This window comes from Dyella terrae, from assembly GCF_004322705.1.
Taxonomy (GTDB): Bacteria; Pseudomonadota; Gammaproteobacteria; order Xanthomonadales; family Rhodanobacteraceae; genus Dyella_D; species Dyella_D terrae.
In genome coordinates this window covers 745,436-801,991 of record NZ_SIZZ01000002.1, presented here as the reverse complement: position 1 = coordinate 801,991, position 56,556 = coordinate 745,436, and the positions used below count along the sequence as shown (strand labels likewise).

General features: G+C 64.6%; 55 protein-coding genes, 1 tRNA gene and 1 riboswitch (2 of these 57 only partly in view). Of the genes, 16 read left to right on the top strand and 40 right to left on the bottom strand.

Going from position 1 to position 56,556, the window contains the following annotated elements:
• On the top strand, positions 1–246 hold the end of the coding sequence (oxyR, locus tag EYV96_RS14425) for a DNA-binding transcriptional regulator OxyR (protein WP_131152227.1). It extends 669 nt beyond the left edge of the window; the window shows 246 of its 915 coding nt (coding positions 670–915); its start codon lies beyond the left edge, outside the window; it ends in the stop codon at positions 244–246.
• 86 nt (positions 247–332) lie between these two features.
• Here the strand turns inward: oxyR and msrA are convergent, their stop codons facing one another.
• The 3 genes from msrA to EYV96_RS14410 all read right to left on the bottom strand — a co-directional run bounded on the left by msrA (position 333) and on the right by EYV96_RS14410 (position 1,914).
• Positions 333–986: a peptide-methionine (S)-S-oxide reductase MsrA gene (gene msrA, locus EYV96_RS14420; RefSeq protein ID WP_205746171.1), complete on the bottom strand. Its 654-nt coding sequence runs from the start codon at positions 984–986 to the stop codon at positions 333–335.
• 74 nt (positions 987–1,060) lie between these two features.
• Positions 1,061–1,579, bottom strand: a complete 519-nt coding sequence (locus EYV96_RS14415; RefSeq protein WP_131152225.1) for an adenine phosphoribosyltransferase — start codon at positions 1,577–1,579, stop codon at positions 1,061–1,063.
• A 59-nt stretch (positions 1,580–1,638) separates the two neighbouring features.
• Positions 1,639–1,914: a putative signal transducing protein gene (locus EYV96_RS14410; protein WP_131152224.1), complete on the bottom strand. Its 276-nt coding sequence runs from the start codon at positions 1,912–1,914 to the stop codon at positions 1,639–1,641.
• A 151-nt stretch (positions 1,915–2,065) separates the two neighbouring features.
• Here EYV96_RS14410 and EYV96_RS14405 point away from each other — a divergent pair, with 151 nt between their 5' ends.
• The 8 genes from EYV96_RS14405 to EYV96_RS14370 all read left to right on the top strand — a co-directional run bounded on the left by EYV96_RS14405 (position 2,066) and on the right by EYV96_RS14370 (position 11,592).
• Positions 2,066–3,148, top strand: coding sequence for a diguanylate cyclase (locus EYV96_RS14405; protein WP_165488689.1), 1,083 nt, complete (start codon positions 2,066–2,068; stop codon positions 3,146–3,148).
• Between the two features lie 137 nt (positions 3,149–3,285).
• Positions 3,286–5,049, top strand: a complete 1,764-nt coding sequence (locus EYV96_RS14400; protein WP_131152222.1) for a glutamine--tRNA ligase/YqeY domain fusion protein — start codon at positions 3,286–3,288, stop codon at positions 5,047–5,049.
• A 2-nt stretch (positions 5,050–5,051) separates the two neighbouring features.
• Positions 5,052–5,612, top strand: coding sequence for a deaminase (locus tag EYV96_RS14395; protein WP_131152221.1), 561 nt, complete (start codon positions 5,052–5,054; stop codon positions 5,610–5,612).
• Positions 5,609–6,313 (top strand): TVP38/TMEM64 family protein, encoded by a 705-nt coding sequence (locus EYV96_RS14390; RefSeq protein ID WP_131152220.1) that lies wholly within the window; start codon positions 5,609–5,611, stop codon positions 6,311–6,313. Before EYV96_RS14395 ends, EYV96_RS14390 begins: the two co-directional genes overlap by 4 nt.
• 93 nt (positions 6,314–6,406) lie before the next feature.
• Entirely contained in the window at positions 6,407–8,308 is a 1,902-nt protein-coding gene (locus EYV96_RS14385) for an ATP-binding response regulator (protein ID WP_240732571.1), read from the top strand.
• Positions 8,309–8,394: 86 nt separating this feature from the next.
• Complete coding sequence (locus EYV96_RS14380) at positions 8,395–9,105, top strand: LuxR C-terminal-related transcriptional regulator (protein WP_240732569.1); 711 nt, start codon at positions 8,395–8,397, stop codon at positions 9,103–9,105.
• A 103-nt stretch (positions 9,106–9,208) separates the two neighbouring features.
• Positions 9,209–10,300 (top strand): phosphate/phosphite/phosphonate ABC transporter substrate-binding protein, encoded by a 1,092-nt coding sequence (gene phnD, locus EYV96_RS14375; RefSeq protein ID WP_131152218.1) that lies wholly within the window; start codon positions 9,209–9,211, stop codon positions 10,298–10,300.
• Between the two features lie 236 nt (positions 10,301–10,536).
• Positions 10,537–11,592, top strand: a complete 1,056-nt coding sequence (locus EYV96_RS14370; protein WP_131152217.1) for a class I SAM-dependent methyltransferase — start codon at positions 10,537–10,539, stop codon at positions 11,590–11,592.
• 58 nt (positions 11,593–11,650) lie between these two features.
• Here EYV96_RS14370 and EYV96_RS14365 read toward each other — a convergent pair whose 3' ends face one another.
• Positions 11,651–12,172 carry a DUF3617 domain-containing protein gene (locus EYV96_RS14365; RefSeq protein WP_165488688.1) on the bottom strand — a complete coding sequence of 174 codons (522 nt, stop codon included), beginning with the start codon at positions 12,170–12,172 and terminating at the stop codon, positions 11,651–11,653.
• Between the two features lie 337 nt (positions 12,173–12,509).
• Here EYV96_RS14365 and EYV96_RS14360 point away from each other — a divergent pair, with 337 nt between their 5' ends.
• Both EYV96_RS14360 and EYV96_RS14355 read left to right on the top strand, forming a co-directional pair.
• Complete coding sequence (locus tag EYV96_RS14360; protein ID WP_165488687.1) at positions 12,510–13,940, top strand: sensor histidine kinase; 1,431 nt, start codon at positions 12,510–12,512, stop codon at positions 13,938–13,940.
• Between the two features lie 167 nt (positions 13,941–14,107).
• On the top strand, positions 14,108–14,533 hold the full coding sequence (locus EYV96_RS14355; RefSeq protein WP_131152214.1) for a GFA family protein: 426 nt from the start codon (positions 14,108–14,110) through the stop codon (positions 14,531–14,533).
• On the opposite strand, the gene EYV96_RS14350 is transcribed toward EYV96_RS14355, so the two are convergent.
• The 20 genes from EYV96_RS14350 to EYV96_RS14255 all read right to left on the bottom strand — a co-directional run bounded on the left by EYV96_RS14350 (position 14,534) and on the right by EYV96_RS14255 (position 31,076).
• A complete protein-coding gene (locus tag EYV96_RS14350; protein WP_131152213.1) occupies positions 14,534–14,755 on the bottom strand; it encodes a hypothetical protein in 222 nt (73 codons plus the stop codon).
• Positions 14,756–14,864: 109 nt separating this feature from the next.
• Positions 14,865–14,940, bottom strand: a tRNA-Lys gene (locus EYV96_RS14345).
• A 68-nt stretch (positions 14,941–15,008) separates the two neighbouring features.
• Entirely contained in the window at positions 15,009–15,695 is a 687-nt protein-coding gene (gene queC / locus EYV96_RS14340; RefSeq protein WP_131152212.1) for a 7-cyano-7-deazaguanine synthase QueC, read from the bottom strand.
• Positions 15,696–15,837: 142 nt separating this feature from the next.
• Complete coding sequence (gene queE, locus EYV96_RS14335) at positions 15,838–16,530, bottom strand: 7-carboxy-7-deazaguanine synthase QueE (protein ID WP_240732567.1); 693 nt, start codon at positions 16,528–16,530, stop codon at positions 15,838–15,840.
• Between the two features lie 10 nt (positions 16,531–16,540).
• Complete coding sequence (gene ybgF / locus EYV96_RS14330) at positions 16,541–17,455, bottom strand: tol-pal system protein YbgF (RefSeq protein ID WP_205746170.1); 915 nt, start codon at positions 17,453–17,455, stop codon at positions 16,541–16,543.
• Positions 17,456–17,457: 2 nt separating this feature from the next.
• Entirely contained in the window at positions 17,458–17,964 is a 507-nt protein-coding gene (gene pal, locus EYV96_RS14325; RefSeq protein WP_131152210.1) for a peptidoglycan-associated lipoprotein Pal, read from the bottom strand.
• Positions 17,965–18,208: 244 nt separating this feature from the next.
• Complete coding sequence (gene tolB, locus EYV96_RS14320) at positions 18,209–19,525, bottom strand: Tol-Pal system beta propeller repeat protein TolB (protein WP_131152209.1); 1,317 nt, start codon at positions 19,523–19,525, stop codon at positions 18,209–18,211.
• A gap of 10 nt (positions 19,526–19,535) precedes the next feature.
• Positions 19,536–20,471, bottom strand: a complete 936-nt coding sequence (gene tolA, locus EYV96_RS14315) for a cell envelope integrity protein TolA (protein ID WP_131152208.1) — start codon at positions 20,469–20,471, stop codon at positions 19,536–19,538.
• On the bottom strand, positions 20,458–20,904 hold the full coding sequence (gene tolR, locus EYV96_RS14310) for a protein TolR (RefSeq protein WP_131152207.1): 447 nt from the start codon (positions 20,902–20,904) through the stop codon (positions 20,458–20,460). The genes tolA and tolR overlap by 14 nt, the downstream gene beginning before the upstream one ends.
• Positions 20,905–20,922: 18 nt before the next feature.
• On the bottom strand, positions 20,923–21,609 hold the full coding sequence (gene tolQ, locus EYV96_RS14305) for a protein TolQ (RefSeq protein ID WP_131152206.1): 687 nt from the start codon (positions 21,607–21,609) through the stop codon (positions 20,923–20,925).
• A gap of 24 nt (positions 21,610–21,633) precedes the next feature.
• On the bottom strand, positions 21,634–22,053 hold the full coding sequence (gene ybgC / locus EYV96_RS14300) for a tol-pal system-associated acyl-CoA thioesterase (protein ID WP_131152205.1): 420 nt from the start codon (positions 22,051–22,053) through the stop codon (positions 21,634–21,636).
• A gap of 245 nt (positions 22,054–22,298) precedes the next feature.
• Complete coding sequence (gene ruvB, locus EYV96_RS14295; protein WP_131152204.1) at positions 22,299–23,342, bottom strand: Holliday junction branch migration DNA helicase RuvB; 1,044 nt, start codon at positions 23,340–23,342, stop codon at positions 22,299–22,301.
• Positions 23,343–23,410: 68 nt separating this feature from the next.
• The gene (locus EYV96_RS14290) at positions 23,411–25,303 is read right to left on the bottom strand and encodes a potassium transporter Kup (RefSeq protein ID WP_131152478.1); all 1,893 of its coding nucleotides are present in this window, start codon (positions 25,301–25,303) and stop codon (positions 23,411–23,413) included.
• 18 nt (positions 25,304–25,321) lie between these two features.
• Positions 25,322–25,918 (bottom strand): Holliday junction branch migration protein RuvA, encoded by a 597-nt coding sequence (ruvA, locus tag EYV96_RS14285; RefSeq protein WP_131152203.1) that lies wholly within the window; start codon positions 25,916–25,918, stop codon positions 25,322–25,324.
• Positions 25,915–26,433 (bottom strand): crossover junction endodeoxyribonuclease RuvC, encoded by a 519-nt coding sequence (gene ruvC, locus EYV96_RS14280; protein ID WP_131152202.1) that lies wholly within the window; start codon positions 26,431–26,433, stop codon positions 25,915–25,917. The genes ruvA and ruvC overlap by 4 nt, the downstream gene beginning before the upstream one ends.
• A gap of 38 nt (positions 26,434–26,471) precedes the next feature.
• Positions 26,472–27,200 (bottom strand): YebC/PmpR family DNA-binding transcriptional regulator, encoded by a 729-nt coding sequence (locus tag EYV96_RS14275; RefSeq protein WP_131152201.1) that lies wholly within the window; start codon positions 27,198–27,200, stop codon positions 26,472–26,474.
• Between the two features lie 111 nt (positions 27,201–27,311).
• Positions 27,312–27,968, bottom strand: coding sequence for an alpha/beta fold hydrolase (locus EYV96_RS14270; protein ID WP_131152200.1), 657 nt, complete (start codon positions 27,966–27,968; stop codon positions 27,312–27,314).
• A 213-nt stretch (positions 27,969–28,181) separates the two neighbouring features.
• A complete protein-coding gene (gene aspS, locus EYV96_RS14265) occupies positions 28,182–29,939 on the bottom strand; it encodes an aspartate--tRNA ligase (RefSeq protein ID WP_131152199.1) in 1,758 nt (585 codons plus the stop codon).
• A 164-nt stretch (positions 29,940–30,103) separates the two neighbouring features.
• Positions 30,104–30,658 carry a DUF3011 domain-containing protein gene (locus EYV96_RS14260; protein WP_131152198.1) on the bottom strand — a complete coding sequence of 185 codons (555 nt, stop codon included), beginning with the start codon at positions 30,656–30,658 and terminating at the stop codon, positions 30,104–30,106.
• Between the two features lie 136 nt (positions 30,659–30,794).
• Positions 30,795–31,076: an FmdB family zinc ribbon protein gene (locus EYV96_RS14255; RefSeq protein WP_131152197.1), complete on the bottom strand. Its 282-nt coding sequence runs from the start codon at positions 31,074–31,076 to the stop codon at positions 30,795–30,797.
• Positions 31,077–31,321: 245 nt separating this feature from the next.
• On the opposite strand from EYV96_RS14255, the gene EYV96_RS14250 reads away from it, so the two are divergent.
• Positions 31,322–33,757, top strand: coding sequence for a TonB-dependent receptor plug domain-containing protein (locus EYV96_RS14250; protein ID WP_131152196.1), 2,436 nt, complete (start codon positions 31,322–31,324; stop codon positions 33,755–33,757).
• A 38-nt stretch (positions 33,758–33,795) separates the two neighbouring features.
• Here the strand turns inward: EYV96_RS14250 and EYV96_RS14245 are convergent, their stop codons facing one another.
• The 13 genes from EYV96_RS14245 to clpB form a co-directional block, all read right to left on the bottom strand.
• The gene (locus EYV96_RS14245; protein ID WP_131152477.1) at positions 33,796–34,521 is read right to left on the bottom strand and encodes an adenosylcobinamide-GDP ribazoletransferase; all 726 of its coding nucleotides are present in this window, start codon (positions 34,519–34,521) and stop codon (positions 33,796–33,798) included.
• Positions 34,518–35,057 carry a histidine phosphatase family protein gene (locus EYV96_RS14240; protein ID WP_131152195.1) on the bottom strand — a complete coding sequence of 180 codons (540 nt, stop codon included), beginning with the start codon at positions 35,055–35,057 and terminating at the stop codon, positions 34,518–34,520. The genes EYV96_RS14245 and EYV96_RS14240 overlap by 4 nt, the downstream gene beginning before the upstream one ends.
• Complete coding sequence (gene cobT, locus EYV96_RS14235) at positions 35,054–36,106, bottom strand: nicotinate-nucleotide--dimethylbenzimidazole phosphoribosyltransferase (RefSeq protein ID WP_131152194.1); 1,053 nt, start codon at positions 36,104–36,106, stop codon at positions 35,054–35,056. Before cobT ends, EYV96_RS14240 begins: the two co-directional genes overlap by 4 nt.
• Positions 36,106–36,624 (bottom strand): bifunctional adenosylcobinamide kinase/adenosylcobinamide-phosphate guanylyltransferase, encoded by a 519-nt coding sequence (gene cobU, locus EYV96_RS14230; RefSeq protein WP_131152193.1) that lies wholly within the window; start codon positions 36,622–36,624, stop codon positions 36,106–36,108. Before cobU ends, cobT begins: the two co-directional genes overlap by 1 nt.
• The gene (locus EYV96_RS14225; protein WP_131152192.1) at positions 36,621–38,084 is read right to left on the bottom strand and encodes a cobyric acid synthase; all 1,464 of its coding nucleotides are present in this window, start codon (positions 38,082–38,084) and stop codon (positions 36,621–36,623) included. Before EYV96_RS14225 ends, cobU begins: the two co-directional genes overlap by 4 nt.
• On the bottom strand, positions 38,081–39,091 hold the full coding sequence (cobD, locus tag EYV96_RS14220) for a threonine-phosphate decarboxylase CobD (RefSeq protein WP_131152191.1): 1,011 nt from the start codon (positions 39,089–39,091) through the stop codon (positions 38,081–38,083). Before cobD ends, EYV96_RS14225 begins: the two co-directional genes overlap by 4 nt.
• The gene (gene cbiB / locus EYV96_RS14215; protein WP_240732611.1) at positions 39,084–39,983 is read right to left on the bottom strand and encodes an adenosylcobinamide-phosphate synthase CbiB; all 900 of its coding nucleotides are present in this window, start codon (positions 39,981–39,983) and stop codon (positions 39,084–39,086) included. The genes cobD and cbiB overlap by 8 nt, the downstream gene beginning before the upstream one ends.
• 14 nt (positions 39,984–39,997) lie before the next feature.
• Entirely contained in the window at positions 39,998–41,284 is a 1,287-nt protein-coding gene (locus EYV96_RS14210; RefSeq protein ID WP_131152189.1) for a cobyrinic acid a,c-diamide synthase CobB, read from the bottom strand.
• A gap of 5 nt (positions 41,285–41,289) precedes the next feature.
• Positions 41,290–41,889, bottom strand: coding sequence for a cob(I)yrinic acid a,c-diamide adenosyltransferase (cobO, locus tag EYV96_RS14205; RefSeq protein ID WP_131152476.1), 600 nt, complete (start codon positions 41,887–41,889; stop codon positions 41,290–41,292).
• Between the two features lie 26 nt (positions 41,890–41,915).
• Positions 41,916–42,524, bottom strand: a complete 609-nt coding sequence (locus EYV96_RS14200) for a hypothetical protein (protein ID WP_240732565.1) — start codon at positions 42,522–42,524, stop codon at positions 41,916–41,918.
• A complete protein-coding gene (locus tag EYV96_RS14195) occupies positions 42,521–43,099 on the bottom strand; it encodes a hypothetical protein (protein ID WP_131152188.1) in 579 nt (192 codons plus the stop codon). Before EYV96_RS14195 ends, EYV96_RS14200 begins: the two co-directional genes overlap by 4 nt.
• 26 nt (positions 43,100–43,125) lie before the next feature.
• Positions 43,126–44,985, bottom strand: coding sequence for a TonB-dependent vitamin B12 receptor (gene btuB / locus EYV96_RS14190; protein ID WP_131152187.1), 1,860 nt, complete (start codon positions 44,983–44,985; stop codon positions 43,126–43,128).
• A 118-nt stretch (positions 44,986–45,103) separates the two neighbouring features.
• A riboswitch (cobalamin riboswitch) is annotated at positions 45,104–45,313 on the bottom strand.
• Between the two features lie 108 nt (positions 45,314–45,421).
• Entirely contained in the window at positions 45,422–48,004 is a 2,583-nt protein-coding gene (gene clpB / locus EYV96_RS14185; protein ID WP_205746169.1) for an ATP-dependent chaperone ClpB, read from the bottom strand.
• 189 nt (positions 48,005–48,193) lie between these two features.
• Here clpB and otsB point away from each other — a divergent pair, with 189 nt between their 5' ends.
• From otsB to otsA, 3 genes are read left to right on the top strand one after another with little or no spacing between them, the layout of a single operon-like run.
• On the top strand, positions 48,194–49,024 hold the full coding sequence (gene otsB / locus EYV96_RS14180) for a trehalose-phosphatase (RefSeq protein ID WP_165488686.1): 831 nt from the start codon (positions 48,194–48,196) through the stop codon (positions 49,022–49,024).
• A complete protein-coding gene (locus tag EYV96_RS14175) occupies positions 48,996–50,807 on the top strand; it encodes a glycoside hydrolase family 15 protein (protein WP_131152184.1) in 1,812 nt (603 codons plus the stop codon). Before otsB ends, EYV96_RS14175 begins: the two co-directional genes overlap by 29 nt.
• Positions 50,808–50,812: 5 nt before the next feature.
• Positions 50,813–52,192 carry an alpha,alpha-trehalose-phosphate synthase (UDP-forming) gene (otsA, locus tag EYV96_RS14170; protein ID WP_131152474.1) on the top strand — a complete coding sequence of 460 codons (1,380 nt, stop codon included), beginning with the start codon at positions 50,813–50,815 and terminating at the stop codon, positions 52,190–52,192.
• Between the two features lie 36 nt (positions 52,193–52,228).
• Here the strand turns inward: otsA and pgeF are convergent, their stop codons facing one another.
• On the bottom strand, positions 52,229–52,921 hold the full coding sequence (pgeF, locus tag EYV96_RS14165; protein ID WP_240732563.1) for a peptidoglycan editing factor PgeF: 693 nt from the start codon (positions 52,919–52,921) through the stop codon (positions 52,229–52,231).
• Positions 52,922–52,986: 65 nt separating this feature from the next.
• Complete coding sequence (gene rluD, locus EYV96_RS14160; RefSeq protein WP_131152182.1) at positions 52,987–53,964, bottom strand: 23S rRNA pseudouridine(1911/1915/1917) synthase RluD; 978 nt, start codon at positions 53,962–53,964, stop codon at positions 52,987–52,989.
• A gap of 70 nt (positions 53,965–54,034) precedes the next feature.
• On the opposite strand from rluD, the gene EYV96_RS14155 reads away from it, so the two are divergent.
• A complete protein-coding gene (locus EYV96_RS14155; RefSeq protein WP_131152181.1) occupies positions 54,035–54,874 on the top strand; it encodes an outer membrane protein assembly factor BamD in 840 nt (279 codons plus the stop codon).
• Positions 54,875–54,936: 62 nt separating this feature from the next.
• Here EYV96_RS14155 and EYV96_RS14150 read toward each other — a convergent pair whose 3' ends face one another.
• Positions 54,937–56,556, bottom strand: the 3' portion of a protein-coding gene (locus EYV96_RS14150) for an NAD+ synthase (protein ID WP_131152180.1). 12 nt of this gene lie beyond the right edge of the window; 1,620 of the gene's 1,632 nt are visible here — the last part of the coding sequence; the start codon falls outside the window, past its right edge; the stop codon is at positions 54,937–54,939.

The following is a 56,556-nucleotide window of genomic DNA, read 5'->3' as shown; positions in this document are numbered from 1 at the left end:
AGCCTGGAAACCCTGCGCCAGATGGTGGCCGCCAACGTGGGCATGACCTTGCTGCCCACGCTGGCGATCAAGCCACCGGTACCTCGCACCGACAACGTTCATCTCATCGAATTCGCCGGCCATCCACCGAGTCGGCGCATTGCGCTGGTATGGCGCAAGAGCTCGTCGATGAGCGCGTTCCTGAAGCGCTTCGCCGACGTCATCCGCAGCTTACCGGCGGATTTGCTCAAGCCACAGGTGGCTTGAACGGGGGGAGTCGCTCGCTGGCGCGAGCTGTAAACGGTAAACAGTAAGAGCGGGGCCGCTTTGCTCTTACGGTTTACTGTTCCCCGTTAACCATTCACCACCCCAATAGGGCAAGACACCCCCGTCCCACCCAACCCGCAATAACCATCCGGATTCTTCGCCAGATACTGCTGGTGATATTCCTCGGCAAAGTAATACGGACCAGCCAGCGCAATCTCCGTCGTGATCGGGCCATAGCCCGACCCTTCCAGCGCCTGCTGGAACGCGCGCGCCGATGCCTCGACGACAGGCAACTGCTCGATATGCGGGACATAGACGGCGGAGCGGTATTGCGTGCCGACATCGTTGCCCTGACGCATGCCCTGGGTCGGATCGTGGTTCTCCCAGAACACCTTGAGCAATTCGGGCAGCGTGATCACGGAAGGGTCGTAGATGATCTGCACGACTTCCGTGTGACCGGTTTCGCCCGAACACACTTCGCGATACGTCGGATTGGGCGTGAAACCACCGGCGTACCCGACCGACGTGCTGAGCACGCCCGGCAGATTCCAGAACTTGCGCTCGGCACCCCAGAAGCAGCCCATGCCTATCGTCAGCACTTCGCTGCCAGGGAAAGCCTCCTGACGCAGCGGACGACCGTTGACGAAGTGCGCGGGGGGCGGCTCGATGGCCTGTTCGCGACCGGGCAGTGCGTTTTCGCGTTGCGGCATACGTTGTTTCCAGCCTCCGATTCCAAGCATGGCCCATACCTCGCTTCCAAGAACTATCGTTGAGATGGCGCCGATACGACGCTTCTCAACGAAGGCCGCACCGGTCAGTAGTGCATGAGGGCATGCAGGCGCATGGCCGGCGGCAGGCGTCGGCGTCCCTGCAGGGCATCAAGTTCAATGACCACACTGGCACCGACCAGCGTCGCCCCGATGGCATCGACGAGCCGGCAGGCCGCGTCCAGGGTGCCCCCGGTGGCCAGCACGTCATCGACGATCAATACCCTTTCGTTGGAATGCAGCGCATCGTTACGTGCCTCGAGGCGGTCGACGCCGTATTCGAGCGCGTAGTCAACCGACACCACCGGCGGCGGCAGCTTGCCGGGCTTGCGCAGGGGCACGAAGCCGGCATGAAGCTTCTGCGCCAGCGCGGAGCCGAAGATGAAACCGCGGGACTCGATGCCGCAGACGGCCTGGACGCCACTGCCCTGCCAGGGCTCGGCCAGCGCGTCGATGCAGCGGGCGAAACTGCCCGCGTCGGCCAACAGGGGCGACATGTTACGAAAGATGACGCCGGGCTTGGGAAAATCGGGGACAGCGCGGATCAGCGCCTCGAAGTCAGGCATATCGGATTCACAGGGTGAAAGGTGAACGGGAAAAGCGGGCGAGTATGACGTCGAAAAGGTCAGCCGTAGATGAAACCGGTGGCCTCGTCCAGATCGCGGTCCTCGATGGCCTGGCGCGCCTCGAGCAATTGCGCCTCGACCTCGCGCACCACCGCCTCGGCGGCGTCCTGACTGGCATCGGGCACCATCACGGCAACGTAGTCGAGCGCTGGCAGCGTGCCGACGCCGCCGGTCAGGTATTCCCCGGATACGAAGGCCGGGATCTCCGCGCGCTCCAGCGCGTCCTTGACCAGGTGGGCGTCGATCAGGGACTCGGCTCGATAGGCGATGCGCATGGGTGGAAGCTAGCCCTCGCTGGATCAGCCCGCAAGCTTTCACGCGTGAAGCCGATAACGTCCTCGTCTACCCCACCTCCGACGGACTATGCAAACCGAAGCCGGAAGCTCTAAGGTCTCAAACCCAGATGGGGGATCCGGGGGAGGGACGATGGCAACAGCAGCAAGGGACAGCCACCTGCGTTTCGTCGGGCGCGTGTATCGCCTGCGCATGCTGGGTCTGGGCCTCGGCTCCCTGCCCGTCGCCAGCGTGCTGTACCAGCAAGGGGCATCGTGGTGGCTGTGGGCGCTGTTGATGTTCAGCGGCTTCGCCTGGCCGCACCTTGCCTATGGACTGGCCCGCCGCTCGCTGCATCCCATCCATGTCGAGTACGCCAGCCTTACTGCCGATGCGGCCATGGGTGGCGCATGGATTGCCCTCATGGGCTTCAACCTGCTGCCCAGTGCCCTGCTGGTGTCGATGATGGCGATGGACCGCATCAGCGCCGGCGGCTGGCGGCTGTGCCTGAAGACGCTGGCCGTGCAGGTGGCCTGTTGCCTCGCGGTCTGGTGGATGACCGGTTTCCGCTTCCAGCCCGCCAGCAGCATGCTGAACGTGGCCGCGTGCCTGCCCATGCTCGTGATTTACCCGGCGTGGCTCAGCGTGGTGAACCATGACCTGGCGCGTCGCGTGCGCCAGCAGAATCGCCAGCTCGACCAGCTGACCCGCACCGATCCCCTCACCGGCCTGGCCAACCGCACGCACTGGCTGGAGTCGGCGCGCAGCGAATGGCTGCGTTTCCAGCGCAATCGCCGCCCTGCCGCGCTGATCCTGCTGGACATCGACGGCTTCAAACAGATCAATGACCGCTACGGCCACGCGGCCGGCGACCAGCTCCTGAGCGACCTCGCCCGCATCCTCCAGCGGGGCCTGCGCGACGTGGACACCACGGGCCGGCTCGGCGGCGATGAGTTCGGCGTCGTGCTGCCGGAAACCGATATCGAGCGTGCCGCCGCCGTCGCTGAACGCCTGCGCCTGCTGGCCGCCAATGCCCACTCGGAAGTCGGCGGGGAAAAGCTGACCTGGACCCTGAGCCTGGGCGTCGCCGCCGTGGCCGAGGACATCCAGGACATCGCCGCATGGATGCGCCAGGCGGATCTGGCGCTCTACCGGGCCAAGTCCCAGGGTCGCAATCGCGTCAGCGTGGCCCCGGGCCGCAGCGGCCCCGCAGCGGCCGGCGGACGCGGCGAGTAGTCGCACTCGCCATCGGCCAGGGGTTCACGCCGTTGAACCCTTGCATCGAACCCCACATTGAACCTGTGCACGCCACGCGCAGTACCGCCGTGACGCGCTAAAATCCCCCGTTTCCGCCTAGCCCAGAGCCCATACCGATGTCGACCGACCTTTCCGCCGCCGAAACCGCCACCTCCGCCGCCCCGGCCGAAGGACAGCGGGACTTCGTGCGCCAGATCATTCGCGACGACCTCGCTACCGGCAAACACCACGCGATCCGCACGCGCTTCCCGCCCGAGCCCAACGGCTACCTGCACATCGGCCACGCCAAGGCCATCTGCCTGAACTTCGGCATCGCCGCCGAATTCAGCGGCTGGTGCAACCTGCGCCTGGACGACACCAACCCGGGCAAGGAAGACCCCGAGTTCGTCGAGGGCATCAAGGACGACGTGCGCTGGCTCGGCTATGACTGGCATGACCTGCGCCATGCGTCGGACTACTTCGACGTGTTCTATCGCTCGGCGATCAAGCTGATCGAAGACGGCCACGCCTACGTGGACGACCTCAGCGCCGACGAGATGCGCGAATACCGCGGCACGCTCACCGCCGCCGGCCGCAACTCGCCGTTCCGCGACCGCAGCGTGGAGGAAAACCTCGACCTGTTCCGTCGCATGCGCGAGGGTGAATTCGCCGACGGCGCCAAGACGCTTCGCGCGAAGATCGACATGTCGTCGGGCAACATCAACATGCGCGATCCGGCCATCTACCGCATCCGCAAGATCGATCACCAGAACACCGGCAGCGCGTGGCCGATCTATCCGATGTACGACTATGCGCACTGCCTGTCCGATGCGCTGGAAGGCATCACGCATTCGCTGTGCACGCTGGAATTTGAAGACCACCGCCCGCTCTACGACTGGTTCGTGGACAAGGTGGACCTGCCCAACCATCCGGAGCTGTGGCAGCACCTGCGCGACGGCGGTTTCCAGACCGAGCCGGCCAAGCCGCGTCAGATCGAGTTCTCGCGCCTCAACCTCAGCTACTCCATCACCAGCAAGCGCAAGCTTGCGCAGCTGGTGAACGAAGGCCTGGTCGACGGCTGGGACGATCCGCGCATGAACACGCTGCGCGGCCTGCGTCGTCGCGGTTTCACGCCGGCGGGCATTCGCCTGCTGATCGAGCGCCTCGGCATCAGCAAGCAGAACAGCGTCATCGATTTCGGCATCTTCGAGAATTGCGTGCGTGAGGATCTGGACAGCACGGCCGCACGTCGCATGGCCGTCCTCGATCCGCTCAAGCTCGTCATCACCAACCTGCCCGAATCGCACGAAGAGTCGCTCAGCTTCAGCAATCATCCGAAGGACGAGAGCTTTGGCGTGCGCAGCGTGCCGTTCTCGCGTGAGCTGTGGATCGAGCGCGACGACTTCGCCGAAGTGCCGCCGAAGGGTTTCCATCGCCTCAAGCCCGAAGGCGAAGTGCGGCTGCGTGGCGTCGGCATCGTCAAGTGCGACGAGATGATCAAGGACGCGGCCGGCCACGTGATCGAACTGCGCTGCTCGCTCGATCTCGAATCGCGCCAGGGCATGCCGGGCGCCGATCGCAAGGTGAAGGGCACGATTCACTGGGTCAGCGCCCGTCACGGCGTCGCCGCGGAAGTGCGCGTCTACGATCGCCTGTTCAACGTGGCCGCGCCGGACGACGAAAGCGATGGCAAGACCTGGATCGAGCACATCAATCCGGACGCCAAGCGCGTGGTGCAGGCGTGGGTCGAACCCGCTGCCGCAAGCGCCGAGCCCGAGCAGCGCTATCAGTTCGAACGCCTGGGTTACTTCGTCGCCGACCGCGTCGAGCATCGCGCCGACAAGCCGGTGTTCAATCGCACGGTTACGCTGCGCGACACCTGGGCCAAGCAGGGAGGCTGATCATGACGTTGCCGTTGCAGATCCATCTCACCCTGCCGCCGTGGCTCGGCGACATCGTCGACACCAGCAAGCGCTATGTCACCGATGAAGAGCGCGTAGGCCTCGCCATCGCGCTCTCCAGCCACAACATCGAGCACAACCACGGCGGCCCGTTCGGCGCAGCCGTGTTTACGGGCGATGGTCGCGTGGTGTCGGTGGGCGTCAATCGTGTGGTGCCGCAGACCTGCTCGGTCGCGCACGCAGAGATGATGGCGTACATGGCCGCGCAGCAGCGCATGGCCAGCTTTCGCCTCAATGCCGACGGCGGTCGCTACATCCTGGCCACCAGCGCGCAGCCGTGCTGCCAGTGCTATGGCGCGACCGTATGGGCGGGCGTGGACGAACTTCTGATCGGTGCGCGCTCGGAAGACGTCGAGGAGCTGACCGAGTTCGACGAAGGCCCGTTGCCGGCGGACTGGGTGGGCGAACTGGAACGCCGCGGCATTGCCGTGCGTCGCGACATCCTGCGCGAACAGGCTCGCACCGTGCTGGCCACCTACGGCGCCAGCGGACAAAGCTATTGAGTCGCCTGCGCGCCGCGCTGCCCCTGTTCCTGCTGATGCTTGCGGGAGTGGTGCTGTACGCGTCCGGCGCGCTGGATCAACTCCATCCAGAGAGGCTGGTCGCCAACCAGGGCGAGCTGCGCTCGCAGGTTTCCGATAACCCATGGATGAGCCGGCTCGCCTACATCGGCGTGCTGACCCTCGCGACCTCCACCGGCATCCCCGGCACGGTGGTCATCATCATGGCCGGTGGTTTCATCTTCGGCATCGTCGAGGGCACGGCCCTGTCATCGGTCGGCCTGACCCTGGGCTCGCTGATCCTGTTCCTGGCCAGCCGCTACGCATTTGGCTCCGGCAGCAAGCATCCGCCGGCCTTCGTCGATCGCCTGCACCACGGCTTCGAGCGACACCCCATCAGCTACACGCTGTTCCTGCGCTTTGTCCCCGTGGCTCCCTTCGGCCTGGTCACGGTCTGCCTCGCATGGCTGCGGTGTCCGTTATGGCTGTTCCTCGGGGCCAGCTGGCTGGGTGGCACGGTCACGATGATCTTCGAAACCTCGATCGGCGCGGGTCTCGGCCAGGCGCTCGCACGAACCGGCGGTCGCTTCGAAAGTTCCTTGCTGTTGCAGAAGGACATCCTGGTGCCCCTGCTGATCATCGCGGTGCTCGCCCTGATGCCGCTGGTGGTGGACCGGTTCCGGCGCTCCCGCCGCTCACCCTAGGTTCTAAGGCCTAAGCACTAGCTGTTCCCCTCCCCGTTTCGCGCTAGTCTGCGCGGCAGGTGCATGGAGCGCCGCAAACGGGGACATGGCGGCATGAGTACGGGGGTTGGCTCCTGGGCGGTTCGCTTGTGGCGTCGGACGTCGCTGATGCAGCGACTCGCCTTCATCGCCCTCGTGCCCACCATGCTCACGGCGCTGCTGCTGGTGATCATGCTGACGCGCCACCAGCTGATGAGCCTGCGCAGCATGGCGCAAAGCACCGCCGACGCAATCGCCACGCAAGCGGCATCGATTTCCACCGATCCGATCCGCAACATGCAGCGTCGCGACCTCAACCGGATCGCCGAATCCATTGCCGCCCTGCCCCACGTCGCCCACGTGCAGATTCGCGCCGCGGACGGCGAGATCCTGGCCGACACCATCGGCGCCAGCAAAGCCAAGCCGAAGGACGTATTGACCGTCGTGCACGATGTGCGTGACGCGGACCAACCCGAGCTGCCGGCGCTGGGCTCGGTGCTGATCGACGTCAGCATGAGCGAGGCGATTGCCGCGCAACGCGCCAGCTTGCGCAATGCCCTCATCGCACTGGCGCTCAGCCTGTTCATTGCCGGCGTGGTGGGCTGGCAGGCGGCACGCTTCATCAGCGCGCCACTTCGGCGACTGGCCGGCGCCGTGCAGCAACTCGGTCGCGGCGATCGCAAGGTCGAAGTCGAAGTGACCGACCAGACGGAAATCGGTGACCTGCAGCGCGGCTTCAACAGCGCCGCCGCCGCGCTCTATGACGTGCAGCGAGGCATGGAACAGGAAATCGAACATGCCACGGTGGAACTGGCGCGCAAGAATGCTGCACTGGAGGCGGCAAGCGTCGCGAAAGCGCGTTTCCTCGCAGCCGCATCGCATGACCTGCGCCAGCCGCTGTATGCATTGACGCTGTTCTCGTCATCACTTGCTGTCGACGAGCGCGATCCCATCCGCCTCGATCGCATCGCGCATATCCAGGAATGCGTCGAAGCGCTCGACCATCTGTTCTCCGAACTGCTCGATCTTTCGCGCCTGGAAACCGGCGCCATGCAGATCGACATCCGTGAATTCCCGCTCGACCATGTGTTCGAGGAAGTCAGCCGCAACTTCCGCATGATTGCCGAGCAGCATGGCCTGCGTTTGGTGATGCGCGCGACGCACTTGTGGGTGCGCAGCGATCGCACGATGCTCGCGCGCATCCTCAACAACCTGGTGAGCAACGCGCTGCGTTACACGCAGCAAGGCGGCGTGCTGGTGGTGGCGCGCCATCGCGCGGATGGCACCTTGCGCGTCGATGTGTGGGACACCGGTAGCGGGATTGAACCGGAACACCAGGCGCGCGTATTCGACGAGTTCTATCGCGTGGAAAGCAACGGCCACGGTGAGCATGACACCGGCCCGCGTCGCGGCCTGGGCCTGGGGCTCGCCACGGTACAGCGCCTCGCCGAACTTCTCGACACCCGCGTGCAGCTCAAATCCGTGCCCGGTCGCGGCAGTGTTTTCAGCTTCCATCTTCCTGAAGTGCCGCCACAGCACACCTCGCATGTCGCCACCGACGAAGCGGCGCTGGACGTGACCGGCATGCGGGTACTGGTGATCGACGACGAGCCGGCCATCCTCTCGGGCATTCGTTATTTGCTGCGCAGCTGGGGTTGCGAGGTGGTCACCGCGGAGGACCGGGTCCAGGCCCTGGAGGCCGCCGGCACCTGGGCTACGCCGCCGGACATCGTCATTTCCGACCTGCGCCTGCGCGACAACGAAAGCGGACTGGACGTGCTGGCCGCGCTGGACGAGCACTACGGCAGCGAGCGGCGCGAACCCTTCCCGCGCCTGCTGATCACGGGCGAAACGCGCAGCGACAGGCTCCGTGAAATCATGGCGGCGAAGATCCCGGTGCTGTACAAGCCGGTGTCACCCGAGCAACTGCGGGAAGCGATGGTGGCCGTCTGGACGTCTTCACGGACCCTGGCGTGACCCTATGACCTAGAGCCTAGACCGTATGGAATCGCGTCCGACAGTTGCCGTTGGCACGGCCTGAGACTATGTTGCTTGGCGCGTGCGTGCAGCAGGGACTGCGTGCGCCCCTGGGGAGCGAGATGCGGATATTGATCGCGGATGACCATCGACTGATCGTCGAAGGAGTCAAACTGAAACTGGCGGAACTCGGGCCGGATACCGAGTTCTCCGAGGCCATGGACGTGGACGAGTTGCGCCGCGTGGTTCACGGTGATGAGGCGCATAGCTTCGATCTTGCCCTGATCGACCTGGCCATGCCCGGCGGACACGGTACCTCGCACCTGGCAGAGGTCATCGAGACGCTGCCGCAGCTGCGGGTCATCGTGCTGTCCGGTTCGGAAGACCCGGCGTTGATGAAGGACCTGCTCGCCATGGGCGCGCACGGCTTCATCCCTAAGGCCTATTCGCCCGAAGTCATGCTTTCGGCCGTCCGGCTGGTGTTGTCCGGCGGCACCTACGTGCCCCCGATGATGCTGCAGGAAAGCCATGCATCCCCGTTGCCGCCGTCACCCAACGGCGGTTCGCTGGCGGATGCCTCGCGCTCGCTCGAAGAGCGCCTGCGCAAATTGCTCACCGAGCGCCAGATCGACGTCCTGCGCCTGCTGTCGCAAGGCAAGCCCAACAAACTGATCGCCAGGGACCTGGGCATCAGTGAAGGGACGGTGAAAATCCACCTGGCCGCGATTTTCCGAGCGTTGAACGTACGCAATCGCGTGGAAGCGGTGGTGGCCTCGCGCCGCATCAGCGGAATCTGACGGGGCTGTCGTCCACCTGATTTTCCGGGCCAATTCCCTTCGTCGCAGTGCGCGGCGTATTCTCCCTTCGCCGTCTGGAGCAAGGAGCGCTCCGAATTCCGTTATGTCCGAGCCGATTTGCCCGAGGGGAGACAAGGCGTTGCGCAGGGGATGGATCTCACGGTCGTGGCAAGGCCTGGCGCGCTCCGCTTCGTGGCGTGCAGCCATCGGCCTGTCGCTGCTTTGGCTTTTCAGCACGGCGGCATCTGCCGCCACGCCGTCTCCCTCCCCGCCCGCCGCGCGTCCGCTGACCTTCGGCATCCTGCCGATCGGCGGCCCCTCCGAATCCCTCGATGCGTGGCGCCCCTTCCTGGATGACATGGAGCGCGCGCTGCACCGGCCGGTGCGCAGCGTATCCGTCAGTACGTATGAAGGACTGGCCCAGGCGCTGGCTGAAGAGCGCATCGACATGGCCTTTGTCTCCGGGAAGCTGGCGCTGGACGCCGTGACGCGCGACCAGATGCAGGTCATTGCCCAGCTCACGCGAGGCGATGGCTCAAAGGGTTACTACTCCGTGCTGCTGGTGGAAAAATCATCGCCTCTGCGCAGCGTGGACGATCTGTTCAAGCGCCCGGGCAAACTGCGCTACGCGCGTGGCGAAGCACTGTCAGTGTCCGGTTACGTCGTGCCCGAGACGCAGTTGTTCGCCAATCGCAAGCTCGATTCGGACACGTTCTTCGCCAGCGTCATGGTGGACAACCACCAGAACAACGCACTGGCGGTGGCCAACGGTGAAGTCGACGTCGCCACCAACAACACCGCCGACATGGAACGTTTTGCGACGCACTTCCCCGAGCAGAACGCGCGCTTGCGGACACTATGGACGTCCAGCCTGATTCCGCACGCGGTGATCATCATCCGAACCGACTTGCCCCCGGATTTGCGCGACCGCATCACGCAGTTCGTCACCAGCTACGGCAAAGGCAAGAACGCCGTCGCCGAACTGGCAAAGCTCAAGCTGATCCACGACATCAGTGGGTTCGCGCCGGCAGGCAATGAAACGCTGGTGCCGTTTGCCGACATGGCCTATACGCTCGATCGCCGCCGCGCCCTGAGTGCCCAGTGGGTGAACGATGCGGCGTTGAATACCCGGCTGCAGAAGCTCGATACCGAGCACGAAAGCCTGGTTCGCAAGCTGATCGCCGCCAAGCCGTAAGCCCGGCGTCAGCCGCGACGATCGTACCAATCACTTGCCTTCCGACGTATGGCGGCGCACGCCGATTCGGAGAATGATGTGCGTTCGGGCGGTCGCGACGGCGTATCGCCGGCCCCTGACATGCGCGGGGCAAACCGCGCCAAAAAACACCGAGCGCCGCATCGGCGCCAGCCACGATTCCAGCCTGCCCTGGATACCTGCACGGAATGGCCACCCATCTTCCGCAGGAGACCACCATGGCTTTGGATATGGAAAAACTGAACGAGTTCGTCGGCAAGTTCGTGCAGGATTTCGGCGCGAGCCTCCATGCTGGCACGATCGTGATCGGCGAGGAGCTGGGCCTGTACAAGGCCATGGCCGAAGGGCCGGCCACCTCGGTGCAACTGGCCGAACGAACGCACACTGATGAGCGCTACCTGCGCGAATGGCTGAGCGCGCAAGCCGCCAGCGGCTATTGCGAGTACGACCCGGCCACCGGGACATTCAGCCTCAACGACATCCAGGCCTTCACGCTTGCCGACGAATCAAGCCCCGCCTACCTGCCCGGCGCGTTCCTGGTGTCGGTCGGTGCACTGAAGTCGATTCCCAACCTGATCCGGGCCTTCCGCACCGGCGAAGGCTACGGCTGGCACCAGCACGATGCCTGGCTGTTCCACGGCACGGAGAAGTTTTTCCGGCCCGGCTATGCGGCCCACCTGGTCGCCGAATGGATTCCGGCGCTCGACGGCATGGAGGCACGACTGAAGGCCGGCGCCCGGGTCGCGGACGTGGGCTGCGGGCATGGGGCATCGACCTTGCTGATGGCGCAGGCCTATCCTGCCTCCAGCTTCGTCGGCTACGACTACCACGAGCCCTCGGTCGACTGGGCCAATCGCACCGCCCAGGCTGCGGGACTGGCCGACCGCGTGAAGTTCGAGGTCGCGCCGGCAAAGAGTTATCCGGGCAAGGATTACGACTTCGTCGCCGTGTTCGACTGCCTGCACGACATGGGTGACCCGGTGGGCGCGTCCCGCCACGTGCTGAGCACGCTCAAACCGGACGGCGCCTGGATGATCGTCGAGCCGTTTGCCAACGATACGTTGCAGGACAATATCAACCCGGTGGGCCGGGTGTTCTATTCGGCATCGACCATGATCTGCACTCCCGCCTCTCGCGCGCAGGAAGTGGGCTTGTGCCTCGGCGCCCAGGCGGGCGAAGCGCGGATGCGCAAAGTGGTGACCGAGGGCGGCTTCAGCCGGTTCCGTCGCGCCATGGAAACGCCGTTCAACCTGATCTACGAGGCACGGCCCTAGATCCCGGCCGGATGCCGCCACTCGCACGCACCGTCCCCGGTGCGTGCCGGTGCGGTGCTTATTGTTGCCCCATGTCCTTGAAGTTCATCGTGCGACCGTCGGGGAGCAGCATGTCGCCCGGCTTCATCCCGGCCGTGCACTGCCCCACCCAGTGGCCGCCGTTGGAAACGGACATCTCGCCGTTGCCGTTAACGGGCGGGTCGAGCTTCACGGTGCCCTGCGTCTGATAGGCCGTATCGCCCGTGAAGCGGGTTTCACTGTGCGAGGTCATGACGATGTTGCCCTGCGGGCCGGGCAGGCTGCACACGCCATCGGCCACGACGACGTTGCCGTTCACCGACAGGCTGAACTTGCTGCACACCGAGCCGCCGATCTTGGCGCCCATTTCATACATGGCGCGATCAGACGCCTCGTCGAGGCAGACCTTCACCATCTGGGGCTTGCCGCCCGCCGAGCCCATCTGCATCTCCCACAGGCCTGCCTTGCGCTTGGGCAGGTTGGCAGGGACATCGACAGCCAGGGCCACGGTGGTGACGGCCAGCAGCGGCAGCAGGAACAGATGTCGATAACGGGTGAGCATGGGCGGTCTCCGGGGGATGCTGTCCCGTGCACAGCGGGACATGGTGCGGGACGGTAGCCGGTCTTGATGACAACGTCACGTGGGTCCGCACGATAGCCCGATCGCACTACCGGATTGGCTAGTGCTAAGAGCGTATCGAACGATCCGGACGGCTCCCCTACAGTGACCCTGAAGCGTGCCATGGACGATGCGGGCCGCGCCAAATGCGCACCACGGAAAACGACCATTCATGACCACGTCATGCCGAGAAGCAGTGCCACCGTCGAGCGCCAGCACGTCACTCAAAGCCTCCGGGCCTGGGTGGACGGCCTACCGCGTGCGGGAGCGAGGTGAGCCCATGCGACGCCGACTGCCTTCGCTGCAGCGACGACTCTTTCTCGACGCCGTGCTGCCGTGCGCACTGGCCGCACTCGCCCTGGTCGCCGCGCTCACGTTCCAGGTGGCGCACAACCAGGCGGAGCGGCACGACACCCAGATGGAACTTCGCATCGAGCACCTGGCCAGCGCGCTGGCTGGCGGCGTCATTGCCTCACCGCAGCCCATCCTCGACGATGCCATCCGCGACGACCTGCTGTACATCGAACTCCATCAGGCAGACGGCAGGCACTGGGCAAGCGGCGTGACGCCGACGGGCACCGCGGTTGGCACCTTCCGGCGCGAACTGCCTTCCGCCGACGGCACCATGCTCGCCCTGCACGTGGACGTGGACCTCATGCCGCTGCGCAAGGCGCAGACCGTGACCTGCCTGCTCGGCGCACTCTGCGGCATCGGCGTCGTGCTGCTGACCTGGCTGGCGAACGGTTCGCTGCGTCGTCACCTCGTGCTGCCGCTGGAACGCGTGCGCACCGTGCTCGACGACCGCATGCACGAGCGTCCGCCCAGCACCACCGTGCCGGTGGAAACCGAGGAATTCGCGCAGATCCGTCACACGCTGGCCAAGCTTGCCGATCGCTGGAAACCGCGTAGCGCCCCGGCCTCGAATGGAGAACTGGACATGCAGGATACGGCCGAACTCACGCGCCAGACCCAGGGTGCCAATCGCGCCAAATCGCGCTTCATCGCCTTGGTGAATCATCATTTCCGCCAGCCATTGCAGGCGCTGCAATTGTTCACGGCGAGCCTTCACCCGGGCTTCGACACGGAGCAGGAGCAGACGATTTCGCAGATGCGCCACAGCATCGGGTCGATGACACGCCTGCTCGATGCGCTGCTGGAAATCTCCCGTCTGGATGCGGGCGTGGTAGGCGTCAAACCGGTCGAATTCAGTGCGGCCGAACTGTTCCTGCACGACCGCACGATGCTTAGCGAAGAAGCCGCACGTCGCGGCGTAGTCCTGGTGTGGCGTGGTAGCCACCACCGCCTGCATGGCGATGCCGATCTCGCCGCGACGCTGCTGCTTCATCTGGCCAGCAATGCGATTGCCAACGCCCCGGAAGGGCGCGTGCTGATTGCCGCGCGTCGCCGCGGCAATGCCATTCGCATCGAAGTACGCGATAACGGCCCTGGCATCGCGCCGGACCAGCAGCAGAACATCTTCGAGGAGTTCGTGCAGTTGCCGGCGACCGAGTCGCAGCGCCGCGACGGCTACGGGCTGGGCCTGGCGATTGGCGATCGCGTGGCACGGCTCCTGGGCACGCGCATCGGCCTGCGCTCGGAGCCGGGTTACGGCAGCGTGTTCTGGTTCGACCTGCCGCAATCTCCGGTGGCCGAGCGGCGGCGCACACCGCGCGGCGTGCCGGGCCCGACGATCTGGCGGCATGCGGGCTAACCGGTTCGAGTGACGCGGGCCCGCTCCCCGCGCCATGCCAGCGTTGGCGCTTGTCGTGACGCGGCGCTAAAGTCAGGGAAATCGACGTTCTCACTTCTTCCCCGGCCTGGGTTGTCCGAAGAGGTGCAGCCACGCCGCATGCGGGTCACTACAAGCGAGGTTCGGGTATGAGCGAATACATCGCACGCTGCTTCTGCGGCGCCGTCGAATTCACGGTCACGGGCGAGCCTGCCGTGATGGGTTATTGCCACTGTTCGTCGTGCCGACACTGGTCGGGCGGCCCGGTAAATGCCTTCAGCCTGTGGGCGCCCGAATCGGTGAAAGTCACCAAGGGCGAGCAGTACGTCGGCACGTTCAACAAAACGCCGATGAGCTTCCGCAAGTGGTGCACGCAATGCGGTGGCCATCTGTTCGCCGAGCATCCGCCCTTCAACATGACCGACGTCTTCGCGGCCATGCTGCCGAACATGCCGTTCAAGCCGGTGTTCCACGCGAACTATCAGGAGAGCGTGCTGCGCATCCGCGACGGCCTGCCCAAGCTCAAGGATTTCCCGAAGGAGATCGGCGGCTCGGGCGAAACGATGCCGGAATGATCAGGCCTCGGGCGGCGAAACGTCGTTCAACTGCAGGATGCCGGTGATCTGTGAGCTGACCCAGTCGTAGTCGTCTGGGCCAGCCGCTTCCAGGATCGGATCGGCAAGGCTGGCGAACGCCGGCCAGAACTCGTCGCGGTCGTCGGAGCCGTTCAACAACTGCGGCACCTGTGCATGCAAGGCGTCGAGGTGCGCCTGGAGCTGGTCGCGGGTGGAAGGCATGCCGCCGAACATACGCCGGTGCTGGCTCAATCCGGCGTGAAATCATCCGTCGCCGGCCGCGAAAATCCGCAAAAAAAAAGGACGCTCATGGCTGAGCGTCCTTTCAGATTGGTGGGCCGTGATGGATTCGAACCATCGACCAATAGATTAAAAGTCTACTGCTCTACCGACTGAGCTAACGGCCCGTATTCAATCGAGCCCGCAATTTTAGGTGCTGGGAGCGCTCGGCACAAGCAAAGCACGCCACAACGGTTCAGGCGGGCACGTAATGCGTGGGATCGGGGATGCCGGCGCGCTGGAAGCCTTCGGCGCGAAGGCGGCAGGCGTCGCAGTGACCACAGGCGCGCCCCTGCGCATCAGCCTGGTAGCAGCTGACCGTCTGCGAGAAGTCCACGCCCAGGCGCAGGCCTTCACGGGCGATGTCGGCCTTGCTCATCTGCATCAATGGCGCGTGGATGCGGATCCCGGCGCCTTCCACGCCGGCTTTCGTCGCCACGTTGGCCAGGGCTTCGAACGCCTCGACGAAGGCGGGGCGGCAGTCGGGATAGCCGGAATAATCGACTGCGTTGACGCCGCACCAGATGTCGGTGGAGCCGAGCACTTCGGCCCAACCCAGCGCAATTGAAAGCATGATGGTGTTGCGCGCCGGCACGTAGGTCACCGGGATGCCTTCACCACCCTCTTCCGGAACGTCGATGTCGGCGGTGAGTGCCGAACCGCCGATCGAGCGAAGGTCCACGTTCACCGTTTTGTGCTCGACGGCGCCGAGCATTCGCGAAACGCGCTCGGAGGCTTCGAGTTCGGAGCTGTGGCGCTGGCCGTAGGCCACGCTCAGGGCGTGTACCTGGTAGCCCTGCTCACGAGCGATGGCGATCGTGACGGCCGAGTCCATGCCGCCGGAAACGAGGATGACGGCTTTCTTGGGTGTTGCATCGGACATGGGATGGATTCCAGTCGGGGTTCAGGCCGGTGATCCGGCCGAGGAGCGCAGACGGCTAGCAGGCCGAGGCGCCATGTAACGGACATCCGTTGCGTCGGGGCGACACCAGCCCAAGCGGCCGCGTCGATCCCAACCTGAAAAATCAGTGTCCGGGCTCGTCGTTCCACAGCAGCTTGTGCAGCTGCAACTGAAATCGCACCGGAAGCTTGTCTTCGATGATCCACTCCGCAAGCTCGCGCGGCTGGACTGCGCCGTGCACCGGCGAAAACAGCACCATGCAGCGGCGATCGAGGCCGACTTCGGCGACCTTGTCGCGGGCCCACTCGTAGTCAGCGCGGCTGGCGATGACGACCTTGACCTGGTCGTGCGGCAGCAGGTGATCGAGATTCGACCACAAGTTGCGCCTGGCTTCGCCGGAGTCCGGGGCTTTCAGGTCCATCACCTTGCGAACACGCGCATCGACCTCGGACACGTCGAGTGCGCCAGACGTCTCCAAAGACACGTCGAAGCCAGCGTCGCAAAGTTTGCGGAGCAGGATCTGGCAACGCTTCTGGGCCAGCGGTTCACCGCCGGTCACACAGACGTGCTTCGCGCCATGGCTGGCCACCTCGGCGACGATATCGTCAATGTCGCGCCAGTTGCCGCCGTAAAACGAGTACTCGGTGTCGCACCAGACGCAGCGCAGCGGGCATCCGGTCAAGCGCACGAACACGGTGCGCCAGCCGATGGCATCGGCTTCGCCCTGGATCGAATGGAAGATCTCGGTAATGCGCAGACGTTCGGCAACGCCCGCGTCTGGCGTGGTGTCGGCCACGCTGGTACTGCTGTCACTCACCGATCGAACCTCAGCCTGCGGACTGCGACTGCAGGCGACGCAGGCGTTCCTGGGCCAGGCTTGCCGCCTTGGTACCCGGATATTTGGCGGTAACCGACTTGAGCGTCGCCTTGCCAGCATCGCCCTGTTTCATTTCCAGCTGGCTGTAGCCCACCTTGAGCAGGGCGTCAGGTGCCTTGTCGCTCTGCGGGTACTGGCTGAGGAGACGCTGGAAGGCTTCCAGGGCCACCGGATAGTTGGACGTCGCGTAGTAGGACTCACCCAGCCAGTAGAAGGCATTGGGGGTCAGCGAGTTGTCCGGGTACTTCACGATGAAGTCGCGGAAACCGCGCGAGGCCTGGACGAAATCACCGCCACGCATGGCCTTGAAGGCCGTGTCGTAGGCGGCCTGGGCCGCGGCCTGCTCAGCCGGCGATGTGGCCGGAGCCGACTTGCCACCCTTGGCGTTGCCGGAAGCAGCAGCGTTGCCGGCTGCAGCGCCGGTCGCTGCGGCCGCAGCAGCGCCATTGGCCGCTGGCTGCGCGCTGGACGGCGCATTGTTGGTATTGCCTGCCGCGGCGTTGGCAGCCGGCGCGGCGTTTCCGCCTGCGGCCCCTGCCCCACCGTTGCTTTCAAGGCGACCCATGCGCGAATCGAGATCCACGTATTGCGCCTTGCTTCGATCCTGGAATTCCTGCAACTGGTGCTGCAGTTCTTCAATCTGGCCCTGCAGCTGCTGCACCTGCGATTGCAGTGCCTGCACCTGGTTGACCATGCCCACGCCCTGCTCCTGGTTCTGGGACTGTTGCTCGAGTCGCGAAACGCGATCGGCCAGACTCAGGCGGGAATCCTGTGCGAGGGCAGGAAAAGGAATGAGCATGGCGGACGCAATCGCGCCCGCCATGCCAAGCCTGGCTGCCAAACAATTAGCCAGTCGCTTCGTCATGCTTACTTCGCCGTGTAGACGATCTCGACGCGACGGTTCTTGCCCCAGCAGTCTTCATTGTGCTCACGGCACACCGGCTTTTCCTTGCCGTAGCTGATGACGTTCAGCTGGCTGGCCGAACCACCGGCCGAGGTCAGCGCGCTGGACACGGCATTGCCGCGACGCTCGCCGAGGCCCAGGTTGTACTCACGCGTGCCGCGCTCGTCGGTGTTGCCTTCCAGACGGATCTGGGCGGTCGGACGATCCTGCAGGTACTTGGCGTGGCAAGCCATGATCTGCTGGAATTCCGGCTTGATCTCGGTCTTGTCGAAGTCGAAGTACACGACGCGCTGACGCAGGCAAGCGTCACGGTCGAGATCTTCCGGGGTGTACTTGCCCGAGGTGGCCGGGGCTTCGGTCGCGACCGGCTGTTCCGGCTGCGGCTGGGGCTTGACTTCCTGCTTCTTCGAGCAAGCGGCCGCGCCAACACAGAGCAGGGCGACCAGAGCGACGCGAACGGTCTTATTCATGGTGGACGTTCCTTCAAACGGGTTTGAGTTCCGACAGTCAATAACGATTGCGGTTACAGGACAGTGATCGCCGGTGGTCCGGCTGTTGTTTTGACATCTTGGCGCTTTCCCGACGCTGTCTCGTCAGGTCAGCCTCAGCGACCAGGGCAAAACCCCTGCCGCCGTCCGGACCGGAAGTCAGGCCAGAAGCCCCTCTGCCGACCCTAAACTTTCGGCCACGCCTTGCCGGGCGCGGCCGCAAAACTCATCGCTGCCGGTAAGGTCCCCAGGCCGGTTCGCGCACATCGCCATCGGAAAGCAGAAGGCGCTGGCGAACCAAACCATCGGCCGAAACGGCATACAAAACGCCGCGACGTCCTTCGGTTGCGGCGTACAACAGCATGCTGGCGTTGGGTGCGAAGCTCGGGGACTCGTCGATCGGGCCCGGCGAGATTGGGCGCACCTGCCCACCCAGACTACGGTCCATTATCACAATACGATACACGTTCCCGTTGCCCTGCACCATGGCGATCTGCTTGCCATCAAAGCTCACCGAGGCGTTGGCATTGTTCTGGCCCTGGAAGCTGATGCGATTGGCCGCGCCACCGGAGGCAGACATTTCGTAGATCTGGGGGCGACCCGAGCGATCCGAGGTGAAATAGATGCTCTGGCCGTCCGGAGACCATACCGGCTCGGTGTCGATCGACAGGTTCGTGGTCAGGCGGGTCTCCTGGCGGCTGGCCAGGTCGAGCACGAAGATTTCCGGGTTGCCTACGTACGAGAGGGCGATCGCCAGCTTGCTGCCGTCCGGCGACCAGGCCGGGGCACCGTTGATGCCCTTGGGCTTGGCCGACACCAGCTGACGCGAACCGGTGGTGATGTCCTGCACGTAAATGGCCGAATTGCCGCTCTCGAAGGAGACGTAGGCGATCTTCTTGCCATCCGGCGACCACGACGGCGACAGCAGCGACTCGCGCGAGCGGGCCACGACCTGCGGGTTATAGCCGTCCGAATCGGCCACGATCAGCGAATACGTGGTGTTGTTACCCAGGCCCACAGCCGTGATGTAGGCGATGCGGGTCCAGAAGGCACCACGAACACCGGTGATCTTTTCGTAGATCTGGTCGGCGATCTGATGGGCCACGCCACGCAGGTCACCGGCCGGCGCGGTGAACGCCTGGGCCAGCAGGCTCTGCTGACGATTGACGTCCCACAGTTCGTATTCGACGCGCAGCATGCCGCCGCCGGCATCGCTGATGCGGCCGATCGTCAGGAAGTCCTGCTTGAGCAGGCGCCAGGTGGGGAACTTGATGTCCGAGCCCTTGGAGGGCGTTTCGACAATCTCGCTCTTGGCCAGCGAACGGAATTTGCCGGAGCGGTTGAAGTCGTTGCGGATGACGTCGGCCACATCGGTCGGCAGCGGCGCGCCGCCACCCTGGTCGAATGGCACCACCGCAATCGGCGTGGCCGTCTTGAGACCACCGACGATGTCAACGTTGAGCGATTGGGCTGCGGCCGGACCGGCGATGAGCGCGGACACGGCGAGCAGGACGATGGCGAAAGCTGAGCTCAATTTGCGCATGGGCTTTGGGTCACTGCGGCCTGAAGGTGAAATCGACATTGCGTTGGAACACTTTTTCGAAGCCCTTGTACGGCAGGGGCTTCGCACGAAGCACGGCATTTTCCACGGACTTTTTGCCGGCTTCATCATACGGGCAGCTGGAATCGACCTTGGCGCTCATGACGTCGCCACCCGGCAGCTGCACGATATGCACCACGCACGGAATGTTCGGCATGTTATCCGGGCGTAGCCAATTCTGCGTGACCGCGTTCTGAATCGCGGCCTGGTACTGGGCCAGCAGGCTGTCCTCGCCGTTGGTTCCGGACTGGCGCTGCTCGGCGTAAGGCAGGTTTTCCTCGCCGTTGGGCTTGGCGTCCTTGAGGTCCTTCAGCTGCTGCTCGGCCTGTTTGGCCTTGCTGTTGGTGTTCTTGGACTGCTGCTCGGCCTTGTCCAGCTTGGCAAACAGATCGTCCAGCTCCTTCTTCTGCTGTTCTTTCTGCTTGGCCTGCTGGGCGTCCAGCTCGGCCTGGCGCTGGCGCTGGCGTTCTTCCTGCTCGTGCTTGGCGTCCTGCGCTTTTTGCAGTGCGTCGGCGACGACTTTTTCCTGATCCTTGGTATCCGGGTGCTCCGGGGGCGGCGGCAGGGTCTTGACCACCGGCGCCTCCTGGGGTTGCGGCGGCGGAATGGTCGGCGGCGGCGGCACGGTGTCGGGCACCGGTTTGGCCTTGGTCGGCTTCGGCGGCGGCGCGCCGGTCGGCCCGATCAGCGTGGCCTCGATGATCGGGCCCGGCAGCGACAGCGGCTTGGCGCAGGCGATCGGATTCCACGAGGCCGGCAGGTGCAGGGTCTCGAACAGGCTTTCGTAGAACGAGCACGGCACGATCGCGAGGCCCAGAAAGACCACGATGCCCAGATGGAGAACGGCGGAAAGTACGACCGCCCTTGACGTGCCGTTACGGTCGTCCATTCTTCCCGCTCGACTCAGGCTGACTCATCAGGCCGATCTTGGAGACACCTGCCTCCTGGAGGATCGGCAGGATCAGGTACACCTTGCCGTAATTGGCGCGCTGGTCGCCCGCCACCAGCACCTGCAGGTCGGGATTGGCCTTCTGGAAGGCCGTGATCTTGGCCTTGAAATCTTCCGGCGACACCGCCTCGCGCTTGGAACCTTCCGAGGAGAGGTAGATCTGGCCGTTCTCGTCGACCGAGACCACCACCGGATCCTTCTTGTCCTGCAGCGACTTGGCCTGGGTCTGGGGCAGCTGGATATCCACGCCCAGATTCATCATTGGGGCGGTCACCATGAAGATGATGAGCAGCACAAGCATCACGTCGATGTACGGCACGACGTTGATCTCGGACTTGAGCTTGAAGCGCTTGTGGCGCGAGGTGCTACGCATGACGAAAGCCCTCCCGCCTCAGGCCGCGTCGTCGGTCTGGATCTGGCGCTGCAGGACGGAGGAGAACTCCTCCTGGAACACCTCGTAGCGCGAAGCCACGCGATCGACCTTGTTGGCGAAGCGGTTGTACGCCCAGACAGCCGGGATCGCGGCGAACAGGCCCATGGCCGTGGCGATCAGCGCCTCGGAAATGTGTGGCGCGACCACCGCGATGGTGACGTCCTTCATTTCACCCAGGCCCTGGAAGGCGCCCATGATGCCGATGACGGTGCCGAACAGGCCGACGTACGGGCTGATCGAACCGACGTTGGCGAGGAACTCAAGGTTGCGCTCCAGGCGACCGATTTCGCGGGTGCCAGCCACGCGCATGGCGCGCTCCGAACCCTCGATCACGATGCGCATGTCGTGCGTCTTGCGCTGGCGCTGGCGGGCGAACTCGCGAAAGCCCGACTCGAACACCGTCTCCATGCCGCCATTGGCGGCGCCACGCGAACTCACTTCGCGGAACAGCTGCGCCAGGTCGGCACCCGACCAGAAGCGCTCCTCGAAGCTTTCCGCCTCGTCCATCGCCACGCGCAGCTGCTGGTGCTTGCGGATGATGATGACCCAGGACAGGAAGGAGAACACCAGCAGCACGAGCATGACGAGCTGCACGAGGATGCTCGCTTCCGCGACCAGCTTGAAAATGTTCAGTCCACCGTTCATTGCTCGAGGGTTCTCCGCCAGGCTTTATTTGTTTGGGGCAAGGCCGGGAATCATCTCGGCCGGGATCTGCACCGGGCGCATACGCTGGATGTCCACGCAGGCCACGCGCACTTGTGCGGTGATCAGCTGCGAACCATCCGAGGCCCGGCGAATCGTCTGAGTGAAAAGGATACTGGCTGCACGCCGTTCTTTGACTTCAACCGTCACCGACAGTTCATCATCCAGCAGGGCCGCGCGCAGAAAGTCGATCTCCATCGCACGGACCAGGAAGGCCAGACCCGTCGCCTGCTTGAACGCCATCTGGTCGATGCCCTGCGCGCGTAGCCACTCCGACCGGGCCCGCTCCATGAAACGCAGGTAGCTGGCGTGATAGACCACGCCACCGGCATCGGTGTCTTCCCAATAGACGCGGACTGGCCATGCGAAGGGGGCTTCGGGGGTCATGGGTAAGCAGTTAAGGAGTGGGAGGTGAGGGATGGGTGAAAAGCCGCACCGTGTGCGGCGCGCCAGCTCAGTTCGTGATTTTCTCACTGCGGGGAAGCAAAAGCTCCCCTTTTTGGCCGGTTCGGGTCAAAAGTGTCGCGCGATGGGATCGAAGTGGCCGGGGCTGGCGCATTCGCCCTGTCCCCGCGCAGAGCCAAGCGACTGATTTCCCAGACAACCCGCCCAGCGCGACGATGCTGGCCCGCTTACTCGCCCGGGGTAAACAGATCACCCGGCACCGACTGCCGCGGCGGCGGCGTCAGCCCAAGATGCCGCCAGGCCTTCGGAGCGGCCATGCGGCCACGGGCCGTGCGGATCAGGAACCCCTGCTGGATGAGATAGGGCTCGACCACGTCCTCGAGCGTGCCGCGGTCCTCGCTCAGGGCCGCTGCCAGCGACTCCACACCCACCGGACCACCGTCGAAGCTGTCGATAATCGTGCTGAGCATGCGGCGGTCCAGCTCATCGAAGCCTTCCGCGTCGACCTTGAGCATCTCCATGGCTGCCCGGGCCGCCTCGCGGGTGATGCTGCCATTGGCCCGCACTTCGGCGTAGTCGCGCACGCGACGCAACAGGCGGTTGGCGATACGCGGGGTGCCGCGCGAGCGACGGGCGATTTCCGAAGCGCCCTCGACGTCGCAGTCGATACCCAGGATGCGCGCCGAACGACGCACGATGGCCGTGAGCTCGTCCGGCGTATAGAACTCCAGGCGCTGCACGATGCCAAAGCGGTCGCGCAGCGGGGCCGTGAGCAAGCCGGCACGCGTGGTGGCGCCAATCAGCGTGAACGGCGGCAGATCGAGCTTGATCGAGCGCGCGGCGGGGCCCTCGCCAATCATGATGTCGATCTGGAAATCTTCCATCGCCGGATAAAGCACTTCTTCGACCACGGGCGACAGTCGATGGATTTCGTCGACGAACAGCACATCGTGCGGCTCGAGGTTGGTCAGCAAGGCGGCCAGGTCCCCTGCCCGCTCCAGCACCGGGCCCGAGGTCGAGCGCACATGGACGCCAAGTTCGTTGGCAATGACGTGCGACAACGTGGTCTTGCCCAGGCCCGGCGGCCCGAAAATCAGCACGTGATCGAGCGCCGACCCACGCTTCTTTGCCGCTTCGATGTAGATCGACAGCTGCTCGCGCACCGCCTGCTGGCCGAGGTATTCGGCGAGCCGCTTGGGACGAATGGAGGCCTCGAGGGCTTCGTCGTCGAGCTGGGCGGCGGAAGTCACAATGCGCGGGTGGTCGGTCATGCCCGCATTATAGGCGTGAGGGGGCGGCAAGCCAGAAGGGAGACGACCAGCGCGCCTCCCCTTCCCCGCTAGATCTCTACCTGGGCGCCCAGCTCGATCAGGCGATTGCCCGGAATCTGGAAGAACGCTGTCGCCGGCAATGCGTTGCGCGCCATGAAGGCGAACAGCTTGTCACGCCACAAAGCCATGCCCGGACGCCGCGCATCCGCAATGATGGTTTCGCGCGACAGGAAGAACGTGGTGTCCATCATGTCGAACGGCAAACCACTGCGCGAACACTGCGACAAGGCCTTCGGGATGTTCGGATCTTCGGCAAATCCGTAGCGCAACTCCATGCCGTAGAACTCACCGCCCATCGACGTGATCTGGATGCGCTCATCGGCATCGGCCACCGGCGTCTCCAGCATTTCGACGGTGAGCAGCACGTTGCGCTCGTGCAGCACCTTGTTGTGCTTGAGGTTGTGCAGCAGCGCGTGCGGCACGGCGTGCTGGTTCGCAGTCAGGAAGACGGCCGTACCCGGTACGCGCAGCGGCGGATGATCGCCGACGTTCTCGATGAAAGGCTCCAGCGCCAGGCCGGACTGTTTGATCTCACGCACCACCAGCTCGCGTCCGCGACGCCAGGTCGTCATCACGATGAAGACACCGACGCCCAGCACCAACGGGAACCAGCCGCCGTACTCGATCTTGATCAGGTTGGCGCCCAGGAACGACAGGTCGATCGTGAGCAGCAGCATGCCGGCGAACAACACGGTCAGGCGGCTCCAGTGCCACTGGTAGCGTGCAACCACCAGGGCGAGGATCGTCGTCGTGGTCATGGTGCCGGTCACCGCGATGCCGTAGGCCGCGCTCAGGTTTTCCGAGCTGCGGAACCCGAGGACGGCGATCAGCACCATGGTCAGCAGGAAGGCATTGACCCACGGCACGAAGATCTGGCCGGACATCTCACGCGAGGTGTGCACCACCGGCATGCGCATGGAGTAACCCAGCGACATCGCTTCGCGGGTCATCGAGAACGCGCCGGAGATCACGGCCTGCGATGCAATCACGGTGGCCAGGGTGGCCAGGCCGACCATCGGGTAGATCAGCGCCGAGGGCACCAGCTTGAAGAATGGATTATCGATGGCTTCCGGGTGGTCGAGCAACAACGCACCCTGGCCGAAATAGTTGAGCACCAGCGCCGGCAGCACGAAGCTGAACCATGCCAGGCGAATGGGTTTCTTGCCGAAATGACCCATGTCCGCGTACAGCGCTTCGGCACCCGTCAGCGCCAGCACGACACCGCCGAGGGCGATGAAGGCCTGCATGCCGTGGCTGTCGAAAAACTTCACCGCGTACCAGGGGTTCAGCGCAAACAGCACATGGGGATTGTGCGCGATCTGGCGCACGCCCAGTGCCGCGATCACGATGAACCAGATCACCATCACCGGGCCGAACAGGCGACCGACGCGCTCGGTACCGTGACGCTGCAGCGAGAACAACAGGAACAGGATCACCACCGCCGTGCTGGGCACGACCCAATGCGGCAGGTTCGGCGCGGCCACCTTCACGCCTTCGACCGCCGACAGCACCGAAATCGCCGGCGTGATCACGCCGTCGCCATAGAACAGCGCCGCGCCGAAGATGCCTAGAATGGCCAGGATCCAGCGCATGCGCGCATCGCCGCGTGCACTGCGCAATGCAAGTGCGAGCAGCGCCATGATGCCGCCCTCGCCTTTGTTGTCCGCACGCATGATGAACACGACGTACTTGAGCGAGACCACGATGATCTGCGCCCAGAAGATCAGCGACAGCACGCCGAAGACGCTCTCGGACGTCGGCACGCCATTGCCGTCGTGGTTGAGCGTGGCCTGCAAGGTGTAGAGGGGGCTGGTGCCGATGTCGCCGTAGACGACGCCGATGGCGCCCAGCGCCAACGCCGCGAGGCGTCGCCTGGTTTCGTTGTCGACGCTGCCGTGCATGGAATCCTTGCTCACGTATCAGCTCCCCAGCGCGGCGCGCAGCGCCTTGCGGATGATCGACTCGGCGGTGTCGCCTTCGGCCGCCACCTTCTGTACCAGACGTGTTACTTCGGCAGGCTTATAACCCAACTGCTGCAAAGCCACCGTTGCCTCGCCGGCCGGATCGACCGGCGCGGCCGCTTTGCCGGTCATGCCTGGCAGGGAAATCCCCATCCCATCCACGCGATCGCGCAATTCGACCACCATGCGCTCGGCGGTTTTCTTGCCGATGCCGGGAATCTTGGTCAGCGCGACCACGTCACCGGCCTGGACCAGGCGAGCGAAATCGGCGGTCGATACCCCCGACAGCACGGCCAGCGAGATCTTCGCGCCGATGCCACTGACTTTCTGCAGATTGCGGAACAGCGCGCGCTCGGCCTCATGCATGAAGCCGTACAGCGCGACGCTGTCTTCCTTCACCGCGTAGTGCGTGAGCAGCGTGACTTCCTTGCCCGTGGGCGGGAGGTCGTAAATCGTGGACATGGGTGCCTCAAGCTCGTAGCCCACGCCGCCCACGTCGATCAGCAGCCACGGCGGCTGCTTGGAAACCAGGATGCCCCGCAGGCGACCGATCATCGACGCCTCCAGGCGGTACGCGGAATCCCGACACGGGCCAGACTGGCACGGGTGTGTGCATGCGCGACGGCAATGGCGAGCGCATCGGCGGCGTCGGCCTGCAGCGGGCCCTTGAGACCCAGCAGGATGCCGATCATGTGCTGTACCTGGGTTTTATCGCCACGACCCGTCCCGACCACTGCTTGTTTGACTTCTGTCGCTGCGTATTCGTGCACCGAGATCCCCTGGCTTACTACCGCGCAGATCGCGGCGCCTCTCGCCTGCCCCAGCTTCAAGGCCGAATCGGCGTTGCGCGCCATGAACACGCGCTCCACCCCGCACTCATCCGGCCGATGGGTGGCGATGATGTCACAGAGCTCGTCAAAGATGCGTTTCAGGCGAAGCGGGAAGGTTTCCTCCTTCCCCACCATCAGCGCACCGTGGAAGACGTGCGAGAGCTTGCCGCCCTCGCCAACGTCAATGATGCCCACGCCGGTGCGTTGACTGCCCGGGTCGATGCCTAAGATGCGCGTCATGGCGTGTGATGTCCCCGGGCCAAAATGGCCCGATGGGATCAGTGGGCGGCGTCAGCGGGCAACAGGGCGTTGTGCGAGACCTCGCTGACGTCGTCCAGCGCGTCGAGCTTGTCCAGCAGCGTCTGCAGGGCTTCCACGTTTTCGGCCGAAACCGCCACGCGGTTGTTGGGACGCATGGTCACGCCGGCATGCTCGGCGGTGAGGCCGGCATCGAGCAGCCCCTGCTGCACGGACTCGAAGTTCTCCGGCGCGCAGACGACCGTGCTTTCGCCGTTTTCATTGACGACGTCGTCGGCACCAGCCTCGAGCGCGGCTTCGAGCACTTTCTCTTCCTTGGCCGCATCGCCGCCCGTGGCGAATACAAGCTCACCACAGCGGGTGAACTGGAACGCCACCGAGTTGCTGGTACCCAGGTTGCCGCCGTTCTTGTTGAGGACGGCACGCACGTCGGCGACGGTGCGCGTCTGGTTGTCGGTGAAGCAGTCGATGATCAGCGCGACGCCGCCCGGGCCGTAGCCTTCGTAGCGGATTTCATCGCCGGCGCCGTCGGCACCCGAGCCGCGCTTGATGGCGCGCTCGATGGTGTCCTTGGTCATGTTGGCGGACAGGGCCTTGTCCACCGCCGCGCGCAAGCGCGGATTGGCGGCCGGGTCGGCGGCACCCGCGCGGGTTGCGACGGTGATTTCGCGGATCAGCTTGGTGAACACCTTGGCGCGCTTGGCGTCTTCGGCGTTCTTGCGACCTTCGATGGACGGGCCTCTACCCATAGGAATACCTGAACCTGAGCGAACGACAAGGGGACGAATTTTATCCCGGACGCCCTGCTCGCTGGCAAGGCGGGCCCTACGAAGTACCCGGAATGAGCGCGGACAACGGTTTCAGGCCAATGGCGCGGTGTCGCTGGCCGGGCCAAAACTGCCGTCGCGCAGGAATTGCCCGATCCGATCGGCGGTAGCCGTGGAGAAAAGCAGACCCGTATGGTTCGCCTCGACGACGCAGTGGTCGGTCACCCCAGGCAAGCGGGTTTCGGCCACCGCAACGGTGCCGTCGTTCTCGCCTTCCAGCGGCCCGAGCATCATGCCCAGACCCATCGCCATGCGGCCGGCGATGACCCCTACCTCGCGCGGCCCGGCCCAGCGCTCAAAGCCATGCTCCAGCAACGAACGATTGTGTCCCAGCAAGGCTTCACCACCGCGACCGCCCTTGCCCGAGAAAGCACGCGCCGCCGCACTGCCCAGCAGCGGGGAACCCAGGCAGACGATGCGACCCGCAGGCAGCGGTTCCGGCGTTTCGCACGCCCGCAGTGCCAACAGGCCACCCAGGCTATGCCCCACCAGATGCACCGGCGCACCATCGCCTTCAAGTTCGCGCATGCGCTCCTGCAAACGCCCCAGGATGCGCTCCTGCGTCGCCGCCACGCTCATGTAGTCAAAGCGATGCACCCGATACCCCGCCTCGATCAACCGACGATGCAGCATCAGCAGCGCGAAACCGCGCATCCACAGGCCGTGCAGCAGGATGATGTGAGAGGGCATTGAGGCCGCGGGCAGAGATAAATCGGGCGTGGAGGATAGCTGGGTGGGGACTAATGGAGTGTGACGGGGTGGATGCGCGGCGGGTGAACGGAGGAACGGTAAACAGTGAACGGAAAGAGCCGGAACCTTGAGGGCACCGGCTCTTACTCTTTACCGTTTACCGTTCACAGCGCGCGCCAGCGAGCGGATTCACAGCCGGCGCAGCCGGCGGCCTCACTCCTCAACCGTGCGGACGTGCAGCTCCTTCAGCTGCGCCAACGCCACCGGCGACGGCGCGTCGGTCATCAGATCCTGAGCACTGGTGGTCTTGGGGAAAGCGATCACGTCGCGGATGGACTCGGTGCCTGCCATCAGCGCCGCGATGCGATCGATACCGAAGGCCAGGCCACCGTGCGGCGGCGCGCCGAACTTGAGCGCCTTGAGCAGGAAGCCGAACTTCATGTCCGCCTCTTCCGCGCTGATGCCGAGCAACTCGAACACCGCGCTCTGCATCTCCGGACGGTGGATACGAATCGAACCACCGCCGATTTCGTTGCCGTTGAGCACCATGTCGTAGCCGCGGCTCACGGCGGTCGCGGCGTTGGCGCGCAGGTCGCCGATATCGTCGACCTTGGGCGCGGTGAAGGGGTGATGCAAGGCGACGAAGCGCTTTTCCTCGTCGTCGTATTCGAACATCGGGAAGTCGGTCACCCACAGCGGCTTCCAGCTGTTTTCGACGAAGCCGCGGTCCTTGCCGACCTTCAGACGCAGCGCGCCCATGAAGTCGGTGACGACCTTCCACTTACCCGCGCCAACAAACACCGTGTCGCCAGTCTGCGCACCGGTCGCCTTGAGCAGCGCGTCGAGCGCGGCGTCATCAAGGAACTTGGCCACCGGCGAGTTGATGCCTTCGCGACCCTTGGCCAGGTCATCCACGCGCAGCCAGGCCAGGCCCTTCGCGCCGTACTTGGCGACGTACTCGGTGAGCTGGTCGATTTCCTTGCGCGTCAGCGTGGCGCCGCCCGGAAGGCGCAGCGCGGCAACGCGACCGGCCGGATCGTTAGCGGGCTCGGCAAACACCTTGAACTCGACGTGCTTGAGCGCCTCGGCGACGTCGACCAGTTCGAGCGCGATGCGCAGGTCCGGCTTGTCCGAACCGAAGCGACGCATGGCTTCGTCCCAGGTCATGCGCGGGAATTCGGACGCCAGGTCCACGCCCTGCACTTCCTTGAACACGTGGCGGATCAGCTCCTCCACGAAGTCCTGCACGTCCTTTTCTTCGACAAAAGCGAATTCAAGATCGAGCTGGGTGAATTCCGGCTGGCGGTCGGCGCGAAGGTCTTCGTCACGGAAGCAGCGCGCGATCTGATAGTAGCGGTCGAAACCGGCCATCATCAGGATCTGCTTGAACAGCTGCGGCGACTGCGGCAGCGCGTAGAACTGGCCTGCATGCACGCGGCTGGGCACCAGGTAATCACGCGCGCCTTCGGGCGTGGCCTTGGTCAGAATCGGGGTTTCGATATCCTGGAAACCGCGCGCATCGAGGTAACGGCGCAGCGTCGTCACGAGCTTCGTGCGCGTGCGCATCATGCGCTGCATCTCCGGACGACGCAGGTCGAGGTAGCGGTAGGTCATCCGCATGTCCTCGTTGGGATTCTCGTGCAGCGCGAACGGCAGGTCCTTCGCGGCATTGAGGATCTCGACCTTGTCGGCCAGCAGCTCAACCGTGCCGGTCTTGAGCTTGTCGTTGGCCGACAGGCGCTTGCGGATGGTGCCCGTCACGCGCAGGCAGTACTCGTAGCCGATTTCGCCGGCGACAGCGAACGCATCGGCGTTGTCACGCTCCACCACCACCTGGGCGAGGCCTTCGTGATCGCGAAGATCCACAAAAGCCACGTGGCTCTGCAGGCGAAGGGTGTTGACCCAGCCGCACAGGGTGACGGTCTGGCCGACCAGCGACTCGTCGATGAGGCCGCAGAAATGCGTGCGCATGCGCTTGGAACTCCGGGCCGCCAGGGCGGCGTGAGACGTGGAAAAGACCCGGAATCTTAACAGGATGGGGCCCCGGGCCGGAATTGGCCCGCATGAGGCCGGGCGAAATCGTCCACCCGGCCAGGCCCGGCGCCCTCAGGGATCGAGGGCACCTGTGACTGGATTTACCAGCGGCGATCCACCACAAACGTGGCACGGCAGCCGCGATCGACCCACACGCCGGCGCGGTTCCAGCCCCAGCTGTAACCCTCTTCGCAGCGCGTGTCGGACATCTGACGGACCATGCGCACGCGGCCATTGCGGCCCACGTCAACCTGGCACATCTGATAACGCGCGCTGTTGCTCTGGCAGGTCAGCTGGATCTGGCGATCCCAGTCCAGACCGGGCTGCCAGCCGCCGCCACCGCCGCCGTAACCGGGGCGACCGCCGCCACCGCCCCAACCACGGGCCTCAACGAAGGTGGCGCGACAACCGCGGTCCACCCACACGCTGCCGCGGTCCGAGCCCCAGCTCTGGCCGCGCACGCAGCGCGTATCGGAAAGCTGGCGATCCAGCTGGGAATCCGACCACGGGGTACGGCACCGGGCGAAGCGACCGTCTGTGCTGGAGCAGGTGATCGAGCCTTGGTATTGGGCGTGGGCGCTTTGCGGTACCGCCATGCCTGCACCTGCCAGCGCCAGACCGGCCACTGCCCACACCACCTTGCTCATTCCGCTCATGTTTCAAGCCTTCCTATGCCCCAGGGTGGCGAAAGACCACCCGTTCAGGTGGCCTCTACGCTACTCAATCCGGGACAACGGCGATTGAACAGCTCGCTTGTAGCGCTCAGGAACTTGCGTCCGGGTGGGCATCCGTTCAGTCGCTGCTGGCAGGCGCGGGAGCCGGTGCCGGGGCCGGCGCTGGGGCGGGTGCAGGCGCGGCGGAATCACCCGCCAGGTTGCGCTTCTTGTCGCCGTCCTTCTTGAAATCGGTCTCGTACCAGCCACTGCCGGCCAGACGGAACGACGGCGCGCTCACCTTGCGCTGCACCTGGTCGGCGGCGCACTGCGGGCATCCCGTGGGATCGGGATCGGACATTTTCTGCAAACGGTCGAAACGGTGGCCGCAGCCGCCGCACTCGAATTCATAGATGGGCATCGAACACTCCGGAAAACGATCCGGGCATAAAGGCCCGGCGGCGCACATTATCGAGGCAGAACGCGCGATTTCAACGGCCCGCGCCGGATTCGGCCACCCGGAGAAAAACCTTCTTCACATTTGTCAACGCCATAAGCTCATACACGAAAAGCATGATTTGGACGTCTAGACGTCTATTGACGAAATCATGACATCAGGACTAGCCTGAGTTTGCTGCAACACAGCAACACTTTTGGGGAGAACCAATGTCTACGTCAGTACGCTTTGCAAGCGCAGGACTCGCTGTTGCCATTTTGCTCGCCCTTTCCACCCCGTACGCTTCTGCGCAGGACGCCACCCCGCCCGCGAAGGACAAAGCCAAGGACCTGGGCCCCATCATCGTCACCGGCACGCGTTCGGACACGCGCACCGAAAGCAGTTCGCTGACGCCCATCGACGTCGTGCCCGCCTCAGTGCTTCAGCAAACCGGCACAACCGAACTGACAACCGCACTGGCACGCATCATTCCGTCGCTTACCTTCCCCAGACCTTCGGCAGCCGACACGGCCGACTCGCAACGTCCCGCGCAGCTGCGTGGCTTGTCACCGGACCAGGTGCTGGTGCTGGTGAACGGCAAGCGCTGGCACCCCGGCGCCATCATCCTCACCAACGGTGTCCTGGGCCGCGGCTCGCAGGCCGTCGATCTCAACACCATTCCGATGGCGGCCATCGATCACATCGAAGTGCTGCGTGACGGCGCCTCCGCGCAATACGGTTCCGATGCCATCGCGGGCGTCATCAACATCGTTCTCAAAGGTGGCGCAACGGGTGGAACCGCCGAGGTCAATGGCGGCCAATACTCGGCTGGCGACGGCCAGCAGTGGCAGGCTTCCGCCAACTTCGCCATACCGTTGAACAAGGACCAGGGCTGGTTGCGCTTCACCGTGCAGGACGGCCACCAGGACTACACCAACCGCGCCGCGCCCAATCGCACCCGAGCCTGGGAAGGCACGACGCAACGCTTCGGCGATCCCGAGGTCGACGACAAGAATCTGTTCCTCAACGGCCAGTTCAACCTGACCTCATCGATCGAGCTGTACACCTTTGGCCACTACGGCAAGCGCGATACAACCTCACCGGCGTTCTTCCGCAACCTCGCCAACAGCAACTCGGTGCCATCGATCTATCCCAATGGCTACCTGCCGCTTGAGAACGCCGCCTCGACCGACCAGGCCCTCGTCATCGGTATTCGCGGCAAGACCGAGAGCGGCTGGCGCTGGGATGTCAGCGGCAATTACGGCGGCAACCGCGTCTCTTACGGCACCGAGCAGAGCGTGAACCGCGCGTTCCTGCACGACTTCGGCTGGAGTCCGACGAGCTTCCACGACGGCATTCTTTCCTCGTCGCAGCAAGCGTTCGATGTGGATATCGCGAAGGAGTTTTCCACCAGCTGGCTGCCCAATCCGGTGACGCTCGCCTTCGGTGCCGAATATCTGAGGCAGACCTACGAGATCCAGGCCGGTGACGTTACCTCCTGGTATACCGGAACGTCCGGGGTGTCCGGCGGTGCGCAAGGCTTCGGCGGATTCCAGCCGGCCAATGCGGGATTCCATTCGCGCCATGACGTGGCCGAATACATCAGCCTCGAAACCAATCTCACCGACAAACTCGGCACGTCGCTGGCGGTGCGCCACGAGGATTACACCGACTTCGGCACGACGACGTCCGGCTCGCTCGCGCTGCGCTACGACTTCACCGATCGCTTCGCCCTTCGTGGCAGTGCTTCCACGGGCTTCCGCGCACCGTCGCTGGCGCAGCAGAACTATTCGTACATCTCTTCGCTGTACTACGGCGCGGGTAACTCGCTGGGCCTGCCACCGGGGATCTACAACACCGGCATCGTGCCGGCGACCAGTCAGGTGGCCGTGCTGCTCGGTGGCCAGGCGCTGAAGCCAGAGAAGTCGCGCAACTTCACCTTCGGCGCGGTGTGGAATCCGATCGACGCGCTCAACCTGAGCATCGATCTGTACCAGATTAAGATCAGCGACCGCATCACCCTGTCGAGCAACCTCGCCACCAGCTCACCGGCGGTGCAGGCGTACCTCGCAGCCAATGGCGTCACCAACATCAACTACAGCGGCATCGCCTACTTCACCAATGCGGTGGATACGCGCACACGCGGCGTGGATTTCGTGGCGAGCTACAACTTCGACTTCGGCAACGCCGGCGCGCTGCAGACCTCGCTCAGCTACAACTACAACAAGAACAAGGTCACCGACGTCAAACCGAACCCCGCCGTGCTCGATCAGCTGGGACTCAACCTCAAGCGCATCGATCGTCGCGATCAGTACGGTTTGCTCGCCGACACCACACCGCGCAGCAAATTGATTCTCAACGGCCTGTACAGCATCGATCGATGGAGTGTCAGCGGCACGCTCACGCGCTACGGGAGCTTCACCTCGTACAACTCCACCAATCCGTTGCTCGATCAGAGTTTCAGCAGCAAATGGTTGCTGGACCTTGCGGTGAACTACAACCTCGGCGGCTGGACCTTCAGCCTGGGTGCGGACAACGTCTTCAACACGTATCCGGACAAGGTCATCCACGCCAACGACAACAACGGCACGATGCCCTACTCGGTGTTCTCACCGTTTGGCTTCAACGGCGCCTACGTCTACGGCAAAGTCGCTTACCACTGGTAATCCCGAAGCCGTGCCGGCGCGAGGGCGTCGGTACGGCTTCAGCCGGCGGCGGCGAACACCAGCAGCACGGCCACTTCAGTCAGTTCTGTCAGCGCGCCACAGGTATCGCCCGTCATCCCGCCAAGGCGCGCGACGCACGCGTGGCGCCACCAGGCAAAGAGCGCCAGGACGATCGCCGTGGCCAACCAGGCGTGCCAGCCGAGCCACAGGATGGCAAAGGCCACCATAGCCAGTGCGATGCGCGAGGCTTGCCCCGCACCATCACCGAGCCGGGAACCGAGCCCGCCCGCACGAACATAAGGCGTGCCGAGAAAGGCGCCGACCAACACTGAGCGGGCCAATACAGGCGCAACCCATAGCGCGGGCCATGCCGAAGACAAGCTCGCAAGGCATGCGAACTTCAGCAAAAGCACGGAGACCAACGCAACGACACCAGCCGGACCGCAACGAGGATCTTTCATGATCGCCAGGGTGCGCTCACGATCGCCCAGGCCGCCGATCCACGCGTCGGCACTGTCCGCCAGACCGTCCAGATGCAGTGCGCCCGTCGCCACGATCCAGAGCAGAAGCAGCACCGACGCGGCGACCAACGGCGGCCACCCTCGCATGACGTAGTGCGAAACCAACAGCAACGCGCCGATCACCAACCCCACCGCCGGATACCACGCCAGCGAGCGACGGCGTGCGCGCTCATCGTCGAACACGTGATGTGGCACCGGAATGCGTGTCAGGAAACCCAGCGCAACGAGGAAGGCGTTCATCAGCCCGTCCACGCCAGCGCATGCAGCGAGGCATGCGGCACATCGATGGCGGCCATGTCACCAAAGTCGCGACGCTCTGCTCGACAACGAAGCCAGCGAATGGCGCCGCCATGCGTCACCACCAGCACGCGAGCGTCTGCGTATTGCGCGACGACATCATCCAGCGCCGCCGACAAGCGGGCTGCGAACATCTCAAAGGTTTCGCCACCGGGTGGCGGATAACGCACGGGATCGCTCCAGAACCGTCCCAGGGCATCACCCTGCTCCTCCGCCAGCGTTTCGATGGGCACACCCTGCCAGTCACCAAAGTGATACTCCACCAGACGCGTGTCGACCTGGATCGGCACCTGCAGGGCACTCGCGAGCTCGCTGGCAAACGCCGCGCAGCGCTGCATCGAAGAGGTGATGATGATGTCCCACTGACGACCGTACGTCGCCTCGCGCAACTGCATCCAGCCCAGCTCGCTCAGCGGGTCGTCCAGTTGTCCGCGGTAGCTACGTTGCCCGGTATCGCCGTGACGAAGCAACTCGATGCTCATGCCGGTCCATCCGACACGCCGGCTTCGGCAAAGGTCGCCATGCCGTTGTGCAAGGCGCAGGCCAGGCGAAGCAGCGGCACGGCCGAGGCGGCGCCGCTGGCCTCACCCAGGCGCATCTGCAAATCGAGCAGCGGCTTGGCAGCCAGCGCGGCCAGGACCAGGGCATGACCACGCTCATGCGAACGATGCGAGAAAAGCATCCAGCAGCGCGAATCCGGATTCAGCCGAACGGCGGCCAGCGCGGCCACCGAGCTGATGAATCCATCGATCAGCACCGGGATGCCGCGCTGAGCGGCAGCGATATAAGCACCCACCATGGCCGCGATCTCGAAGCCGCCAAGTCGACGCAACACTTCCCTCGCATCGCTCGCATCTGCATGGAGGGACAAGGCCGATGCAACAACCGCGACTTTGCGCGCCAGCCCGGCATCATCGACGCCGGTTCCACGACCCACCATGTCCTGGGGCGACTCGCCAAGCAGCGCACAGGCAAGCGCCGTGGCCGACGTTGTATTGGCGATGCCCATGTCGCCCGCAATGAAGAGCTGGACGTCCGCCGTGTGCGCCGCCTCGACACTGTCAGCTCCGGCCTGGAGCGCCGCAGCCAACTGCGCGTCAGTCATCGCAGCCTCGCGGGCCAGATTGCCGGTCTGCGGAGCCAGGTAGACCGTGCGAACCCCGGGGCATGTCCCGGGGTCGTTGACCGTGCCCAGGTTGACCACTTCCAGCGAGGCACCGAGTTCGCGCGCCAGGACGCTGATGGCCGCGCCACCGCGCGCGAAGTTCCGCACCATTTCTCCGGTAACCGCTTGCGGAAATGCAGAAACCCCTTCGGCCGCCACGCCGTGGTCGCCCGCAAAGACGGTAATCCAGACGTTCTTCAGTGAGGGCGCATCCTTGCCCTGCAGCGATGCCAGATGGACGGCCGCGCTTTCGAGCGCCCCCAGCGAGCCCGGAGGCTTGGTCAGCATGGCCTGGCGCGCGAGGGCTCTTGCCTCGCACGCACGGTCGACGACGCGGCATGGGCGCTCGATCCAGTTCACTTCCATCAAAGACTTCCCTTGAGTGTCATGGGCAATCCCGCCGCGACGAAGACGACGCGATCGCAGGTCTGCCCCAATCGTTGATGCAGCCGGCCCGCCTCGTCGACGAATCGCCGGCTCAGTTCGCCCAGCGGCACGATGCCAAGGCCCACTTCATTGCTGACCAGCAACAGTTCACCCGGGATATCTGCCAGGCATGCCAGGAAGCCATCACGCTCGCGTTCGAACCTCGCCATGTCATCGCTGCCGATGAGATTGCTGAGCCACAACGTGAGGCAATCCACCAGGATGCATCGCCCGGGACGCGCGTGCTCCCGCAAAGCTTCGGCCAGCGCCATCGGTTCTTCGATCGTGTGCCAGTAGCGTGGGCGTTGTGCGCGATGATGGGCGATACGTTCGGCCATGGCGGCGTCCAGCGGCTGAGCCGTCGCCACATAAACCACATCGTCGCCGCAGTTCACGGCCAGCTGTTCGGCCAGCGCGCTCTTGCCCGAGCGCGCACCACCCAGAATCAGTGTCTTCATCCGTTGAGTCCCATCCATTGGGTAAGGAGATCCGTATCCAGATGGGCGTCGATGCTATCGGCCAGTCTGTCGAAACTTTGTTCGCGCAGGCCATCGATATCGACATGTTCGGTACCGCGCCAGCCCGCCCACTCGAGCAGCGCCGCCAGTGCTTCGGGACGATCGAAGACACCATGAAGATAGGTGCCCATCACCTGTCCATCGGCCGAGCGCGCACCGTCGGGCCTTCCGTCCTCCAGGATGCAGAAGGCGGTCGCGGGATCGATGCCCTTGGTGACACCACAATGGATTTCATAACCCGTCACGGCAGCGCCACTTTCCGCCAGCACCCCGGCAACGCGGCGTAGCTGCTTCTCAGTTTCAAGCGTCGTCGATACGGCCAGCCAGCCCAGGCCTTCGCTGCTTCCTGGCGCGCCTTCGAGGCCGTGCGGATCGTCGACGAAGTTGCCAAGCATCTGGAATCCCCCGCAAATGCCGAGCACCTTGCCACCGTAGCGCAGATGCCTGGCGATGGCCCGATCGTGTCCCTGCTGGCGCAGCCATGCGAGGTCGGCACGCGTGGACTTCGAACCCGGCAGCACGATGAGGTCGCACGCGGGCATGGCCTGCCCCGGCCCCGCCCAGCTCAACTCAACCCCGGGATGGGCCTGCAAGGCGTCGAAGTCCGTGTGATTGCTGATGCGCGGGAAAGCGGGAACCGCCACACGCAGCACATCGCCCGCTTTGTTTTGGCGAACCCTCGGCAAAGCGTCTTCAGCCTCGACATGAAGTCCATGCAGGTAGGGCAACACACCCAGCACGGGCTTGCCCGTTTCCTGCTCAAGCCAGTCGAGGCCCGGTTGCAGCAGCGCGATATCCCCGCGAAAGCGGTTGACGATGAAACCCCGCACGCGCGCCCGTTCACTGGGCGACAGCAAGGCGAGCGTGCCGACGAGGTGTGCGAAGACGCCGCCGCGATCGATATCGGCGACCAGGACGACCGGGCAATCCACCGCCTCCGCATACCCCATGTTCGCGATGTCGCGGTCGCGCAAATTGATCTCGGCCGGGCTACCCGCCCCTTCCACCACGATGACGTCGTACTGCGTACTCAGGCGCGCATGCGAGGACAACACCGCATCCATCGCAATGCGCTTGTAGGCGTGATAGTCACGCGCGTCCATGTTGCCGACGGCGCGGCCGTGCACGATGACCTGCGCGCCCACATCGGTGTTCGGCTTGAGCAGGACCGGATTGAAATCCGTGTGGGGTTCGACTCCCGCGGCCTGCGCCTGCGCGGCCTGGGCGCGACCGATTTCGCCGCCATCGACCGTCACGGCGGAATTGAGCGCCATGTTTTGCGGCTTGAAGGGCGCCACGCGAACACCGCGACGACGCAGCCACCGGCACAACGCCGCAACGACCGTGCTCTTGCCCGCATCGGACGTACAACCCTGCACCATCAACACGCGCGCCGTCATCGCCTTGGTCCCAGCACGTTGGGCGCGACCACGGCCTCGCGCAGCGCGCGATCCAGGCGATCGAACGCCTCCTGCGAACCGGGCAGGCCAAACCGGAGGCTGGACGGCTCATCGAACAAGCGGACCAGCACACCCTTGCGCGCGAGAGCTCGCTGGATGGCCGGCGCATGGGCATGTCGGCACCACTGGAAGAACGGGGTGCCGGCCGAAGGTGCGAGGCCACGGTTGGCAAGCAAAGCCGCCAGATGCGTACTCGCCGCGCGCAACTTGGCCTGAGCTTCGACGTGCCATGCGGTATCCGCCAGCGCCAGCTTGAGCACATGCCGTGTCGGCCCGGTCAGGGCCCACGGCCCGAGATGGGATCGCAAGGCAAGCAGAAGGTCGGTCGTCGCACTGACAAACCCTGCGCGCGCACCCGCGAGCCCGAAGAACTTGCCCACCGAGCGAAGGACAATCAGGCCTTCCCGCGGCGGCATCGCACACAGGCTTTCTCCCGGCGTCGCGTCCATGAAGGCTTCATCGACAATCAGCCAGCCACTGCGCCGACGCAAGCTGGCATGAAGGTCCAGCAGTTGTTCGCGGCCGAATGTCTCGCCACCTGGATTGTTCGGGTTGATCAGAATGACGACATCGTAGCGATCGCCGCTCGACAGCAGATCGGCCGCCGACCGCGGGCGAACGTCGTGCCCCACGCGTCGCCAGACATGCGCGTGCTCCGCATAGCCGGGTGCAAGAACACCCACGCGCGAATGATCGCGAAGCAGTGGCAACGACTGGATGGCCGCCTGCGTCCCGGATACCGGCAGCAACGCCTGCGTACCGTAGTAGTCGCGCGCGACTTCCATGAGGCCGTCGTCGTCCTCGGGCAGGCGATGCCAGGCCTCGCCGGGAATGTCAGGCACGGGCCAGGCGAACGGACTGATGCCCGTCGACAGATCGAGCCAGTCTTCCAACGGGATGCCGTACTCGCGCGCTGCCCGCCGCAAACGTCCGCCGTGTTCAAGCATGCCAGGCCCATCCTGCAAGGATCACTACGAATACCCAGAGCGCCACGCCCATGCGCACGAGACGCATCGAGCGCCGAATGGCGTGCGCATCCGGCGCGACACCTTCGCCAAGCACGGGGCGCTCTTCCCATTGACCGTGATAGGGCGCCGGCCCACCCAGACGCACACGCAGGGCACCGGCACCGGCGGACATGACGGGACCTGCGTTAGGGCTGTCCCATTGCGGTGCCTGAAGGCGCCAGCAGCGCCACGCCGTGGATGCGTGGCCCATGAGCGCGTAGGTTGCAGCGGTCAGGCGAGCCGGCACCAGGTTAAGCAGATCATCGATGCGCGCCGCGGCCCAGCCGAATCGCTCATAGCGCTCGGTGCGGTAACCCCACATCGCATCGAGCGTGTTGGACAGGCGATAGAGCACCACGCCCGGCGCACCGAGAAGAACAAACCAGAACAGCGCACCGAAGACCGCATCGTTGCCGTTTTCCAGCACGGACTCGGTCGCCGCAGCCGCCACGCGCTCGTCGTCGAGCGCCAACGTGTCGCGGCTGACCATGCGTCCCACTGCGATTCGCGCGCCATCGAGGTCGCCCGCCTCCAGTGCGCTGGCCACCGGCAAGGCGTGCTCGCCCAGGCTGCGCAGACCGATGGCCAGATAGAGAACGACGGCAGAATACAGACCATACATCCACGGCGAAACCTGCCAGGCGAACCAGGCCAGGCCCGACGTGATCGACACCAGAGGCAAGACCGCCAGCGACCAGGCCAACACGCCCCGCCAACGCGATGCGCCATACGTGCACCGTTCGCACCAGGCCGCCCAACGGCCAAATGCCACCAACGGGTGTGCGCGCCGTGGCTCGCCGAGAAGAAGGTCGAGCAGCACGGCGGCAAGCATGGCGAGTGCGATCGTCACGGTGCGAACAGTTGCAGTGCGGCGTCGGGATGGGAGGGGAAGTAGAAGTGCACAAAGCTGGCCGTGAATCGATGGCGTCGATAGACCGCTTCCTTGCTGGGCCCCTTGTCGGGATTGTGTGCCTGCGCCAGCGGCGTCGCCGCAATCTCGGCGCGCGCATAGTGGAAGGTGTGGCCGCGCAACTCGCCTTCCGGGAGTGCCACGCTTTGCATGCCCAGGCCGGCCAGTCGCGATTGCATGGCGGCGCTTCCAGGCAACAATCCGGCCATCACCCGGGGTTCGCCATCAACGCCCGCAAGCGACTCCATGGCGTACAACATGCCGCCGCATTCGGCGAGAAGTGGCTTGCCGGCATCGACATGCTCACGCAGCTCGCGATGCAACGTGACGTGGCCAGAAAGCGCGTCCAGATGCAGTTCCGGATAGCCGCCCGGCAGCCAGACCGCGTCGCAATCGGGCAAGGCATCGCCAGCCAGTGGCGAGAAGAAGACCAGCGTCGCACCCGCTTCTTCGAGCACATCGATGTTGGCCGGATAGATGAAGCAGAACGCATCATCGCGCGCGATGGCGATACGCACGCCGAGCAAGCGCTTCGGCATCGACGCGACCGCCTGTGCCTGGAAGGTCACGGGTGGCGGCAATGACACCGACACATGTGCTTCAAGTGCATCGGCTAGCGCATCGATGCGCGCATCAAGATCCTGCTGCTCACTCGCCGAAACCAGGCCAAGGTGCCGCTCGGGCAGTGCCATCGACGCATCGCGTGGCAAGGCACCCAACCACTGGATATCCGGTGGCAGGCTGCCTTCGAGGAGGCTGGCGTGATATGCGCTACCAACGCGGTTGGCCGCGACGCCATACACCTTGAGCCCATCGCGATAGTGCGCGAGGCCGTGAGCGATCGCACCGAACGTCTGCGCCATCGCCGATCCATCGATCACCGCCAGCACGGGCAAGCCGAAGCGCATGGCCAGCGCCGCGCTCGACGCCGATCCGTCGAAGAGGCCCATGACGCCTTCGACGAGGATCAGATCGACCTCGCCGGCCGCGGCATACAGGCGTGCACGCATATCGTCATCGCCACCCATCCAGCCGTCGAGCTGATACACGGGCCGGCCACTGGCGCGCGCGAGGATCATCGAGTCGAGGAAGTCCGGCCCCGTCTTGAACACCTGGACCTTGCGGCCTTGCCGCACATGAGCGCGCGCCAGCGCTGCCGTAAAGGACGTCTTGCCCTGCCCCGAGGCAGGCGCCGATACCAGCAAGGCCGGGCATGCGCGCATGGCGGTCACAGTTCGATGCCTCGCTGCGCCTTGATGCCCGCCTGAAACGCATGCTTGACCACGCGCATTTCCGTCACGGTGTCCGCCACCTCGACCAGACGATCCGGCGCGCCGCGCCCTGTGATCACCACATGTTGCTCAGGTGGACGCGACGCCAATGCCGTAAGCACCGCATCCAGGTCGATGTACTGCTTGACCAGCGCGATGTTCAGTTCATCGAGCAAGACAAAATCATACGAAGCATCGGCGAGCATGTCCGCCGCCACTTTCCAGGCGGCCTCGGCAGCTGCGATGTCGCGCGCCTTGTCCTGCGTCTCCCAGGTAAAGCCCTCGCCCATCACGTGGTAGTCGAGGTCTTCACCGAAGCGCCGGAAGAAGGCCTCTTCACCCGTCGAGAAGCTGCCTTTGATGAACTGCACGACGCCACAGCGAAATCCATGGCCCAGCGATCGCGCCAGCATGCCAAAGCCCGAGGAGCTCTTCCCCTTGCCGTTGCCGGTGTTCACCACCAGCACGCCGCGCTCGATGGTGGCCCGCGCGATCTTGCGATCGATGAGCTCCTTCTTGCGCTGCATGCGCTCGCGATGACGCTCTTCGGGCGTCATCGCTTCACGGGCGTCGCGACGTTCGTTCATGAGTGGACTCGCGAAGGGGCGGCCGAGAGACGCGGGGCCAGGACACGCACGACCGACAGCACCAGAAAGCCCACGGCCACATAGCCAGACATCGTGCCCAGAGAGCGCGGGTAGTAATGCGCGATGCGCGGGAGGAAGCCCATGAACGTCGGCTCGTAATGACCGGAGAACGCATAGTAACCGCCGCCGGAGATCAGATAGGTCGCAAAAGCAGCCACGACCAGAGTGATCGCGAGACGCGGCACGGTGCTCCAACGGAAGACATGCTTGCGACCATAGAGACGCCCGGCGAACCACAGCGTGCCATACGCAGGCACCAGCACCCAGTACGCCGGGCTAAGGCACCAGTCGGTAATCGTGCCGGCGGCGAGGCTGCCGAGATCCAGCATTGAGGCCAGCGCAAACAGGAACACGAACAGCCACCGCGTGCGAACCAGTGCACCGGCCAGGAAGAACACCGCCCACGAGGCGCTGGGCAACGCATTGACCGACGCGAAGTGCTGGCCGCGCGTGAGGATCATCAGCAGCGCCAGGACGCACGCGGCGATCATCGAGGCTCGAAAACCGCGCAGGGGCAGCGTGTCCATGGTGGCAGAAGTATTCATCGACGCGCTCCTTCCGTCTGTTCGCGATTCGCAAACCAGCGCGCCACCAGGCCGTAACCGATCAGCGCCACGGCGAGATAGGTCATCGTCGTGCGGACGAACAGCGGACCCCACTTCCACAGGCGCGACACGTACTCGGTGAAATGCGGGTCCGGATAGCGACCGCCCAGCCAGTAGAACGAGCCGTTGGATATGGCGAAGGACACGCTCGCGGCAACCAGACCCACGCCCAACGCACCGGCAACCGACGCCACTGTCGGCTTGAGCAGCCCGGCATAGGCGCGACCGGCATACCAGAGCACGGCATAGGCCAGCAGCAGGAACGAGTATGCCGGCGTCACGCAGAAATCGCTGACGCCGGCAAGCGATACCGAGATCCAGTCCAGCACCACCGCCAGCACCATGAACCAGGCAAAGCCCAGGTGACGGCGCAGGCCGAGGCCGCCGAGGAAAAACACTGCCATGGACGCATCCGGCAGGTTCAGTGCGGTGCCGAAGTGATGGAAGCGCGTGGCGATCATCACGGCGGTCAGTACGACCCACAACAAGATGGAACGATGTTCGGTGAGTTTCATCGGCGTACCCCTTTATGGCGATGGAATCAGTGTGTCGGTGCGTAACGCACGCTCAACATGTACGTGCGGCCGAGCTGGTTGTAGTAAGCCGCGGTCTCGTAGTGCTTGTTGAAGACGTTGCTGCCGCTGAGCTGCAGGCGCCAGTCGCGATCGAAGGCCCAGCTCACACGAAGGTCGGTGAGGCCGTAACCACCCAGCTGCTTCTTGTTGGCGACGTCGTCGTAACGATGACTGGCGGCGTAGACGCTGCCGCCGATGCCGAAAACACCGAAGCTGCGATCGACGTCCACGCGCGCGCTGCGCGGTGCACGGCGAGCCAGGTAGTTGCCATGATTGGCCCCGCGACTTTCGTTGCGCGGATCCAGCCACGTCGCCGTGCCGTTGATGTTCCAGCCAGCCAGCTCGGTGCCGATGACGGCCTCGGCGCCCTGAATGCGCGCGTGCTCGACGTTGCCCGGCAGTCCGATGGACGAGTCATAGGCGATCAGATTGTCGACGTGCGTTTCGAACGCATTCAACGACCAGTGACCCCAGCCATGCATGCCGCGCAGACCCAGCTCGTAGCTGCGCGAAGTCTCGGGATTGAGGTTGGCGTTGCCGTAACCCGGGTAGTACAGCTCGTTGAAAGTAGGCGCTTTGTACGCCGAACCGGCGCTTGCGGTCAGGCGCAGGCTGTCAGTGAAATCCCAGCCCCACAGCAGACTGCCGGTGGTCTTGCCGCCGAATTGTTCGTTGTCGTCGCGTCGCACACTGGCCTGCAGCGATTGCGTACCGAACGTCTGCTGCCACTGGCCGAACACACCGCGATTGAGACGCTGATCGCGGGCGTACGCCGTGTTGCCGTCGACGCGGTCACGCTGCCAGTCGAAGCCGAACGTCCACAGACCACCACCAAGGCCAAGATCGGCCTGCAGCGTGCCAACGTCGCGGTGCGTGTTGAACGTGCTCTGGTACTTCGCGTTGTAGTAGTTGTCGCTCAGATCAGCGCTCTGGCCTGCGTTGAGCGTGAACTTGGCCCAGTCCGTCGGGCGGTAGCGCAGGCTCGCGCCCACGACCTGTTCCACAACTTTGGCGGCATTGGACGTTGATCCGTCATAGCGGTTATAGCCATCCGTACGCAGCCACTGTGCGTCGGCTTCCCACTGCTTGCTGAACTCGTAGCCGCCCTTGATCGACGCTGAGTTGTTGCGGAAACCATCGCGATCCGGCTGGTAGACAAAGCAGCCCGCGCCGCCCGGCGACGGCTTGCCGCGGCAGGCATTGATGCCATCGGTGCCGTCATGCGACAGCTGCACCTGGTACCAGCCGTTGCCGACCTTGCCGCCCACACCGGCACCGCCGTTGATGGTGCGGTTGCTGCCGAAGCCAAAGTACAGGCTCGGCTCGAACGGGCCTTGCGGGCGACGGGTGAAGATCTGGATGACGCCACCGATGGCTTCGGAGCCATACAAGCTGGAGAACGGACCGCGCACGATTTCAATGCGCTCGATCTGCTCGACCGGGATGTCCTGGATCGACGCGCCACCGCTCGTCACCGAGCCAATCTTCACGCCATCCACGAGCACCAGCACATGGTCCGATTCGGTGCCGCGAAGGAACAGCGACGTCGACTTGCCCGGGCCGCCATTGTTGGCGATCGACATGCCCGGCGTGCCGCGCAGCAGGTCCTGCACGGACTGCGCCTGCAGACGTTCGATCTGCGCGCGGTCAATGACCGTCACCGATGCCAGCGTGCTCGCTTCGGTCTGATCGGTACGGGTCGCCGTGACGACCACGCCCTTCAGGTCGTTGGCGTCGCCGCTATCAGCGGCATAGGCGGAAGGAAACACAGCAATAAGTGCGCAGGCCAGCACGGACCGACGCAGAAAAGAAACTCGCAATGACACAACAACTCCTTGGCCGCGCCTGCCCGCGCGGATGGCATGGATAAGGACAGGCGGAAGGAGTGATCGCAGAGAGGCACGGCCATGGAGCGCGCGCCGCCCATGACCTTGCCCACCGCAAGTCTGGTCTTACCTCGAGGCCGGTCTCCGGGCTCGCGAGCGAGGCTGGTTGCCTCGAATCAGCACCTTCCCATGCCTAAGCACAGTGGTATTCGCTGATCGTTTACTCGCCTACCGTTGCGGGGGCAGCTCCGGACTTGGCTTGCGCCGTACCGGATTCCCGTTTCAACCACTGGCCTGGCCAGCGGTCACCTCAGGTGGGGGCATCTTAGTGCAGAGGGTGTGAAATAAGGAAATGTCTTAGTGATCGGCCGCACGTAAACAAAAAAAGCCAGGGCATGGATAGCCCTGGCTTCTCATGTGACCCTTTGAGGTACGGCTACGCGCCGAAGGTCAGCTTGCCCTGCGCCGCATCGACAACGATGGTTGCCCCCGGGGCGAAGCGCCCTTCGAGGATTTCCCGCGCCAGAGGGTTCTCCAGTTGTTGCTGGATCGCGCGCTTAAGCGGACGCGCACCATACACGGGATCGAAGCCGACATTGCCCAGAAGATCGAGCGCCTTGTCGTTGATCTCCAGATGCAGATCGCGCTCGGCCAGTCGCTTCTCCAGATACGCCAGCTGGATCTTCGCAATCGCGCGGATCTGTTTCTTCTCCAGCGGACGGAAGACCACCAGTTCGTCGAGACGATTGATGAACTCCGGCCGGAAGTGGGCCTGCACCACCCCGAGCACCGCAGCCTTCATCTTCGTATACGCCTCGTCCGCATCGTCCGATTCCATCTCCTGGATCAACTGAGAACCCAGGTTGGACGTCATCACGATGACGGTATTGCGGAAGTCCACCGTGCGACCCTGGCCGTCCGTCAGGCGACCGTCGTCGAGCACTTGCAGCAGGATGTTGAACACATCCGGATGGGCCTTTTCGACCTCATCGAGCAGGATCACGCTGTACGGACGACGACGCACGGCCTCGGTCAGGTAACCGCCCTCTTCGTAGCCGACATAGCCCGGGGGCGCACCGATCAGGCGGCTCACGGAGTGCTTCTCCATGAACTCACTCATGTCGATGCGCACCATCGCGTCCTGCGTGTCGAACAGGAATTCGGCCAGCGCCTTGCACAGTTCCGTCTTGCCCACGCCGGTGGGACCAAGGAACAGGAAGGAACCGTAGGGTCGATTGGGATCGGACAAGCCGGCGCGGGCACGACGAATGGCGTCGGATACCGCGCGCACCGCTTCGTCCTGGCCCACCACGCGGTGGTGCAGCGCGTCTTCCATGTGCAGCAGTTTGTCGCGCTCGCCTTCGAGCATCTTGTTGACGGGAATGCCCGTCCAGCGCGAAACGACTTCGGCGATCTCCTCGTCGGTCACGCGGTCCTGCACGAGCTTGAATTCCTGCTTCTCGGCGGCCTGCGCGGCAGCGAGCTGCTTTTCCAGTTCCGGCAGGCGACCGTACTGGATCTCGCTCATCTTCGCGTAGTCCTGGCGACGCTGGGCGGCGTCGAGATCGACGCGCGCGGCTTCGATCTGCTCCTTGATCTTGGCGGCACCCTGCAACGCGGCCTTTTCCGACTTCCAGATTTCATTGAGGTCAGAGAATTCGCGCTCGAGCTTTTCGATATCCGTTTCGAGATCGGCCAGGCGCTTTTTCGACGCCTCGTCCGTTTCCTTCTTGAGCATCTCGCGCTGGATCTTCAGCTGGATCAGGCGACGCTCCAGGCGATCGAGTTCCTCCGGCTTGGAATCGATTTCCATGCGCAGACGGCTCGCCGCCTCGTCCATCAAGTCGATGGCCTTGTCCGGCAGCTGGCGATCGGTGATGTAGCGGTTGGAGAGCGTGGCCGCGGCCACGATCGCCGGGTCAGTGATTTCCACGCCGTGATGCACCGCATAGCGCTCCTTCAGGCCGCGAAGGATGGCGATGGTGTCCTCGACGCTCGGCTCGCCCACAAACACCTTCTGGAAGCGGCGCTCCAGCGCGGCGTCCTTCTCGATGTACTTGCGATACTCGTCGAGCGTCGTAGCGCCAATGCAATGCAGTTCGCCACGCGCAAGCGCCGGCTTGAGCATGTTGCCTGCGTCCATCGCGCCGTCGGCCTTGCCTGCGCCGACCATGGTGTGCAGTTCGTCGATGAAGAGAATGACGCGACCTTCCTGCTTGGCCAGGTCGTTCAGCACGCCTTTGAGGCGCTCTTCGAACTCGCCACGGAACTTGGCACCCGCGATCAGTGCGCCCATGTCCAGGGCCAGCACGCGACGATCACGCAGGCCTTCAGGCACTTCGCCCTTGACGATGCGCTGCGCGAGTCCCTCGACGATGGCGGTCTTGCCCACGCCAGGCTCGCCGATCAGCACCGGGTTGTTCTTGGTGCGGCGTTGCAGGACCTGGATGGTGCGGCGAATCTCTTCGTCGCGACCAATGACCGGATCGAGCTTGCCGCTTTCGGCGCGCGACGTGAGATCGACACAGTATTTTTCGAGCGCCTGGCGCTGCTCCTCGGCGTTTTCGCTCTGGACTTTTTCGCCACCGCGCAGCTTTTCGATGGCCGCTTCGATGTTGGCCTTGGTGGCACCGGCCGCCTTGAGCGCCGTGCCGACTTCGCCTTTGTCTTCGAGCGCGGCAAGCAGGAACAACTCGCTGGCGATGAACTGGTCGCCTCGCTGCTGCGCCAGCTTGTCGGTGAGGTTGAGCAGGCGCGAAAGCTCGTTGCCCAGATGGATATTGCCTTCCTGTCCGGATACGCGCGGAAGCCGCTCAAGGATTTCGCCGACGCGCTGGCGCAAGGCCGGCACATTGACCTGGGCCTGGGTAAGCAAAGGGCCGGTCGAACCACCCTGCTGATCGAGCAGCGCAGCCATGACGTGCGCCGGCTCGAGCATGTTGTTGTCGCGTCCCACAGCCAGGGACTGGGCGTCGGCCAGTGCCTGCTGGAACCGAGAAGTCAGTTTGTCCATCCGCATTGGTTTCTCCCCGCAGATTCAATGAATGTTGGCGGCAAGGCCACCACTGCTCCGCGAGATGCGGACGTTAGGCTGCGATTCAAGCTCATCAAGAGCGCCGTGATGTCGTCCATACATGATTCTCACCCGGGCCATTGCAGGCATCGCGTCAAAGGCCCCCTTCACATTGGGGCTGTTAGGCTTCGTCGAATGTCTTTGCTGTCCTTTATCCCCGAGATGTCCGTTCCGCCCATGCTTCCCGCCCCGCCACTGCCGGCGCCCGGCGATCGTTGGGCCCTGTTCCTCGACGTTGACGGCACGTTGCTGCCGTTTGCCGACCGTCCCGAAGAGGTCGTGGTCTCTGATCGCCTGCGTGTCTTGCTCGCCGATCTTTACGCCACACTCGATGGTGCGCTGGCGCTGGTCAGCGGACGGGGCCTGGTCGACCTGGATCGCCTGTTTGGCGCGCCGCCGTGGGCGATGGCCGGTTTGCATGGCCTGCAGCTGCGCCACGCCAACGGCGAGATGCGTGAGACGCGCGTCAGCGGCAGTCGCCGCTCGCTCGCGCTGCACACGGCCGAAACCATCTCGCGCGCGCACCCCGGCACGCTGATCGAAAACAAGGAGCTCGCCGTTGCGATTCACAGTCGCACCGCGCCCGAGCACTTCGAATCGGTGCGTCATGCGGTGGAAACCGCGTTGCCACAATTGCATGGTTATGAAATGCAGGCCGGCAATCTCGTCGTTGAGCTGAAGCCCGAGGGCATGGACAAGGGCAAGGCCGTGGCCGAGCTGATGGCGAGCGAGCCGTTCGCCGGACGCGTACCTGTTTACCTCGGCGACGACCTCACGGACGAATACGGCTTTGCCGCCACCAACCTTGAAAACGGCCTCAGCGTTCGCGTGGGGTCGCGCGAACCGAGCCTCGCCCAATACACGTTGCCAGGCACTGACGCTGTGCATGCCTGGCTGTCCCGCGTACTGAACGTGATCAAGCAAGGAGCCCATCCTCATGCCTACCCTTCCGGAGGAAACGCCTGATACCCAGGCCAGCCTGGCGCTGGGTGTCATCGGCAACGGCAGTGTTGCCGCCCTGATCGACGGCTGGGGCCGCATCGTGTGGTCCTGCCTGCCCCGCTTTGACAGCGACGCAAGCTTCTGCGCCTTGCTCTCACCACAACGTGAAGGCGGTGACTGGAGCTTCGAACTGGAAGGCGCCGTGCGCGCCGAGCAGGAATACATCACCAACACCGCCGTGCTGGTGACGCGCATCTACGATGCCCAGGACAGCGGCATCGAGATTGTCGATTTCGCACCGCGCCATCGCGCGCGCGGACGCTTCTACCACCCGGTGATGATCGCCCGTCGCGTGCGCCCCCTCAACGGCAACCCGCGCATCCGCGTTCGACTGCGCCCCCTGTGCGACTACGGCGCGCGCGCCCCCGAAACCAGTGCTGGCAGCAACCATATCCGCTACCTGCTGTCCGACGTTATCCAGCGACTGACCAGTGATGTCGCGTCTCCCCTGATCGAACGAGGTCTTTGGTTTCACCTCGACCGCCAGGCGCACTTTGTCTTCGGCCCGGACGAAACGCTTACCACCAGCCCGGCCGATTTCATCCACGGCACGCTCGAACACACGCTCGAGTACTGGCGCGAATGGGTTCGCTATCTCTCGGTGCCGTATGAGTGGCAGGACGCGGTGATTCGGGCCGCCATCACGCTCAAGCTGTGCCAGTACGAAGCCACCGGCGCCATCGTTGCCGCGCTCACCACATCCATTCCCGAGGCACCCGGCTCGCAGCGCAACTGGGATTACCGCTACTGCTGGATCCGCGATGCCGCGCTCACCGTGCGCGCACTCAACCGCCTGGGCGCGACACGCAGCATGGAGGAATACATCCGCTACGTGTTCAACATTGTCTCCGGCGAGGACGATCACGAAGTCGGCCCGGTGTTCGGCATCACCTTCGAGCGTGAACTGCTCGAACGACACGCGGAATCCCTCAAGGGCTATCGCGGCATGGGCCCGGTGCGCATCGGCAACGATGCCTGGCGCCAGCGTCAGAACGATGTCTACGGCTCGGTCGTGCTGGCCTCCGCGCAGTTGTTCTTTGACCAGCGACTTGCCCACCCGGGCGATGAACGCACGTTCCAGCGACTGGAACGCATGGGCCGCATGGCCCTGATCACGGCCGAGCAACCGGATGCCGGCTTGTGGGAGTTTCGCGGCCGCGCGGCCGTGCACACCTATTCCGCCGCCATGTGCTGGGCGGCATGTGATCGCCTGGCGCATATCGCCACGCAACTGGGTCTTCGCGATCGCGCGCGCTACTGGCACAACGAAGCCGTGCAGCTGCATGGGCGCATCATCAAGCGCGCGTGGAACGAGAAACTTGGCTACTTCGTCGATGCTTACGATGGCGAGCACCTCGACGCCAGCCTGCTGCTGCTGGCTGACATCGGTTTCATCAAGCCCAGGGATCCGCGATTCATCGCGACGGTCGACGCGATTGGCCATGAACTTGGCCGTGGCAACTACCTGTTCCGCTATATCGCACCGGACGACTTCGGTGCGCCGGAAACCAGCTTCAATATCTGCACCTTCTGGTACATCGAAGCGCTGGCCGCCATCGGTCGTCGCAAGCAGGCACGCTTGATGTTCGAGAACATGCTCAGCCAGCGCAATCCACTGGGCTTGTTGTCCGAGGACATCGCGCCGGCCACGGGCGAGCACTGGGGCAACTTTCCGCAGACCTATTCGCTGGTGGGGCTGATCCAGACCGCCATGCGCTTGTCGCGCCGCTGGGAGGACGCGATGTGAGTGAGATGGAACCCGCTCACAAGGGTCGCTTGATCGTTGTTTCCAACCGCGTGGCGCTGCCGCAACAAACCGCCACCGGCGGACTGGCGTCGGCCATGCGCGACGCCCTGCAGGAACGCGGCGGCTTATGGTTCGGCTGGTCCGGCAAGATCGCGGCGCAAACCGCGGGAAAAGTGCACACACTGCGCGATGGGAACGTGGAATACGCCACGATCGACCTGTCACGGCGCGACCACGACGATTTTTACGACGGCTACGCGAACCGCACCTTGTGGCCACTGCTGCACTATCGCCCCGACCTCGTCGACTACAACCGACGGCACCTCGACGGCTATCTGCGGGTCAACAGCCTGTTCGCCGATCGCGTTGCCGAACTGATCGCACCTGACGATCTGATCTGGGTGAACGACTATCACCTGATCCCGCTGGCCGCCATGTTGCGCCAACGCGGCGTGCGTAATCGCATCGGCTTCTTCCTGCACACGCCGCTGCCCGCGGCAGGCCTCCTGATCACCCTGCCGCGTCACCGCGAGCTGCTGGAAACGCTGGCCAGTTACGACCTGGTCGGCGTCCATACGGCACGCGACCTGCGCGCACTGGAGGACTATTTCGTCAACGATCTCGGTGCGACGATGCAGCGCGGCCATCGCCTGCGCACGTCAGATGGTCGCCGCTTCAAGGCGGGTGCGTTTGCCATCGGGATCGATACCCAGAAAGTCGCGCACGACGCTGCTGAGGCAATGAACCTGGAGGAGATCGACAGCCTCCACCACAGCCTCGAAGGTCGCGCCATGATCATCGGCGTCGATCGCCTGGACTATTCGAAGGGACTACCGGAGCGATTCGACGCGTACGCGATGCTGCTCGAACGCGTCCCCGAACTGCATCGCAAGGTGACCTTCTTGCAGATTGCGCCGCCGTCACGCTCGACCGTGCCCGAATACCGTCAGATCCGGCGCGAACTCGAACGCCGCGCCGGCCATATCAATGGCATGTACGCCGCGCCCGATTGGGTGCCGATCCGCTACGTCAATAATTCCTTCCCGCACAGCCTGCTCGACGGTTACTACCGGACGGCGCGCGTCGGCCTGGTGACGCCGCTGCGCGATGGCATGAACCTGGTGGCAAAGGAGTACGTCGCCAGCCAGGACCCGAAAGATCCTGGCGTGCTGGTGCTATCGCGCTTTGCCGGCGCCGCGCAGGAGCTTCCCCAGGCCTTGCTGGTCAATCCTGCTGATCCTGAGGAAGTGGCCGAAGCCCTGGAGCAGGCGCTGAGCATGCCGCTGATCGAACGCAAGCGACGCTGGCGCGCCATGATGGATACGCTGGAGAAGCAGGATGTCACCGCGTGGCGACAGTCCTTTCTCGGTGCGCTGATGGAATAGCCCCGCGAGGATCAGCGTCCCCGCCAGCCTTGCACGTCAGTCCGCAGCGATCCAGATGAACGAAGCAAACCGCCCGCTTTGCGGGCCTTCTTGCCGGTACGAGTAGAAACGCGGGTCACTGAATGTGTCGAAGCCCCCGCCGTAGATAGCGGTGACGCCCGCCTGATGGAGGCGGCGGCGCGCCAGGCCGGCCAGATCGCACAGCCAATGGCCGGGTCGCGTCGGCTGAAAGTGCGCCGATGCGCCCGCATCGAGGCCAGCGAAGGCGTCGCGGACTTCCTCGCCTACTTCGTAGGACGCCTGTCCGATGCACGGACCCAGCCACGCCAGGATGCCGGACGTCGGCGTGCGCATCTGCGCGACGGTGGCTTCGAGCACGCCCGCCTGCAGACCGCGCCAGCCGGCATGGGCGGCGCCGATTTCATGCGACTCAGTGGAACAGAAGAGCACCGGCAGGCAATCGGCGGTGAGGATGGCCAGGGTCTGGCCGGTGTCACGCGTCACGGATGCGTCCGCACGCGGCTCGTCCCTCCAGACCTCATGGCCCGCCACCGCAACGTCCACGCCATGGACCTGGCGCAGCCAGCGGGGTTCCCCGGGAAGGACCAGATCGCGAATCGCCGCGGCGCGGTTGCTCTGCGCAGCCACCGGGTCGTCACCATTGCGCAGGCCAAGGTTGAAGCGATCGTAGGGCGGCAGCGACACGCCCGGACCCTGGCGAGTACTCACCGCGGACCGGACCCACGCGGGTGCCGGCCAGTCCGGCCGCACCCAGTGGGTTGACGCCCCCACGCTCACAGCCAGTCGTCGGGTTCGGCGCCCCGGGCGTCGTCGCGCATGGCGTCGATCAACACCTGCAGGTCGTCCGGGCGCGCCGCCGAGAAGGACATCGGCTCTCGCGTGATCGGGTGCTCGAAGGCCAGCCGCTCGGCGTGCAGGGCCTGGCGCCGGAAGCCGCGCAGCGCAGCGACCAGTTCGGGCGAGGCGCCCTTGGGCAGTCGCAGGCCGCCGCCGTAGAGCGGGTCGCCGACCAGGGGATGGCCGATATGGGTCATGTGGACGCGAATCTGGTGAGTGCGCCCCGTCTCCAGGTTGCACTGGATCAGGCTGTGGGCCCGGAAGCGCTCGCGCATGCGGTAGTGGGTGACGGCGTGCTTGCCGTCCTCCTCGTCGCGCACGGCCTGGCGCAGGCGATCGCCCATGTGGCGCCCGATGGCCGCATCGACGGTGCCGCCGGCCACCATGGTGCCCAGGATCACCGCTTCGTACTGTCGCTCGACGTCGTGGCGCGACAGCATGTCGACCAGCGCCGTATGGGCTGCCAGGCTGCGGGCGACCACCATCAGGCCCGAGGTGTCCTTGTCCAGGCGGTGCACGATGCCGCCACGGGGCAGCTCAGCCAGCCGGGCGTCGTAATGCAGCAGCGCATTGAGGAGGGTCCCGGCCGGATTGCCGGCGCCAGGGTGCACCACCAGCCCGGCGGGCTTGTTCAGGACCAGCAGGTACTCGTCCTCATGGACGATATCCAGCGCAATATCTTCCGGCGCCGTGGTCACTTCGACCTCCAGCTCGGCCTCCAGGCGCACATGCTCCCCACCCTTCACCATCTGGCGGGGCGTCGCCGGGGCCCCGTCCAGCGTGATGGCGCCGGCCTTCAGCCAGCTCACCAGGCGGGACCGGGAGTAGTCCGGGAACATATCGGCCAAAGCCCTGTCGAAGCGCCAGCCCGCCGCTGACAGGGGGACTTCGGCCTCGTGACGGATGACGGTCATGCCGGCCTCCCCGAGAGTGCGGTGGTTTGGGCTATCATCCCTTTTCGATCAAACATCTGAACCCTTTCTCATGCGCGTAACCAAGCTGCAGGCTTTCAAGGTACTTCTCGTGCTGGCCGTCACCGTCTCGATGAGCGCGTGCTCGATGTTCGGCCATAAGAAGGACAACATCGACACCATGCCGGTGGACAAGCTGTACGACAACGCGCACACCTCGCTGACCAAGGCCGATTATTCGGCGGCCACCAAGGCTTACCAGCGCCTGATCGCACGCTTCCCGTCCGGTGATTACAACGAACAGGCCCAGCTGGAGCTGGCCTATTCGCAGTACAAGGACAACCAGCCGGATGATGCGTATTCCACCATCAACCGCTTCATCAAGACGTATCCGACCCACAAACATGTGGATTATGCCTATTACCTGCGCGGCCTGATCAATTTCGACCGCACGGCGGGCATTATCGAGCGCGTCGTTCAGCGTAACGAGGCCCAGACCCGTCGCGACCAGGGCTTCAACCTGCAGGCATTCGACGATTTCTCGGAGCTGACCCGCCGTTTCCCGGACAGCGCCTACGCCACTGACGCCCGCCAGCGCATGATCTACCTGCGCAACGTGCTGGCTCAGTTCGAAATCAACGTGGCGGAATTCTACCTGCGCAACAAGGCCTATATCGCTTCGGCCAACCGCGCCCAGTACGTGATCGAGCACTACCAGCAGGCACCGCAGACCGGCGACGCCCTGGCTATCCTCACCCGCAGCTACATCGCCCTGGACCAGCCCAAGCTGGCCGAGCAGACCCGCCAGGTGCTGGCCCTGAACTACCCGAGCCACCCCTACCTCACCGACGACAAGTGGCCGCATGCCCCGTCGACGCTGAGGAAGATGATCCCGTTCTCGGGACATCACTAAGTCAGACAGAAAAGCCGGGCATCGCCCGGCTTTTTTTTGCCTGTCGCCGAGGGATCAGACCCTCATCGCCAGCCCGACGTAATCGGATAACGCCGCTCGCGCCCGAAGGCCCGCGTGGTCACGCGCGGCCCCGGAGCCGACTGGCGTCGCTTGAACTCGTTGTTCAACACGAGCCGCACCACGCGCCGCACGGTGTCGGCATGGAATCCCTGCGCGGCAATCTCGGCCTGTGACTGCTCGTTCTCGATGAAGCGCTCGAGGATCGCATCGAGCTCGTCGTACGGCGGCAGCGAATCCTGATCGGTCTGGTTGTCGCGAAGCTCGGCCGACGGCGGACGCTCGATCACCGCCGGCGGAATCGGCTCCGCCTCACCCAGGCGCACCCCGTGCGCATTGCGCCAACGGGAAAGGCGATAGACCACCGTCTTGTAGACGTCCTTGAGCGGCGCGTAAGCGCCACACATGTCGCCATAGAGCGTGGCGTAACCGACGGCCATTTCGCTCTTGTTGCCGGTAGCCAGGAGCAGGCGCCCGTGCTTGTTGCTCAGCGCCATCAACATGACGCCGCGCGTGCGCGACTGCAGGTTTTCCTCGGTCGTGTCGGCCGGCTTGCCGCCAAAGGCGGGCGTCAGGGCGTGCAGGAAGCTCTCGAACGTGTTTTCGATCGAGATCACGTGATAGTCCACGCCCAACTGCTCAGCCTGCGCCCGCGCACCATCCAGCGACAGCTGCGAGGTATAGCGCGTGGGCATCATTACGGCCGTGACACGCTCCGGCCCCAGTGCATCCACGGCAAGCGCCAGCGTCAGCGCGGAATCGATGCCGCCGGATAGCCCCAGCAGCACGCCCTGAAAGCCATTCTTGTCGATGTAGTCGCGGATGCCCCGCGTCAGCGCCGCATAGAGGATCGCTTCCGGCGCGTCATCCGTGTGTGCGGGCCAGCCTTCCGCCGTGAACGCACGCGCCTCGCTGTCGAACTCGGCCCAAAGCAGGGCGTCCACGAACTGGGGAGCGCGTGCGGCGATGCGTCCGTCGCCATTCACCAACAGCGAACCGCCGTCGTACACGACTTCATCCTGCCCGCCGATCAGATTGAGATAGGCGATCGCGCAACCGGTTTCCGCAGCCCGCGCGCGCAACACGGCCTCGCGCTCGGCCTGCTTGGCGTTATCCCATGGCGACGCGTTGATGACCACGATCAGCTCTGCACCCGCGCGAGAAGCACGCGCAGCCGGCTCCGGCTGCCAGATGTCCTCGCAGATCAGGAAGCCGACGCTGACGCCTTCGATCTGCGCCACGACACTGTCATGACCCGGACGGAAATAGCGCTTGTCATCGAACACGCCGTAGTTGGGCAGCGCCTGCTTGTGCGCGGTGACCTCGATGTTGCCATCGCGAAGGAGGCTGGCGGCGTTGTACACCTCGCCTTCGCTATGGGGATGGCCGACCAGGGCCGCCAGGCCATGGGTCTGCGCCGCCAGGGCGCGCAACTCGCATTCGCAGGCCGCCAGGAAACTGGGGCGCAACAACAGGTCTTCCGGCGGATAGCCGCTCAGCGTCAGCTCGGGAAAAACCACCAGGTCCGCCCCGCCCTCACGGGCCTGCGCCATCAGGTCGCCCACTTTCGCCGCATTGGCCGCCACCGCGCCCACGGGAAAGTCGAACTGGGCCAGGGCCAGGCG

Bases quoted from the DNA above. Each gene is read 5' to 3' on its own strand.
- EYV96_RS14355 (WP_131152214.1), top strand. From the start codon at position 14,108: ATGAGCGAATACATCGCACGCTGCTTCTGCGGCGCCGTCGAATTCACG.
- EYV96_RS14350 (WP_131152213.1), bottom strand. From the start codon at position 14,755: ATGCCTTCCACCCGCGACCAGCTCCAGGCGCACCTCGACGCCTTGCAT.
- queC (WP_131152212.1), bottom strand. From the start codon at position 15,695: ATGTCCGATGCAACACCCAAGAAAGCCGTCATCCTCGTTTCCGGCGGC.
- ybgC (WP_131152205.1), bottom strand. From the start codon at position 22,053: ATGACCCCCGAAGCCCCCTTCGCATGGCCAGTCCGCGTCTATTGGGAA.
- EYV96_RS14405 (WP_165488689.1), top strand. From the start codon at position 2,066: ATGGCAACAGCAGCAAGGGACAGCCACCTGCGTTTCGTCGGGCGCGTG.
- cobD (WP_131152191.1), bottom strand. From the start codon at position 39,091: ATGCTTGAACACGGCGGACGTTTGCGGCGGGCAGCGCGCGAGTACGGC.
- tolR (WP_131152207.1), bottom strand. From the start codon at position 20,904: ATGCGTAGCACCTCGCGCCACAAGCGCTTCAAGCTCAAGTCCGAGATC.
- tolA (WP_131152208.1), bottom strand. From the start codon at position 20,471: ATGGACGACCGTAACGGCACGTCAAGGGCGGTCGTACTTTCCGCCGTT.
- ruvB (WP_131152204.1), bottom strand. From the start codon at position 23,342: ATGACCGACCACCCGCGCATTGTGACTTCCGCCGCCCAGCTCGACGAC.
- EYV96_RS14385 (WP_240732571.1), top strand. From the start codon at position 6,407: ATGAGTACGGGGGTTGGCTCCTGGGCGGTTCGCTTGTGGCGTCGGACG.
- msrA (WP_205746171.1), bottom strand. From the start codon at position 986: ATGCTTGGAATCGGAGGCTGGAAACAACGTATGCCGCAACGCGAAAAC.
- EYV96_RS14255 (WP_131152197.1), bottom strand. From the start codon at position 31,076: ATGCCCATCTATGAATTCGAGTGCGGCGGCTGCGGCCACCGTTTCGAC.
- EYV96_RS14240 (WP_131152195.1), bottom strand. From the start codon at position 35,057: ATGAGCATCGAGTTGCTTCGTCACGGCGATACCGGGCAACGTAGCTAC.
- pal (WP_131152210.1), bottom strand. From the start codon at position 17,964: ATGAATAAGACCGTTCGCGTCGCTCTGGTCGCCCTGCTCTGTGTTGGC.
- EYV96_RS14400 (WP_131152222.1), top strand. From the start codon at position 3,286: ATGTCGACCGACCTTTCCGCCGCCGAAACCGCCACCTCCGCCGCCCCG.
- otsA (WP_131152474.1), top strand. From the start codon at position 50,813: ATGGAACCCGCTCACAAGGGTCGCTTGATCGTTGTTTCCAACCGCGTG.
- EYV96_RS14275 (WP_131152201.1), bottom strand. From the start codon at position 27,200: ATGGGTAGAGGCCCGTCCATCGAAGGTCGCAAGAACGCCGAAGACGCC.
- ybgF (WP_205746170.1), bottom strand. From the start codon at position 17,455: ATGACGAAGCGACTGGCTAATTGTTTGGCAGCCAGGCTTGGCATGGCG.
- cobO (WP_131152476.1), bottom strand. From the start codon at position 41,889: ATGACGCCCGAAGAGCGTCATCGCGAGCGCATGCAGCGCAAGAAGGAG.
- EYV96_RS14395 (WP_131152221.1), top strand. From the start codon at position 5,052: ATGACGTTGCCGTTGCAGATCCATCTCACCCTGCCGCCGTGGCTCGGC.
- EYV96_RS14410 (WP_131152224.1), bottom strand. From the start codon at position 1,914: ATGCGCATCGCCTATCGAGCCGAGTCCCTGATCGACGCCCACCTGGTC.
- EYV96_RS14250 (WP_131152196.1), top strand. From the start codon at position 31,322: ATGTCTACGTCAGTACGCTTTGCAAGCGCAGGACTCGCTGTTGCCATT.
- EYV96_RS14365 (WP_165488688.1), bottom strand. From the start codon at position 12,172: ATGCTCACCCGTTATCGACATCTGTTCCTGCTGCCGCTGCTGGCCGTC.
- ruvC (WP_131152202.1), bottom strand. From the start codon at position 26,433: ATGACGCGCATCTTAGGCATCGACCCGGGCAGTCAACGCACCGGCGTG.
- cobT (WP_131152194.1), bottom strand. From the start codon at position 36,106: ATGGAAGTGAACTGGATCGAGCGCCCATGCCGCGTCGTCGACCGTGCG.
- EYV96_RS14200 (WP_240732565.1), bottom strand. From the start codon at position 42,524: ATGAATACTTCTGCCACCATGGACACGCTGCCCCTGCGCGGTTTTCGA.
- EYV96_RS14210 (WP_131152189.1), bottom strand. From the start codon at position 41,284: ATGCGCGCATGCCCGGCCTTGCTGGTATCGGCGCCTGCCTCGGGGCAG.
- cbiB (WP_240732611.1), bottom strand. From the start codon at position 39,983: ATGCTTGCCGCCGTGCTGCTCGACCTTCTTCTCGGCGAGCCACGGCGC.
- otsB (WP_165488686.1), top strand. From the start codon at position 48,194: ATGTCTTTGCTGTCCTTTATCCCCGAGATGTCCGTTCCGCCCATGCTT.
- EYV96_RS14360 (WP_165488687.1), top strand. From the start codon at position 12,510: ATGCGACGCCGACTGCCTTCGCTGCAGCGACGACTCTTTCTCGACGCC.
- EYV96_RS14260 (WP_131152198.1), bottom strand. From the start codon at position 30,658: ATGAGCGGAATGAGCAAGGTGGTGTGGGCAGTGGCCGGTCTGGCGCTG.
- cobU (WP_131152193.1), bottom strand. From the start codon at position 36,624: ATGAAGACACTGATTCTGGGTGGTGCGCGCTCGGGCAAGAGCGCGCTG.
- tolB (WP_131152209.1), bottom strand. From the start codon at position 19,525: ATGCGCAAATTGAGCTCAGCTTTCGCCATCGTCCTGCTCGCCGTGTCC.
- EYV96_RS14370 (WP_131152217.1), top strand. From the start codon at position 10,537: ATGGCTTTGGATATGGAAAAACTGAACGAGTTCGTCGGCAAGTTCGTG.
- tolQ (WP_131152206.1), bottom strand. From the start codon at position 21,609: ATGAACGGTGGACTGAACATTTTCAAGCTGGTCGCGGAAGCGAGCATC.
- clpB (WP_205746169.1), bottom strand. From the start codon at position 48,004: ATGCGGATGGACAAACTGACTTCTCGGTTCCAGCAGGCACTGGCCGAC.
- EYV96_RS14155 (WP_131152181.1), top strand. From the start codon at position 54,035: ATGCGCGTAACCAAGCTGCAGGCTTTCAAGGTACTTCTCGTGCTGGCC.
- EYV96_RS14290 (WP_131152478.1), bottom strand. From the start codon at position 25,303: ATGCACGGCAGCGTCGACAACGAAACCAGGCGACGCCTCGCGGCGTTG.
- rluD (WP_131152182.1), bottom strand. From the start codon at position 53,964: ATGACCGTCATCCGTCACGAGGCCGAAGTCCCCCTGTCAGCGGCGGGC.
- aspS (WP_131152199.1), bottom strand. From the start codon at position 29,939: ATGCGCACGCATTTCTGCGGCCTCATCGACGAGTCGCTGGTCGGCCAG.
- phnD (WP_131152218.1), top strand. From the start codon at position 9,209: ATGTCCGAGCCGATTTGCCCGAGGGGAGACAAGGCGTTGCGCAGGGGA.
- ruvA (WP_131152203.1), bottom strand. From the start codon at position 25,918: ATGATCGGTCGCCTGCGGGGCATCCTGGTTTCCAAGCAGCCGCCGTGG.
- EYV96_RS14225 (WP_131152192.1), bottom strand. From the start codon at position 38,084: ATGACGGCGCGCGTGTTGATGGTGCAGGGTTGTACGTCCGATGCGGGC.
- EYV96_RS14415 (WP_131152225.1), bottom strand. From the start codon at position 1,579: ATGCCTGACTTCGAGGCGCTGATCCGCGCTGTCCCCGATTTTCCCAAG.
- EYV96_RS14175 (WP_131152184.1), top strand. From the start codon at position 48,996: ATGCCTACCCTTCCGGAGGAAACGCCTGATACCCAGGCCAGCCTGGCG.
- EYV96_RS14195 (WP_131152188.1), bottom strand. From the start codon at position 43,099: ATGAAACTCACCGAACATCGTTCCATCTTGTTGTGGGTCGTACTGACC.
- EYV96_RS14270 (WP_131152200.1), bottom strand. From the start codon at position 27,968: ATGCCCTCTCACATCATCCTGCTGCACGGCCTGTGGATGCGCGGTTTC.